Here is a 56,184-nt window from a genome sequence, read left to right as displayed (position 1 = left end):
GCCGCAGCCCTCGGCCACCTGCTCGTCCCGGCCCCGCACGGCGACCGGTCCTCGGCCGCCGAACTGGGCGGCGTGCGGGTGTGGGCGGGCGGGGCCCCGGCTCCGGGCGGTGGTCGTGACGGTCAACCTGGGCGCCATGGCGGTCTTCCTGTGGCACCAGGCCGTGCCGACCGTGGCGGTCCTGGCCACGCTGCGGCTCGGCCCTGGGGAGGTTCCCGGGCTGCTCGGTCCGGTGGGCGGGCCCTCCTGGGTGCTGTTCCGCCCGGCCTGGCTCCCGGTGTTCGCCGCCCTCTGCCTGGCACTGGCCGCCCGACCCAATAAGAGGTGATTTTTTATGACATGGTGTCATCATCGGGTTGACGGGGAACGGCGGGCTTTGTGACACTGTGTCATATAAGACCCCTTCATTGCGGAGTGATCATGAGTGAGCCGTCTTTCTCCGAAGCGCTCAGGAACGCCACCTGGAGCGACCACGAGTCCGCGGAGGGCGAGGGCTACCTCAAGGCCCTCATGGCGGGACGGCTCAGCGCGGAGGCCTACGGCGAGATGGTCGCCCAGCACTACTTCGCCTACGTCGCCCTCGACGGCGTCTCCCGCTCACTCGCCGGCGACCCGGTCGCGGGTCCCTTCGTCTTTCCCGAGCTCTACCGGGAGGAGGCGCTGGTCCGTGACCTGGAGACGATCTACGGCTCCGGCTGGAGGTCCAGGATCGAGCCCTCGGAGCCGACCGAGGAGCTGGTGGCCAGGATCGAGCGGACCGCCTCCTGGCCGGGCGGCTACGTCGCCCACCACTACACCCGCTACATGGGCGACCTGTCCGGCGGCCAGTTCATCCGGATGGAGCTGCAGAAGATCTACGGCTACCAGACGGACGGCGGCGTCGACTTCTACCGCTTCGACGGGATCGGCAGCCTGCCCCGGTTCAAGAACGACTACCGCGCCCGGCTCGACGCGCTTCCGGCCGACGAGGCGGAGAAGGCGCTGATCATCGAGGAGACCAGGCTCGCCTACCGGCTCAACACCGAGGTGCTGGCCGACCTCGGCAGGCTGGTCCCGGCCGGGCAACCCGCCTGAGAACCGCCCCGGCCTGTGCGACGATGGGGGCATGCCTCGCATTTCGGCCGCGACGATCGGCGAGCACCGCGCCCAGACGCGGGACCGGATTCTGCAGGCGGTCTCCCGTCTGTCCAGGAACCAGGGCATCGACGCCATCTCGATGACGGAAGTGGCGGGTGAGGCGGGAATCACCCGCACCGTCCTGTACAACTACTTCCCCGACAAGGCGACCCTGCTGCTGGCCTTCACCGAGCGGGTGACGGGCTACTTCATCGACGGCTACGAGCGGGAGCTGCCGCCGGACGCCTCCCCCGCGGAACGCCTGCGGGTGTTCGTCCGCCTGCAGCTGGCCGGGCTGCTCGCCCACCCCCACCCCGGCCCCGCCGACCTGTCGGCCGCGCTCGGCCCCGACGCCTACCAGCGCCTGGCCGACCACGTCGAGCCGATGCAGCGCATCCTGACCGGCATCATCGAGGGCGGGGTCGCCTCGGGGGCCTTCCGCACCTCGGACGTGGCCTCCGCCGCCCGCTTCATCCTCGCCGTCATCGGCTCGGAGCGGGTGCCGCTGCTCAGCGGGGAGACCACGGCCGAGGACGCCGAGGCCGTCGTCTGCGACTTCGTCCTGCGCGCGCTGGACGCCCTCACGCCCTGACGCGGCGACCGAGCCCGGCCGTCAGGACCACGACCGGCGACGGCCCCCGCGCCGGGAGACGGGGCCTCCGATCGGACTAGGGACGGGCGCCCAGGGAGTCCACCCAGCCGGAGGAGAGGACCGCGACCTCGCGTCCGCTCACCTCGGCCGAGCGCACCGAGGCGCCCACACGCCTCTCCGCCCTGTCCGGCCCGGTGTAGGCGAAGGACAGCAGTCTGGCCCCGGTCCGGTCGATGACGAGCCGGGTGTCACCGCCCGTCAGCCCGATCTCCACGCCGGTCCGCCCGGCCGGGTCGGTGACGCCCTCCTTCATGGCCAGGCCCGGCTGGGCCGCGAGAACCCGCAGGACCGCGGCGCGGGTCGCGGGGGTCGCCGGGGAGTCGAGCAGGTAGCGGGCCGCGCCGAGCACGAAGGCGGGATAGGACCGCGCCCGCTCCTCCTTCGCCGCCTCGGCGGGCAGGCCCTTGCCTGCGCCGCGGTAGGCCTCGCGCAGCCACGCGTCGAGCGCCTTCTCCTCGCCGGGCAGATCGGCCACGTCCCCGTCGGAGACGAGCGTGCCGCCGATCGCGGTCTTGAGGACCATGGGCCCGTGGTCGACTGACTTCTCCTCGGGGAGCGGCGCGCCGGGGCGGGCCGGGACGTAGGCGGCGTCCTTGCCGGTCACGAGACGGCCGCCGGTCGGGGCTCTCCAGGCCTCGGCGGTGACCGCGAGGACGCCTCCCCCCTTGACCGGGTCGAAGGTGCGGGTGCTGGAGAACCAGTAGCGGGCCTTGCGCTCCGGGGTGCGGGCCACGGTCTCGGCGCCGGCGAGCAGGAACGAGCGCGCGTCCACCGTCTCGACGGGGGCGGCGACCGTGCCGTGCCCGGTCGGGACGACGTTCCTCGCCGCCGCCGGGGGCGCCGCGGCGGGGGCGCTGCCGATCACATACGGCACGCCGACCGCGGCCGCCGCCGCGAGCCCGAGCGCGATCTTGAGCAGCCGCGCGGGCGGCAACGAGCGTGGCCGCCCGGAGGAGGCGAAGGCGGCCGACAGGTCGCGCTCGCGCCTGAGCCGGTGGCTCTCCTCTGTCACGGCGTCGGGCCGCAGGCCGAGCATGAAGTCGTCGGGGGTCATCGTCGTTCCTCCAGGGTGAGTGCGTCATGGTCGAGCGCCTCCGCCAGGCGGCGGCGAGCGCGGTGCAGGCGGACGTTGAAGGTCCTGGCGGTGCAGCCCGCGACGCGGGCGGCCTCGGCGGGGGCCAGCCCGTACCAACTCGCCAGAACCAGGGCCTCGACGTCGTTTTCGCCGAGTTCGGCGAGGGCCGCGAGGGCGGCCTCCCGCCGGGCGACACGTTCGGCGACGTCGTCCTCGGGCGCGGGGGCGAGATCCGCCAGCCGCGCGGCGAGGGCCCGCCCGCGCAGCCCGGAGTCCTGCTGCTTGCGCAGGAGGTTGCGGGCCACGCCGAGCAGCCACGGCAGCGCCGGGTCGGGGACCTCGCGCAGCCGTCGCCACGTGATCAGAAAGGTCTCGCTCACCACGTCCTCCGCTGCCTGCCTGTCGGCGCGCAGCAGCGCGTAGCCGAGGACGTTCCGGTAGTGCCGGTCGTAGAGCTCGGTGAAGCGTTGTTGGGGATGGTCCACGGTCAGTAGTCCCAGGAGGAGGGCGTGGATTACACGCTAGAGGGACGAATCACGATCCGCCTTGGCGGCCGGTTCTGCGTGCCCTCACCGGCTGCGGCGATGATCCCGCCCGGGATTGTCGGTGGCGGCCGCTAACTTTCGATCATCCCGATCCGAGGAGTTGTGAGATGTACCGCCAGGGAGACATCCTGATCGTGCCCGTCGAGGAGGAGGCCGTTCCCGCCTCCGTCGTCACCTCGCCGTCCGTGCCGCGTGACGCGCGGGGCCGCCTGGTGCTGGCCCTCGGCGAGGCCACCGGGCACGCCCACGCCGTGGTCGGCCAGGGCACCCTGGTCCGCGGGGCGCGTCCGGCCGACCCCTCCTTCCTCAACCTCCCCTCCGGCGGGCGGGTGGTTCACGAGGAGCACGCCGCGATCTCCCTGCCCAAGGGGTGGTACCGCGTGCTGCGCCAGCGCGAGTACGTCCCCGGCGCCTTCCGCGTCGTCGCCGACTGAACGATTCCCCGCACGTCCCAGGAGCACCCGAACATGACCGTGACCAGTGAACTCTCCGACACGTTGAGCGTGGCCGCGCTCCGCTGGGAGGAGGTGGCCCTCAGGACGGGCCCCGCCGACCGCGCCCGCGCCGAGGAGGGGGTACGGCTCGCCTACCGGCTCGGCGGCCTGGCCGAGCCCGAGCGGATCATCTGGGCGGCCTCGCCCGCCGAGGGCGCCGTGATCGCCGCGAAGCTCGCCGCCAACAGGGGCGGCGGCGAGCAGGACGGCCCCGGCGGCGGTCCCGGAGAGAGGGCCGCGGAGTTCGACGCGGGCCGGTGCGTCCGCGACCAGGTCCGTACCCGGCCGTGGGAGCGGGCCAGGGCCGACGCCCTGGCCCGGCTCGGCGCCGAGGGCTGGCCGCTGGCCTGGTCGCTGACCGGGGGCGCGTTGTGGGACGAGGTGAACCGCCTGGTCACCCGCATCCGCGGCGGCATCGCCGCGTCCGCGGGCTCGGAGGAGGCCGGGGCGCTGCTGCGCGCCTCGACGCTGGACGCCGTGCTCGGCCAGCACGACGCGCCCTGGCTGTCGCTGTTCGACGCGCTGGGCGCGCCGGAGGTCGAGGGCCTGGTCCGGGTCGCCGAGTCCGCGGGCTGGTGGTGGCCCTTCGAGCGGGTGGCGCTGCTCTGTGAGCGCCCCGCCGAGCTGCACCGCGACGACGCGGGCCGTCCGCACCGCGCGGAGGGGCCCGCGCTCTCCTTCCCCGACGGCTTCGCCCTGCACGCCTGGCACGGCATGCCGGTGCCCGCCGACTTCGGCGCCTCCATGACGGGCCTGACCCCCGCGCGCATCCGCGCCGAGGAGAACGCCGAGTTGCGCCGGGTGATGCTGGAGCACTTCGGCTACGACCGCTACCTCGCCGAGTCGGGGGCGACGCCGACGCACCGCGACGAGACCGGCGTCCTGTGGCGCATCGACCTGCCCGACGACGAGGCGGTGGCGATGGTCGAGGTGGTCAACTCGACCGCCGAGCCCGACGGCACGTTCCGCACCTACTGGCTGCGGGTCCCGCCGTGGACCCGCACCGCCCGCGAGGGGGTCGCGTGGACGTTCGGCCAGACGGAGAAGGACTACCGGCCGCTCAAGGAGACATGAGGGATGCGTTCGAGGACTCCCCCGGCGAACACGTCGTAGAGTCCCGTCGGCTCCAGGTGGACGTAGCCGATGTGGCAGTCGCACACCGCCAGCGGACAGCCCCGGGGGCGCAGGGCCGCGCGGAAGGAGCCGTCGTAGAGGTTGCCCAGGACCTCGGGCACGAAGTGGCAGCGCCGTACGGTGCCGTCGCCCGCCACGGAGATCACGCTCTCCCCGGTACGGCACGGCAGCCCGGCGCTGCGGTGCGGAGTCCTGCTGTGGTGGAACAGCGGGTCGAGCGCCGCCCACCCGGCCGCCTCCTCGTCGGTGTAGAGGTGTCCCTCGGCGGCGTTCACCCACAGATACGCCTCGGGGGGCAGGTCGGCGCGCAGGCGCCGGGCCGCCTCCAGGTGCTCGGGCAGGCCGACGACGCCGACGCTGAAACGGACACCGAGTCCGTGCAGTTCGCGGCACCTGCCGAGGAAGCGCTCGTGGGTGACCTGGTCGGGGTGGTAGGTCGCCCACAGGGCGAGCGTGTCCAGGTCGGCCTCGGCGAGCCAGCCGGTGCGGAAGCTGAGGTTGGTCTGAATGGCGACCCTGCGGACGTGCGGGAGCCGGCTCAGCTCGACCATCGCCCGGCGGTACCACGAGCGGACCAGCCCCTCCCCCCAGGGGGTGAACAACACCGAGACGGGGTGGCCGCACTCCGCCGTCCAGGCCGTGAACCGTTCGAGCGCCGCCCGGTCCTGCCGTAGCCGTTCCGGGCTGTCGCGGCGCTTGGCGAAGGGGCAGTAGGGGCAGTCGTAGTCGCAGCTGGACAGCGGCCCCCGGTACAGGATCGTCAGGTGGCCCGGCTCGTGCTCACCGCCCGGAGGGTTCACGCTCGTGTCCACGGGGTCGTCTCCCTTCCCGCCGGGAAGGACGCGTCCGGCGCCTCCTGTGCCCACGGGCTCGTCTCTTTCCCGTCCAGGGTCCTGTTCGAGGTCCCCAGCCTGGACGACCCCGCCATAAGCGGATTTTTCATGAAAAATCGTCATCGCTGCTCGTACTCGGACATCAGCGCACGCACCGGCGCGGAGAACAGCCACGGGCCGATCGCGTCGGAGTGTGCCAGCCCCTCCGGGGTCAGCCGCAGCCGGCGCCCTTCGGGATCGCCGAGCCAGCCCCTGCCCGCCAGGACCTCCAGCTCGCCGGAGAAGTCCGCCGTCGCCTCGGTGCCGAAGCGCCCCCGGTAGGCGTCCAGGTCCAGCCCCTCCGTCCGCGGCAGCGACTGCAGGAGGTGACGGCGGCGCCGTTCCGCCTCGTCCAGGTGGAAGCCGACGTTGGCGAAGGCGAACTCCTCCGCGGGCAGCCGTACGTAGTCGTCGATGATCCCGCGCACCTGTCGGGCGGCCACCGCGTACTCGTGGGAGTAGTGCAGGCCCTCGGTGTAGGAACGGGCCCCGCAGCCGAGGCCGACCATGCCGTCGCTCTGGCAGCTGTACTCGGTCAGGCCGCCGGAGCCGGGCAGCTGGAACATCCGCATCGACACCTGTTCGTACCCGGCGGCGAGCAGGTGGTCGCGGCCCTGACGGTAGAGGCCGAGCCGGTGGTCGTCCCAGTCGCGCGCGCGGCGGCCGAGGCCGGTCAGCGGGCGGACGTACAGCGGATACAGGTAGATCTCCTCGGGCCGCCAGGCCAGCGCCGCGTCCAGCGAGTGGCGCCAGGTCTCCTCGGTCTGCCCGTCGATCCCGTAGATCAGGTCGATGTTGAGCGCCTTGAAGCCGGTGTCCCTGATCCGGCCGAGCGCCGCCTCGACCTCCGCCCGCCGCTGCGGCCTGACCGCCGCGCGGGCCTCGGCGTCGAGGAAGCTCTGCACCCCGATGGAGATCCGGGTGGTGCCCCGCTCGGCCAGGACGGCGAGCCGGTCGGCCGTGGCCGTCGCGGGCGAGGTCTCCACGGAAAGCGGCACGGCCCGCAGGTCGGCGCCCGTGATCCGCTCGGTGAGGTCGAACAGCCGGGTCAGCTCGGCCGCGCTCAGGTAGGTCGGCGTGCCGCCCCCGACGGCCGCGAGCACGAACTCCGGCCCGTCCAGGGCGTCCCGTACGGCCCGTGCCTGGCGTTCCAGCGCGTCGAGGTAGGCGGTGACGAGTTCCTCGGGGGCGCCGGTCCTGGTGAACAGGTTGCAGAACCCGCAGCGCATCTCACAGAACGGGATGTGCAGGTAGAGGAAGAGGCTCCCCTTCGGTTCCCGCGCCCACACCTGGCGCAGCGTGGGCCGGGGGTCCAGCGGCCGGTAGGCCGTCTTGTGCGGATAGGCGTAGACGTACCCCTGATAGGGGCCCGCCTCAAGGCCCGGCTGTCCGGCCGTCACCACTGTCCCCTCTCCAGGACGAACTCCCCGTAGGGCACGGTCCAGACGACCTCGTGGCCGATCCTGTGCCCGATGTGACCGTCCTCCCCGTAGGCGGTGCCGTGGTCGGAGCAGACGATCGCGAAGGCCGGGCGCCTGGCGCTCATCAGCGCGAAGAGCCCGCCGATGTGCCGGTCGACGTACTCAAGCGCGGCGGCGTGACTGCGCGGGTCGTCGCCGTGCTCGCGGGTGGCTCCGGGCAGGTGGTACCAGTTCGGCTGGTGCAGCGCGGAGACGTTGACGAACAGGAACACCGGCCCGTCCACCCGGGCGACCGCCCGCTCCGCGCACGCGATCTGCGCCTCGAACGAGGTCGGCGAGGTCACCCCGAACTCCGGCTCCCAGTGGCTCTCGGCGAACAGGCCGGGCAGCGTGGAGCCGAGCGGGGTCAGCTTGTTGAAGAAGCCGACTCCTCCGACACAGATCGTGTGGTAACCCGCCGCGGCCAGCCCGGTGGGCAGGTCGGGGGCGTCGAACGTCCAGGTGCCCGTCGCCGTCGTCTCACTGCCGGGGAACGTCGCGGCGAACAGCCGGGGATGCGGTCCGGGAGCCGCCGGGGTCGGCAGGAACCCGGCGAGGATCGCGGCGTGCGCGGCGTAGGTGAAGCTTCCCGGACTGTGACGCCGTTCCCACCGGCCGCCGGGCAGGGCCCGCGCCAGGTTCGGCAGCCGTCCCGCTGCCAGCGCCTGCCGCGCCACGTCGTATCTGAGCGTGTCGAGCGTCACCAGCAGCAGGTCGTGGCCGCCCACGATCTCGTTCATGTCACGCACCGGCGCCGACCCCCGCGGGGACGTGACGGCGCAGGATGGCCGCGACCTGGGCCCGGTAGGTGTCCAGCCCCTCTGCTCCGGTGCCGGGCAGGCCGGTGAGCCCGGGCAGCAGGTCGCCGAAGGCGTTGACCTCGGCCACCGCGACGTCGCTCCAGCCGGTGCCGACCATGACGTCCACCCCGGTGGACAGGCTGCCGGGGAAGCACGCCGCCGCCGCCGCGCAGACGTCCACGAGCCGTGACCAGCCCTCGTGCCCGAGCCTGGCCCGCACCGCGCCGAGATCACCGCGCTCCCCGCCGAGGTGCAGGTTCGTCATGGGCGTACGGCTGGCGCGCACCACCGCGTGGGTCGGCGTGCCGTCGACCGTGACCACCCGCAGGTCGATCGCCCTTCCGCCGAGCGTTGCCTTGGGGAACCACCTCTCGACGTGCAGGCCGTCCGGGGCCAGCAGGCCGACGATCGCCGCCACGTCACGCTCGTCGTCGTAGGAGCGCACCCGCAGCGAGTTGTACAGCGCGCCGCTGGTCAGTTCGGCCGACGTGACCGCCCTGATCCGGCCCGGGGCGGTCTGCAGGGCGACGACGCCGGAGGCCGAGGAGCCGTGGGCGGGTTTGACGAACACCCGGTTCCATCCGGCCTCGGTCATCCGTTCGCGCAGTTCGGCGTAGCCGCCGACGGGTCCCGCCAGCGCGGGCGGTACGGGAACCCCGGCCGCCGACAGCCTCGCGTGGCAGAGCCGCTTGTCGAACATCACCGCGATCTCACCGGGGTCGGCGAGCAACCCGGCGCCCGGGGCGTCCGCCACGGCCTGGCGGACACGTTCGATCCCGGCGGTGAGGGCGGCGTACCAGGCGGCCCCGCCGCCCACCCTGGACGGCTCCCCGGGGCCGCGCAGCAGCGCGTCGGCGGCGGCGTCCTCGCCGGGGGACTCGATCCGCACGAGGGTGCCCGGTTCGAACCGGATCGCACGATCGCTCCCGAGCACCTGAGTCCACGGCGTGACCCGGGGCTCGGGCAGGCCGTGGGCGGCGCAGGCGCGCGCGAACAGGGTGACCCGGCGCTCCTCCGGAGTGCCGACGACCGTCAGCGAGGTCACTCGGAGACCGCCACGTAGCGCCACTCGTCCTCGGGCTCCTCCTGCTCCGACAGGTCGACCTCGACGCCGGAGCCCGCGAAGGCCTCCTCGACCCTGGCGACCATGGGGTCGGTGAGGTAGTGGTGGCACAGGTCGAGGTGCTTCAGGTGGGTCAGCGGCTGGCCGGACAGCAACGCCTCCGCCCCGTCGTCGCCGAGGGAGCCCATCGACAGCGCCAGCGACTCAAGGCGGGCCACGACCGGCGCGGAGGCCACCGCCGCCGCGATCTCGTCCTGGATCTCACTGTTCTGCAGGCCCAGGTGGCGCAGGGCGGGCAGGCGTTCGCCGCTCAGGATGCCCGCCATGTCGGCCAGGGTCGCGTCCCCGCCGTACTCGTCCACGCCGAGCCAGAGCTCCAGGTGCTCCAGGGCGGGGAAGGTGCTCTCGGCGACCCCGCGGACCACTCTCGCGGGCAGGCCGCCCGACTCGACGGTGAGGTCCCTGAGGTGCTCGTGCCTGACCGGGCTCAGCTCCAGCCCGGAGCCGCCGCGCACCTCAAGCCGCTCCAGCAGCGGGAAGGCGGTCAGCAGCGGGGTGACGTCGCTCTGCTGGATCCAGGAGATCTCGGCCTCCTCCCGGGAGATCTCGCCGAGGTACAGCGTGCGCAGGGCGGGCAGGCGCTCGGCGTGCTCGGTCAGCAGCCGCACCACCTCACTGGAGTCTCTCTCGTAGGCGTTCCCCCAGTCGCCGATGATGAGCGTGGTGACCTTCGTCGTGTCGACCGTGCCGACGAAGCTCAGGAAGAGTTCCTCGAAACTCTTGCCGCCTCCGTTCCGGTCCACCCCGATCCGCCAGGCCGCCGCCTCCGGGGCGGGCAGCTCCCGTGGCTCCTCGCCCTCGGGCACGTGCACGATGGGCAGACCGGCGTAGGCGCCGTTCCCGAGCGAGTCGTCGGCGTAGTCCATTGCAGAGCTCCTGTCAGGCGAAATACGGCAGACCACTTCCTACCAGAGATCGCCGACACTTCATGTCCATCTGGACAGCGGGGTCACTCGGTGACCGCCACGTAGCGCCATGTCTCGTCCGGCATCAGCTGACCCGAGAGGTCGACCTCGACGCCCGCCAGGGCGGCCCCGACCTTGGCGACCATGGGGTCGGTGAGGTGATGGTGGTGCAGGTCCAGGCGCCTCAGGTGGGTCAGCGGCTGGCCGGACAGCAGCGCCTCCGCCCCGTCGTCGCCGAGGGAGCCCATCGACAGCGCCAGCGTCTCCAGGCGGGCCACGACCGGCGCGGAGGCCACCGCCGCCGCGATCTCGTCCTGGATCTCGCTGTCCTGCAGGCCCAGGTGGCGCAGGGCGGGCAGCCGCTCGCCGCCCAGGATCGCCCCGAGGTCCGCCACGGTCGCGTCGCCGCCGTAGTTGCTCACGCCGAGCCAGAGCTCCAGGTATTCGAGCGCGGGCAGGTCACTGTCCCCGACCCCGCGGACCACGGACGCGGGAAGCCCTCCGCTCTCGAACCTGAGCACCCTGAGGTTCTCGTGCCTGACCGGCGGGAACAGCAGCCCCTCGCCGCCGCGCACCTCCAGGCGCTCCAGCAGCGGGAAGGCCGCCAGCAGCGGGGTGACGTCACTCTGCTGGATCCAGGAGATCTCGCACTCCTCATACGACATGGCCCCGAGGAACAGGGAACGGAGGGCGGGGAAGCGGTCCGCGTGCTCCGTCAGCAGACCGACGATCTTTGAGGAGTCGTCCTCGTAGGACTCCCCCCAGCTGCCGACGATGAGCGCGGAGACCCTGGTCGTGTCGACGACGTCGACGAAGTGCCGGAAGTCGAGTTCGAGGTCGCCCTCGTCCCCGTCAAGGCCTATCCGCCAGGCCGCCGCCTGCGGGGCGGGCAGTCCCTGCACGTCCCCGTCGTCGCTCCCGGGCGCCTGCACGATGGGCAGACCGGCGTAAACGCCCTCCCGGAGCGCGGTGACGGCGTCGTTGAACTCGGCGTGGTCCATTCCAGGGCTCCCGTCCGGCGAAATATGGCAGACCATTTCCTACCAGAGCTTGCCGACATTTCATGCCCCGTCAGATAAATCCTGACAAAACAGGCGGTGGGTCATCATGGAGGGTATGGACAACGGCCATATCCGGTTCGGTTCGGCCACGGGCCGCTGGGTTCTGCTCACCACCGTGCTCGGCTCGGGAATGGCCATGCTGGACGGCACGGTCGTCAACGTGGCGCTGCCCGCGCTCGGCTCCGCTCTCAAGGCCGACATGGCGGGGCTGCAGTGGACGGTCAACGCCTACACGCTGACCCTCGCGGGGCTGATCCTGCTGGGCGGCTCACTCGGTGACCGGTACGGCAGGCGCAGGATCTTCCTGGCCGGCGTCGTCTGGTTCGCCGCCGCCTCCGCCCTGTGCGGTCTCGCGCCGAACATCGAGACGCTGATCGCCGCCCGCGCCCTGCAGGGGGCAGGCGGAGCGTTGCTCACCCCGGGCTCGCTGGCCATCATCCAGGCCTCCTTCGACCGTGAGGACCGGCCCAGGGCCATCGGGGCCTGGTCGGGGCTCGGCGGGGTCGCCGCGGCCGTCGGGCCGCTGCTGGGCGGCTGGCTGGTCGAGACGGCCGGGTGGCGCTGGGTGTTCCTGCTCAACCTGCCGCTGGCCGCGCTGGTGATCGCGGTCGCCGTACGGCACGTGCCGGAGAGCAGGGACACCGAGGCGACCGGCCGCTTCGACGTCGCGGGCGCCGCGCTGGCCGCGTTCTCCCTGGCCGGGATCACCTACGGGCTGATCGGCCTTCAGGTGGTCCCGCTGGTCGCGGGCGCGGTGCTCGGCGTGGTGTTCGTCTGGCTGGAGATCAGGCGCTCGCCCGCCGCGCTCGTCCCGGTCGGCCTCTTCTCCTCGAAGGAGTTCACCGCGGTGAACGTGGTCACGCTGATCATGTACGCCGCGATGGGTGTGGTGTTCTTCCTCCTGGTCGTCCAGTTGCAGGTCTCCTCGGGCTTCTCCCCCGTGCTCGCCGGGTCGGCGATGATCCCGATCACTCTGCTGATGCTGCTGCTGTCGGCCGGGGCGGGTGAGCTGGCCAAACGGATCGGCCCGAGGATCCCGATGTCTGCGGGCATCCTGGTCTGTGCCGTCGCCCTGGTGCTGATGTCCCGGATCGGCGAGGGCACGCCGTACGCGACGGGAGTGCTGCTGCCCGTCTCCCTGTTCGGCCTGGGCCTGTCCGCGGCGGTCGCGCCGCTCACCGCCACGGTGCTGGCCACCGCGGACGAGCGCTACGCGGGCGTGGCCAGCGGCGTCAACAACGCCGTGGCCAGGACCGGAGGGCTGCTGGCGGTGGCCGCGATCCCGCCGCTGGCCGGGCTGACCGGTGAGGCCTTCCACTCCCCCGCGGTCTTCACCGCCGGATTCCGCACCACGATGCTGGTCGCCGCGGCGATGATGGCCGCCGCGGCCGTGACCACCTTCCTCACCATCAGGCGCAACGTCCTGGCCGCCTCGACCCCCCACCCCAGCTGCCCGGTCGAGGCCCCCCAGCTCGGCGACAGGTGAGAGTCCCCAGAAGGTGCCCTCAGAAGGTGAAGGCCTGGCTGCGGACGCTGTTGTCGAAGTTGGAGGGGAGGAGTTCGGGCTCGCCGACGGAGCGGACGTCCGGCAGGCGGGTGAACAGCTCGCGGAACATGGTCCTGATCTCCTGACGGGCCAGGTTGGCGCCCAGGCAGAAGTGCGGCCCCGGGCCGCCGAAGCCGACGTGGCCCTTGGTCTCGCGGGTGATGTCGAAGCGGTCGGGGTCGGGGAAGACCTCCTCGTCGCGGTTGGCCGAGCCGTAGAACAGCACGACCTTGTCCCCGGCCTTCAGGTGCAGGCCGCGCAGGTCGTGGTCCTGGGTGACGGTGCGGCGGAACTGCATGATGGGCGAGATGTAACGGACCATCTCCTCGATCGCCCCGCCGATGTGGGCGTCGAAGTCCTCGGTCAGCAGGCGGCGCTGCTCGGGGTTGTCGGTGAGCAGCTTGACGCCGTGCGCCATGGTGTTGCGGGCCGTCTCGTTGCCCGCGACCAGCAGCAGCGCGAAGAACGAGCCCAGCTCGCGGTCGGTGAGCCGTTCCCCGTCCACGTTGGCGGTGACCAGGGCGGAGACCAGGTCGCCCTCGGGCGTCGTGGCGCGCCGCCTGCCCAGCTGGATCACCATGCGCTGCAGGGCGAGCAGCGCCAGCATGTTCTGCCCGGCCATCCTGAGCGTCTGGGGCAGGCTGGGCCGTACCCCGGTGTAGGCGGTCGAGACGTCGACGTGCCGGTGGACCCGCTCCCGCATCTCGTCGGGGATGCCCATCATGTCGCAGATGACGTGGATGGGCAGCCGGGCGGCGACCTGGCGGACGAAGTCGCCTGGGCCCTCGGAGATCACGTCGTCGACGATCCCGGCGCACGCCCTGTCGATGCCGTCCTGCAGCCCGGCGAGCATCTTGGGGCTGAACGCCCGCGAGACGATGCGGCGCAGACGGGCGTGCCGGGGGTCGTCCATGTTCACCATGGACTCGCCGAACACGTGCTTGACCCAGCCGGGCGGCTCGGGGTTGGTCACCGCAGGCTCGCTGGAGAAGACCTTGGCGTTGCGGCTGGCCTCGACCACGTCCGCGTGTCGTACCAGGGCGTAGAAGCCCTTGCCCGAGCGCAGCAGCGGCACCCGCCGTTCCGGGAAGAACACCGGCCGGTCCAGCTCTCGCAGCCGTGCGAACGCCTCGTTGCGCTCCTTGATCGGGCGGCGCCAGAACCCCAGATCGGCCAGATCGATGTCCATGACCCAATCCTGGCACGCCCGTGACCCGCCTCGCCCGGCGCGCCGGGCGCCGGAGATCCGCCGGTGACGGACCTCCGGTCGGCTGTCAGGGGGTCACAGGACCTTCGACTTCGCGCTGAGGTGGCTGCGGATCTCCTTGGCGAGCCGCTTGGCGGAGACGTTCGGGTTGTCGGTCACGGCCGCGCCGAACCGCGCCACGGCGGTGCCCCTGCGTGAGCCGACCCATCCCCTGAGCTTGATGGTCGTCGCGTCGCCCTTGTCGAGGGAGGAGACCAGGCACAGTACGGACCGCCGCTTGACGGAGCACTTCACACTGCGCGGCTTCGAGATCACCCTGACCGTGCGGAAGTGCGTGGAGAAGTCACCGACGAGCGCCACGTAGTGCTGGCCCTTGACCCGCTTGTTGCGCACCTTGACGGTGTAGGTGAGGTTTCCGCCCCGGTAGGTGTACTTGGGGAAGAAGACCTCGTACCGGAAGGGGGCCGAGGCCGCGGTAGGCCGGGCCTCGGCCGCCGCCGCGGTCGAGGGCTGGACGAGAAGGGCACCGCCGAGCGCGGCGGCGAGGGCCGCGGCGGCGAGCCTCCTGGGGAGAAGATCACTCATATGCCGCATCATCTAACAACTTTCAGGAATTCCCCACGTTTTTACAGCAGGGTGGAATGTCCGGCGGGGACGGTGAACCGGGCACCCGTCTTGGCCGGGGCACCGCGGCGGCTGATGTAGTCCAGCGTGCGGAAGTCCGCCTGCAGCTCCTCCTGGGTGATCCGGCAGACGATGTAGCCGCGCCGCTGGTCGAGATAGGAGATGTGCGGGTTCTCCGCGATCGTCTCGGCCACCCTGGCCTTGTCCCGGTAGCCGTCCCCGTCGCTGGCGATCGAGGAGGTGACCAGTTCGACCCCGACCTTGGGCGAGTCGGGATCGTCGAAGTCGAGCATGAGGTCGGCCGCGTGGTGCATGTGCATGTCACCGGTCAGCACGACCGGGTTGGCGGCGCCCGAGTCGCGGAAGCCGGTCAGCAGGCGGGTGCGCTCGGCGGCGTAGCCGTCCCAGGAGTCCATGTTGACCTCGATGCCCGGCCCGGCCCGGTAGTCGCGCTGGGCCATCAGGATCTGCTGGGCGACCAGGTTCCAGCGCGCCCGGGAGGAGGCGAGCCCGTCCAGCAGCCAGCGCCGCTGGTCCTCCCCGAGCAGGGTGCGCCGGGTCGCGAGCCGGTCGTCGCATCCGGCCCTGAGCCCGTCCTGGCACGCCTGGTCGTCGCGGAACTGCCGGGTGTCGAGTAGGTGGAAGCGGGCCAGCGGCCCCCAGTCGACCCGCCGGTGGATCCGGATCGAACCGCCGTCGGGCACACTCGTCCCGCGCAGCGGCATGTTCTCGTAGTAGGCCTGGAACGCGTTGGCCCTGCGGCGGGTGAACTCCGGGTCCCCGGTGCTGGAGACCTTCCCGGCCCAGTTGTTCTCGACCTCGTGGTCGTCGAAGGCGACCAGCCACGGCGCGACCGCGTGCGCGGCCCGCAGGTCGGCGTCGCTCTTGTACTGCGCGTGCCGCATCCGGTAGTCGGCCAGCGTGGCGCACTTGCCCGCGGTGTGCTCACGTACGGCGCCGCCCATCGCGGTGTAGCCCTGGGGGGCGTACTCGTACATGTAGTCGCCCAGGTGGACGACCAGATCGGGCTCCTGCTCGGCCAACCTGCGGTAGGCCGTGTAGTAGCCGTGCTCGTAGTGGGCGCAGGCGGCCACGGCCAGTGTCAGCGGGGACGGCGCCGCCTCGGCCGCCGGGGCGGTCCGGGTACGGCCCGCGGGCGAGAGGTGTCCCTCCGCGCGGAAGCGGTAGAAGTACTCCCGGCCGGGTTCGAGCCCGTCCAGCTCGACGTGGACGCTGTGCGCCCGTTCCCGCCGGGCGGTCTCCACGCCGCTGCGCAGCACCCTGGTGAAGTTCTCGTCGGCGGCCACCTGCCACTCGACCTCGACGTCCCTGGCGGGCATCCCGCCCAGCCCCTGCGGGCCGAGCGGGTCGGGGGCGAGCCTGGTCCACAGCACGACCCCGTCCGGCGACGGGTCACCCGAGGCGATCCCCAGGGTGAACGGGTCGCGGCGGAGGGTTCGCGAGGTCGTCCGGTTCCCGGTCGGCGTCAGCCCCGCCCCGGTGAGCAACAGGCCGCCCACACCCGTGGCGGCGACGGAAAGGAACACCCTGCGTGACGGTGTCTGCTCCACGCGACCAGTGCAACCCGCCCGTCTTTCCCCGCCGTGGCCTGCGGTCCACGGCGGGATGAACAACCGTTGCACAGGCAAGGGCCTTACCCACCGTCATTGAACACCCGTCTACCCCCGGGCGACGGTCCGGTGAAGGGACGGGTCACTGGAGGTAAGGCTTGAGGTGTTCGTTGAGCGCTCCGCACCCCAGGTAGTTGCGCACGCTGTGGAAGTCGATCCAGTCGAGGTTCACCAGCGTCTCCTGGTCGACGCCGGTGAAGTTTCTGCGCAGTTCGGCGGGGATCGCCACGATGTCGTCCTTGTCGGCGACGTTGACCCAGCGCCTGACCGACGGCGGCTTCCTGCCCTGGCCGTTGATCGGGGCGGGCAGCAGGCGTTCGAAGATGACGTTCTGCATGCCGAGCGGGCTGCCGAGGGTGAGCAGCAGGTCGACCTTCAGGTCGGGGTTGGACCACAGCGTCTCGTAGGCCACCACGCTGCCGAGCGAGTGGGCGATGACCACCTTCGGCTGGTTGCGCCTGATCGTCTGCGCCACCGCCGCGCGCGCCTTCTCCCTGGCCTGGCCTCCGGCCGTCATGTAGGCGGCGACCTCGGGGCAGAAGAGTCCCGCGACGTCGGCCGCGTTGGCCTGCAGGCGGTCCAGCAGCCAGCCGGTCATCGCGTGCAGCGCGCCGGTCAGCCCCTCCCCCACCGTGGCGAACTGCTTCGCCCAGGCGACGAAGACCTCCTGGGAGGGGGTGTCCATGGCGCGGACCGCGCGCGCGGACGGCTCCTGGGGCCGCTCGCCCAGCAGGTGCGCGTAGTAGGCGATGTCGGTGACGTAGCGCTCCTGGGCGTACGGCACACCGCCGGTCAGCCCCTTGTGCAGGTAGCGGTTCCATTTCTCACGTACGGCCCCGGCCGCGCCCTCGGCCGAGTTACCCGCGTCGCGGTAGTAGTGGTACTTGCCTATCCCATGCACGCCGACGATCTTGTCCACGCGCCCCCGCCTCTCGTACGGATCTTCACGGTGCGGCCCCCTGGGTTTCCCCGGAGTCACTGTGGCGGAAGGCGCACCACCCCACAAGACCGGATCACCCGGCCCTTCCCGTCCAGACAGGGGGATAAATCGCTTGATCAGGGAGTTCGTGCCGTGGATATCCTGGGATCACAGCCCATGAGATTCCGAAGGAGCAGTCCTCCCATGTCCGATCCGCTTGAGATCAGCGGCTCGCTCTGCGTCCCCGAGGCCGAGCTCCGCTGGCGATTCTCCCGCTCCTCGGGGCCGGGCGGGCAGGGGGTCAACACCACCGACAGCCGGGTCGAGCTGAGCTTCGACCTGGCCGCGACCGAGGTTCTGCCGCCGCCGCTCAGGGAGCGCGCGCTCGAACGTCTCGGTCCCCGGCTGGTCGGCGGCGTCATCACCGTCGTCGCCTCGGAGTTCCGTTCCCAGCTGCGCAACCGCGAGGCGGCGCGCGACCGGCTGGCCCGGCTGCTGCGGGAGGCCGTGGCCCCGCCACCGAAGCGGCGCCGTCCGACCAAGCCGAGCAGGGGCTCCGTCGAGCGGCGGATCACCGCCAAGAAGCACCGCTCCGACCTCAAGCGGCTACGCCGGGGCGACTTCTGAGCGCCTGAACGGCCGATGGCAGAATGGGCCGATGCCCCTCGTCCCCAGCGTCCGCGCGGTGATCCTCGACGACGACCGGCTCGTGCTGTTCCGGCGCACGGTCCCCGGACAGGACCTCTACTGGTCGATCCCCGGCGGCCACGTCGAGCCGCAGGACGCCTCCCTTGAGCACACCCTCCACCGCGAGGTGCTTGAGGAGCTGGGCGCGGTCGTCTCCGACGTCACCCCGCTGACCACCCTTGAGTGCGTGCGCGACGACGGCGTCAAGATCCAGCACGTGTACGGCTGCCGCCTGGTCTCGATGGACCCCGCCCTGCGCTGCGGCCCCGAGTTCTCCGACCCCGCCAGGGGCGTCTACGAGGTCGTACGGCTGCCGCTCGACCCCGCGGAGATCACGGCCGTCAACATCGTCCCGCCGGAGCTCGGCGCCTACCTCGCCGCCGAGATCGCCTGCCTCGCCACTCAGATCAAAGCCCGCTGAGGGCGCGGCGATCGCTCCGCCGGCCTTCTCCCGCCCGCTCCTCCCGCGCCGGAGCGGCCTTCGACACGTCAGTCTCGTGTGCGGGCCCGGCTCAGCGGGGCCGAGGGATCGGCCGCCAGGTGCCGTGAGGAGGGCGGTGCTCCCGCGGCGACCAGCAGGTCCCCGACTGCGGCGATCATCGCGCCGTTGTCGGTGCACAGCCCCGGGGGCGGGATCCGCAGCGTGAGGCCCGCCGCGCGGCAGCGCTCGGCGGCGAGTTCGCGCAGTCTCCGGTTCGCGGCGACCCCGCCGGCGATCACGAGGGTGTCCACTCCGGCGCCCAGGCAGGCATCGACGGCCTTGCGGGTCAGCACGTCGGCCACCGCCTCCTGGAAGGAGGCCGCGACGTCGGGCACGGCGAGGGAGTCGCCCGCCCGCGCCACATGCCTGGCGACGGCGCTCTTGAGCCCGGAGAAGGAGAAGTCGTGGCCGTCGCCGAGCATCGCCCGGGGGAAGGCGACCGCCCCGGGGTCGCCGTCGCGGGCGGCCTCGGCGACGGCGGGACCGCCGGGGTAGGCGAGCCCGAGGAGCCTGGCGACCTTGTCGAACGCCTCGCCCGCGGCGTCGTCACGGGTGTCGCCGAGGTGGACGACCGGGTCACGGGCCAGGTCCCCGAGCAGGAGCAGCGAGGTGTGCCCTCCGGAGACGATCAGCGCGACCGAGCGCGGCGGCAGCGGGCCGTGCTCCAGGGTGTCGGCGGCCACGTGCCCGGCCAGATGGTGCACGCCGTACAGGGGGAGGTCCCAGGCCAGCGCGTAGGCCTTGGCGGCGGCGATCCCGGTCTGCAGCGCGGTGGCCAGGCCGGGCCCCGAGGTGACCGCGACCGCGTCGATCTCGGAAGGACCGACCCCGGCCCGCTCGAAGGCGGCCCGCACGCAGGGGACGAGCGACTCCAGGTGGGCGCGGGCGGCGATCTCCGGCACCACCCCGCCGAAGCGCGCGTGTTCCTCCATCGAGGAGGACAGCGCGGCGCCGAGAAGCCGACCGCCGGAGACGATGCCGACGCCGGTCTCGTCGCACGAGGTCTCGATCCCCAGGACGACCGCCATGCCACCCCCTTGTTGCAAGTAATTCGCAACTACGAATAATAGGCATCAAGACTCTTTCGGGCGAACGCCGTACGCTCTGGATTTAGTAGGACGTCCAACTACATTGAGGAGCGAACGAGATCATGCGCGTCGTCGTCACCCGCGGGCTCGTGGGGGCCGCCTGATGAACCTCCAGCCGGACGCCGAGGTCGTGACCCTGGTCACCGGACGCCTCGGGCAGATCATCCTCAACCGGCCCCGCGCCCTGAACGCCCTGAACCACGACATGATCCGCCGGATCGACACCGCCCTGCGGGCCTGGGCCTGCGACGACTCCGTCTCCGCCGTGCTCATCAGGGGGACGGGCGAGCGCGGCCTGTGCGCCGGGGGCGACATCCGCGCCATCCACGAGGACGTCAGGACCGGGGGCGGGGCCTCACCGGCGTTCTGGCGGGACGAGTACCGCCTCAACGCCCTCATCGCCCGGTACGGCAAGCCGTACGTGGCCCTGATGGACGGCATCGTCATGGGCGGCGGGGTGGGCGTCTCCGCGCACGGCGGTGTGCGGATCGTCACCGAACGCACCGCCCTGGCCATGCCGGAGACCACGATCGGCTTCCTGACCGACGTGGGAGGCACCTACCTGCTGTCGCGGGCGCCCGGCGAGCTCGGCACCCACATGGCGCTGACCTCGGCGGCGATCGGGGCGGGCGACGCCGTCGCCTGCGGGCTCGCCGACCACTTCGTCCCCTCGGCGGATCTCGGCGCCCTCACCGCCGAACTGGCCTCGGGGGACGTGGCGGGGGTCGTCGCCGCCTTCGCCCGCCCGGTGCCGCCCGGGAAGCTGACCGGCGAACGCGGATGGATCGACGCCTGCTACTCCGCCGAAACGGTCGAGGAGATCGTGGAGCGGCTGCTCGGCGACGGCGCCGAGGAGGCGAAGCGGGCGGCGGAACTGGTCTCGGCCAGGTCGCCGACCGCGCTGAAGGTCACCCTGCGCGCCCTGCGCCTGGCCCGGGGGCTCGGCTCCCTTGAGGAGGCGCTCGACCAGGAGTACCGCGTCGCCTGCGCGATGCCGTCCGCGCCCGACCTGGTCGAGGGCATCCGCGCCCAGGTGATCGACAAGGACCGCTCCCCCCGCTGGTCCCCCGCCCGTCTCGAAGAGGTGAGCGAGCGGGACGTGGACCGCTTCTTCGCACCCCTGGGCGAACACGAGCTCGGGCTGTCCGCGGGGCCGGGGTGACGGCCGTTCAGGCGCGTCCCTCCCGGTCTCCCGTACGGCTTCTCGCGCGGCCGGCGAGCAGGACACAGTCGCCGCACTTGCCGCCGCCGGGCAGCCGGTAGTACAGGCAGCAGCTGCGCCGGGTGAAGACCGGCCGCCCGGGGACGGGTTCATCCAGCTCACCGGTGTCGCGCAGCAGCCCCGTCCCCAGCAGCTCCCGGCCGAGCGCGACGGCCCTCGTGGCCAGGTCGGGGCGCCGGCCCGCGAGGACGCACACGGCTCCCGCCAGGGCCGAGGCGGCGTTGCCCCACAGCAGGCCCGGCGCGATCCCGACGACCTCCCGTACGGCCAGCGCCAGCGGTTCGAGCAGCCCGGTCACCACGCCGCGGTACATCGGCCCGGCCGCCTCGACGGGGCCGGGCACACGCCGCCCCGCGGGCCGTACGGCGCGCAGCGGCAGCGGCCCGGCGGGGGCCGGGTACCAGTGCAGCCGGGCGGGGGCCAGGTCGAGGAGGAGGTCGTGGGCGGCCACGGCCCCGACGACCGGCGACCACAGGCGGGCCGCGAGCCCCTGGAACTGGATGGAGGCCGCCACCCGCGGCTGGTCGGTGCCCAGGCGCACGGCGACCTCGGCGACGCGCCGTTCCAGCAGGGCGCGGTCGGTGAGCAGGTCGGTGAGCGGCCGCCAGCCCGGCTCCGCCTCGCCCTCGTCGAGCTCGAAGTAGCCGCCGACCGAGGACACCTCGGCCATCGCCGCAGAGACGGCCTCCGGGGCGGCGGGCGCGATCACGGGGGCGCGCCGGACGGGGGACATGACGAATCACCGATCCTCTCCCGGGGAGGTCCGCCCCGGCCTGGCCTGAGGAGGCGACCGCGTGAGTCTCCGGCTCCCGGCGAGACTCGTCGTGAGCCATCCGCCCACGACCGGCTCGCCGGTCACGGTGGCGGGACCGCGCCGGACTCGCACCGGCTTCCTCTGACCGCCGTCGCCCGCGGCGGCATCATCTCACAGGGGACGGAGACTTCTCTGTGCTCCGGGTGCCGACCTCCGGCGGACCGGCCCGGCGGGACCCGCCCACGGCGGGGAGGGCAGACTCTTCCCCGTGAAGCGAATCCTCATCGTCGGCATCGGCGCGGGCGACCCCGACCATCTCACCCTCCAGGCGGTCAAGGCCATCGGCCGGGCCGACGCCTTCCTGCTGGTGGACAAGGGAGAGGTCAAACACGACCTGGCCGATCTGCGCCGGGACATGATCGAGGCGCACGGGCGGCGGCCGTACCGGGTGGTGCAGGCCCAGGACCCGGAGCGGGACAGGACCACCCCCGCCTACGCCTCGGCCGTCGAGACGTGGCGTTCGCGGCGCGCCGACCTGTACGAGGCGTTCGTCCGCGACGAACTCGGCGAGGACGAGACCGGGGCGATCCTCGTCTGGGGCGACCCCGGCCTCTACGACAGCACGCTCGCCGGGATCGAGGAGGTCGCCGGGCGGGGGACGGTCGTCTTCGACCACGAGGTCGTCCCGGGCATCACCAGCGTCTCCGCGCTGACCGCCCGGCACCGTACCAACCTGAACCGGGTCGGCCGCCCGGTGCACATCACCACCGGCCGCCGCCTGGCACAGGAGGGGCCGACGGCCGACGACGTCCTCGTCATGCTCGACGCGCACTGCGCCTTCGCCGACCTGGGGGACCGGGCGGAGGAGTTCCACATCTACTGGGGCGCCTACCTGGGCACCCCGGACGAGATCCTGGTCTCCGGGCCGGTGACCGAGGTGGCGGGGCGCATCCGCGACCTGCGCGCGCAGGCCCGGGAGCGCAAGGGCTGGATCATGGACACCTACCTGCTCAGGCGCCTGCCCCCGGCGTGAGGCTCAGCTCCCTGCCGCCCGCCCCGTGCCCGTACGGCCCGCGCGCCACTCGTGGGCCGGCAGCCAGATGAGGGAGCAGCCGCCCATGACGCCGGTCAGCACGCCCACGGGCAGCCGGGTCGGGGCGAGCAGGCCCTGGGCGGCCAGGCAAACGGGCCAGTGGTATGAACCAGGTCACAGGCCGCCACCTTGACAGGGCGCGCCGAAATCCAAAAACTGAGCTTAGGCTTACCTAAGTTACCTGAAGCTCGCCGCCGCCCGGACGTGGGCCCCGGGCGCGGCGTCCGCCGCATCGTGGTCTCGACGCTACGGGAGACCACGATGCGGCCGGGGCCCTGGCATACCGGCCCCGAGGAGCGTTCGCCTCCCGGACGAGAGGCAGGACCGGGCCCGGGTACGGCGGGCCGACCGCCGCCGACCGGAGACACCCCGGTTCGGGGCGGGGGGCGGCCAAGGGGCGATCCGGGGCGGGCTAGGCTGTGGGGGAACCCTCGCGCAGGCTCGCCGAGCCCGCCCGGGGCGTCTCGCGGCGGTGGGGCCCGCCGTACCCGAACCGCGGCACGCGCGCCGCCAACGGTCCCTGCTCGTGACAGCTCGCGCCCTGGAACCCGGGGCGCACGCCACGTGTGGGGAGGATCATGCGCCCGGATGAGGTGGGGCCCGCAACGGTGACCGAGCCCGTCGACCCAGACGTCGATCTCGCCGACGTACGGCGCCGCCGCCAGGCACGCCGCTCGCAGCTGCGCGTGCTCGCCGCGGTCGCCGCCGGAGGCTCGATCGGCGCGGCGGCCCGTTACGGGGCGTCTCTGCTGTGGCCGACCCCGCCTGCGGCCTTCCCGTGGACCACGCTGGGCGTCAACGCCCTCGGCTGCCTGGTGATCGGCGTCTTCCTCGTGACGCTGACCGAGGCCTGGACCGCCCCCGTCTGGGTGCGGCCGTTCTTCGCGACCGGCGTGCTCGGCGGGTTCACCACTTTCTCCACCTACTGCGTGGACATCGAACGCCTGGTCGCAGCCGGACGGCCCGGCCCGGCGCTGACCTACATGGCCGTCACGGTCGTGGCCGCCATGGCCTCGGTCACGGCCGGAGCGTGGATCACCCGCCTGATCCTGGCGGCGGTGAGACGGAAGGCAGGGAGAACACGATGATCATGTCTGGGCGAGGGCTGAGACTGACCGTCTTCCTCGACGACACCGACACCTGGCACCACCGTCCGATGTACACCGAGATCGTGCACCGCGCCCACGCCGCCGGGCTGGCCGGGGCGTCGGTCTTCCACGGCCTTGAGGGCTTCGGCGCCACACAGGTCGTGCACACCACCCGGCTGCTGTCGATGGCCGACGACCTGCCGGTCGCCGTGGTGATCATCGACACCGAGGAGGCCGTCCGCGCCTTCCTGCCCCAGCTCGACGACCTGCTCATCGAGGGCGTGGCCGTGCTCGACCAGGTCGAGATCGTCCACCATCGCGGCGGGCGAGCAGAACGGTGAGAGGCACGGTGGGAGACATGGTGCGGAGGGGGGCACGGTGAACTGGCTGCTGGTGCTGGCCGGCGCCGCCGTCGGCGCGCCGCTGCGTTATCTGACCGACCGGACGGTCCAGGCCCGGCACGACACGGTCTTCCCGTGGGGGACCTTCACCGTCAACGTGTCCGGCTCCCTCGTCCTCGGCCTGCTGGCCGGGGCCGCGCTGTCCGGCGCGGTGGGCACGGAGATCCAGTTGCTGGTGGGGACCGGGTTCTGCGGGGCGCTGACCACCTACTCGACGTTCTCCTACGAGACGTTGCAGCTGGCCGAGAACGGCGCGCGTTTCTACGCGGTGGTCAACGTCGTCGCCTCGGTGGTCGCGGGTCTCGGCGCCGTTTTCGTCGGCATGACCCTAGCCCGGGTCCTCTTCGCCTGACGCCGGGGCCTCTCATCGCCCCTCAAACCGGCCTCCACGGACGGATCCCCCGGCGGAGACGCCTCTGCCGTGCCACGCGTCCGCCCCGCGCGGTCCGGCCGCGGGTAAAGAAAGAGGCCTTCTTCCTTGATTGAGGAAGAACGACCCTTTTTCTCACCGTTACCTCTGTGAGCTGCGGATATGACGCGGCGTATACGCAAGGTTCCGACTTTTGGGGTAGTTCATATGTTCGCGGTGCTCGTCGCGGTACTCGCGGGAGCCTTCATCTCGGTCCTGCTGGTCGTGGTCGTCCTGTCGGCGACCAGGGGCAGCCGGGCCAGGCGTCCGCAGCGGCCCGTCTCCACAGGACCTCACCGGCATGTGAACCGTGTCCTCTCCCCACTCGGTCTCGCCTCCCTCCTGCAACGCGGCCACCGGCGCTCAAGGACCCGCGCGGCCGGACCCGGCGCGGGATGACGGCTGTGTCTCTTTGCTCCGCCTGACGGCGTCGCGGACTGTGTCTCCTTGCTCCGCCTGACGGCGTCGCGGGGCTTGGGCACCTCCGGGTCGGTGCTTTCCCTCGTCACTGTGTCTCCTTGCTCCGCCTGACGGCGTCGCGGGCTTGGGCACCTCCGAGTCGGCGCTTTCCCTCGTCACTGCGTCGCTGCGCTCCTGCGTTCCTCAGTCCAAGCACCGACGGCGCCCAAGCCGACACTCCTCACGCTGAGGGCCGGTAGGGCATCGATCGCCGCCTTCTCCGTCAGCGGTGTGTGACCAACCGGTTGGCGGTGGTGCGATGCCGGCTGGGCGGCCGTTCGTCCGGTGCTTGAGACCGTGGTCGCACGGGCGAGGCGCCGGGTGCGACTCCGGTCGCACGTTATGGAGCCTTGGGGTCGATGTGGCGCCGTGTGCCCTGCTCTGAGAATGGCCGGGTGACCGAGATCATCGCGGGGCTGTACGTGTCCCCGCTGGAACTTCTTTCCCTGCTGGGCGCCCTCGCGCTGGTGGTGGCGCGCTGGCTTGCCCCGCCCGCCCGCCCGTACGTCACGATCACGGCGGGGACGGTCTTCGTGCTGTCCGCGATCGCGCTGGGTGTGACGGGGCTCCGCTGGCAGATGCTGCCGGTGCTGGCGGGCGCCGCCGTGGCGTTTCCGTTCGCCCTCGCTCCCCTGCTGGGACGCCGTACCGGCCGGTCGGCGTGGCGGGCCCGGTGGTGGCTGGCGTTGCCGGGGTCGGCGGTCTGCGCCTGCCTGATCGCCGGGGGTCCGGTGGCCGCCTGGGCCTTCCCCGTGCCCGTGTTCCCCGAGCCGTCAGGCCGTTTCGCGGTCGGCACCCGGGTGGCGCAGTGGACCGACCCGCACCGATCCGAGAGCTTCACCGCCGATCCGGACGACCGGCGCACGGTCGTGGTCCAGCTCTGGTATCCCGCGCGGAGGAGCCCCGCGGGCGCGCGGCGGGCCCAGTACCTCGGACGCACCGAGCAGGAGGCACGTGTCGTCTCCGGCACCCTCGCCCGCCAGGTCGGCCTGCCCGGCTTCCTGATCGACGGCGTCCCGCGTGCCCGCTCCCGTTCCGTCTTCGACGCCCCGGTGGCCGGGGGGAGCGAACGGTTCCCGGTCGTGCTGTTCTCTCCCGGGTCGGGCGGGGTGCGCACCCAGAACACCGCCTGGGCCGAGGAACTGGCCAGCCACGGCTACGTGGTCGCCACCCTCGACCACCCGTACGACTCCGCCGCCGTCGTCCTCGCCGACGGCCGGACGATTCACGCCAGGACCGCCTCCACCGGAGACCGGGACAAGGACGACAGGCTGGCGGTCGGCTGGACGGCCGTCCGGGCCTCCGACCTCGGCTTCATCCTCACACAGCTGGAGCGACTGGATCGAGGCGAGATCACCGACCCGCTGGCCGGACGCCTGGACACCGGCCGGGTCGCGGTCACCGGCCACTCCATGGGTGGTGCCGCCGCCCTGCAGGCCGCCCGGCAGGACAGCCGGTTCGACGCCGTCATCGACCTGGACGGCTACCCCCACGGCCCCGCCTCCCCCGTCCTCAACCAGCCGGCGCTCGCGCTGACCCAGGCCGTGACCCCGGGAACCGACCCGCGTTACATCCCCCGCCTCACCGAGGCCCTCAAGTCCGGCACCGCGACGAACTACCGGCTCACCGTTCCCGGCGCCGCGCACCTCACCTTCATGGACGGTCCCCTGTACCTGCCGCCTGTGCCGTCGATCGTCGGTTCCCTGGGCCGTGCCGAGAGCCCGCGCGTCGTCGCCGCGGCCACCCTCGCCTTCCTGGACGCCACCCTGCGGCACGAACCCGGTGACCTGGCCCGCGACCTGTCGGCCTACGGCGACCTCAGCGTCCACCGCCCGGGTGACGGCACCTGACCGGCGGCGGAACGCACCTCGTCCTCGTCCTCCGGACGATCAGATCAGGACGTCCGCGTCCGTACGGCTTCGCAGTTCTTCGACGCTCACGCCGGGGGCGGTCTCGACGAGCCTCAGGCCTTCGGGGGTGACGTCGAGGACGCCGAGGTCGGTGATGATCCGGTTGACGCACGCCCTGCCGGTGAGCGGCAGCGAGCACCGCCGTACGAGCTTCGGGGAACCGTCCTTGGCGGTGTGGTCCGTGATCACGATGACCTTGCGGACGCCGTGAACCAGGTCCATCGCCCCGCCCATGCCCTTGACCAGCCTGCCGGGGACCATCCAGTTGGCCAGGTCGCCGCCTTCGGAGACCTGCATCGCCCCCAGCACCGCCACGTCGATGTGACCGCCGCGGATCATGCCGAACGACAGCGCGGAGTCGAAGAACGACGCGCCCTGCCGTACGGTGACCGTCTCCTTGCCCGCGTTGATCAGGTCCGGGTCCACCTCGTCCTCGGCGGGGTAGGGGCCGACGCCCAGGATGCCGTTCTCCGAGTGCAGGACGACCTCGACGTCCGGCGGCAGGAAGGAGGGGATGCGGGTGGGCAGGCCGATGCCGAGGTTGACGTGGTCGCCGTCGCGCAGTTCGGCCGCCGCCCGCGCGACCATCTCGTCACGGCTCCAGCTCATCGGGACTCCTCGAAGGTCATGACGTGGTCCGCTTCTCGATGGCCTTGTCCGCCGCCTGCTCGGGGGTGAGCACCAGCACGCGCTGGACGAACACGCCCGGCAGGTGGACCTCGTCGGGGTCGAGCTCGGTCAGCTCCTCGACCTCGGCGACGGTGACACGCCCGGCCATCGCGGCCAGCGGGTTGAAGTTCCTGGCGGCCTTGCTGAAGACCAGGTTGCCGTGCCTGTCCCCCTTCGCCGCCCTGACCAGCGCGAAGTCGGTGGTGATGCCGCGTTCGAGCACGTATGACCTGCCGTCGAACTCGCGGACCTCCTTGGGCGGCGAGGCGACGGCGACCGAGCCGTCGGGGGCGTGGCGCAGCGGCAGGCCGCCGTCCGCGACCGGGGTGCCGACACCCGCCGGGGTGTAGAAGGCCGGGATGCCGCTGCCGCCCGCGCGCAGCCGTTCGGCCAGGCTGCCCTGCGGGGTCAGTTCGACCTCGATGTCACCGGCGAGGTACTGCCGGGCGAACTCCTTGTTCTCGCCGATGTAGGAGGCGGTCACCCGGGCGATGCGCCGGGCGGCCAGCAGGAGGCCGAGGCCGCCGCCGTCCACCCCGCAGTTGTTCGACACCACGGAGACGCCGGTCACCCCGGTCTCGTAGAGGGCCTGGATCAGCACGTTCGGGATGCCGCTGAGGCCGAAGCCGCCGACCGCGAACGACGCCCCGTCGCCGACCCCGGCCAGCGCGTCCGCCGCCGTGGCGACCACCTTGTCTCTCCGCACGTGTGTTCCACCCGCCCGAGATGTTCGTTGAGTGAACTTTAGTTCACTATTGTTGTGTCGAGTATGCGGTCCGGAGTAGTTCCTGTCAAAGTGCCTGCGACGGACGAGAAGGGACCGAGAAGGGACACCGAATGGAACCGGCCGGAACCCTGGAGCGGGGGCTGGGCGTGCTGCGCGCGCTCACCACCGAGCCGTGGCGGCGGACACGCGCGACCGACCTGGTCCGCGCCACCGGCCTGGCCAGGTCGACGGTCGACCGTGTCCTGGCGACCCTCGTCCACCTGGGCTACCTCAGGGCGGAGGAGCGCGAGGTGCTGCTCGCCCCGCGCCTGATGGAGCTGGGTGAGGCCTACCTCGTCTGCGCGGGCCTGCGTGAGGTCCTCGCCCCGCACGCCGAACGGCTCGCCGCCGAGCTGGACGAGTCGGTCTCGCTGGCCGTGCCCGACGGGGACGGGGTGCGTTTCTTCGGGCAGTTCACCCGGCGGCGCGCCGTCTCGGTCGCCTTCCGGGTCGGGGACCTGCTGCCCGCGGACCGCTGCGCGGCGGGCCTGGCCCTCCTCGACGACCAGGGCACGCCGTGGGCCGAGGACGACCAGCTCGTCGAACCCGGTCTGATCGCGGTCGCGGTCCCCGTCAGGGACGCCGCGGGTCAGGCGCTCTGCGCGCTGAGCGTGGTCAGCCACACCAGCAGGCACACCATGGCCGGGCTGCGCGCCCACGCGGTGGCCAGGCTGCGTGAGACGGCCGCCCGGATGGAGGCCGCGCTGGCCGCCGTCCCGCCGCCCGCCCGTCCCGTGCCGCCTCCCCCCGCCGTGGACGTCTCGCGCCCGGCGAAGGAGGCGCTGGGGGCGGCCTACCTGCAGTCACTCGCCCGTGGCCTGGCCGTGCTCGTGGCGCTCGGCACGGTCCCCGGCGGGCTGTCCCCCGCCGACGTCGCCAGGGTGACCGCTCTGCCGAGGGCCACCGTGGGACGGGCGTTGCAGACCTTGGAGCGGCTGGGATACGCCCGCACCGAGGGCTCCCGCTCCGTCCTGCTGCCCCGGGTCCTGGAGCTCGGATACGCCCACCTCTCGGGACTCTCCTTCGGCGAGATCGTCCAGCCGCACCTGGCGGACCTGGCGGCCAGGATCCACGAGTCGACATCGGTCGCGGTGCTCGACGGCGACGACGTCGTCTACGTGGCCCGGGTGCCCACGACGAAGATCATGCGGGTGGACATCGTCGTCGGCACCCGCTTCCCCGCGTACGCCACGTCGATGGGCAGGGTGCTCCTGGCGGACCTGCCTCAGGAGCGGCTGGCCTCGATCGCCCTGCGCCCGCTGACCCGGGACACGGTCACCTCCCCGGCCGAGTTCGCGTCCGCCGTACGGCGCGCGGCCGTTGACGGCTACGCCGTGGTCGACCAGGAGCTCGAGGAGGGGGTGCGGTCCATCGCCGTCCCGGTGCGCGGCCGGGACGGCCGGGTCGTCGCCGCCGTCAACGTCGCCACCCACGTCGACCGCGCCACCTCTGCCGCCCTGGTCGAGAAGGTCCTGCCCGCGCTCGTCGAGACCGCGGCCAGGATGTCGGCCGACCTGGCCTGCGCCCGGGTGACGCCGCCGCAGCGCTGACCGGTGGCCGTCAGTCGTGGAGGGTCGTGGGGCGCACGACGCCGCTCTCGTAGGCGAAGACCACGACCTGGGCGCGGCTGCGCAGCCCGAGTTTCAGCAGAACGTGGCTGAGGTGCGTCTTCACGGTGGCCTCGGCCAGGTTCAGCGCCACGGCGGCCTCGGCGTTGGACAGTCCGCGCGCCACCTGGACCAGCACCTCGTACTCGCGGGAGGTCAGCCGCGCGAGCCGCTCGTCGCGTTCGGACACGGACGGTGTGAGCTGGGGGGCGAACCTCTCAAGCAGGCGGCGGGTGACCCTCGGGGACAGCGCGGCCTCCCCCGCCGCCACGTCGCGGATCGCGCCGAGCAGCTCGGCGGGCCGGGTGTTCTTCGGCAGGAAGCCGACCGCCCCTGCCTTCAGTCCGGCGAAGGCGTACTCGTCCAGGTCGAAGGTGGTCAGGATGAGCACACGTGAGCGTGGGCAGTCCCTGACGATCCTCCGGGTGGCCTCGATCCCGTCGAGACCGGGCATGCGAACGTCCATCAGCACCACGTCGGGGCGCAGCCGCCGGGTCATCCTGACGGCCTCCTCGCCCTCGCCCGCCTCCCCGGCCACCTCCATGTCCGGCTCGGCCTCGAACACCATCCGGAAGGCCATCCGCAGCAGTGACTCGTCGTCGGCGATCAGCAACCGGATCGTCACGGTCCTCTCTCCCCTGTCAGGTTCAGGTCGGCCGCCACCCGCCAGCCGCCGCCGGGCACCGGTCCCGCGTGCAGGGTCCCGTCGTAGGCGGCGACCCGTTCGCGCATCCCGGTCAGGCCCCGCCCCGGCGTCCCGTCCGCCGCCCGTCCGGGGCGGCCGTCGTCGACGATCTCCACCTCGGCGCGCCGAGGCGTCAGCCGGACGCGGACCTCCGCCGTCGCGCCCGGCGCGTGCCTGAGCGTGTTCGTCAGCGCCTCCTGGGTCAGCCGGTAGACGGTGAGCTGGGCGGCGGCGGGGATCGTCCCGGGGTCTCCGGCGACCCGCAGGCTGGTCGGCAGCCCGGCCGCGCGCATCCGGTCGGCCAGGGGACCCAGCTGGTCGATCCCGGGCGCCGGGTGGCGCGAGGCGTCCGCCCGCTCGGCGGGGCCGGCGCCGAATTCGCCCGCACCGGGTTCGTCGGCGCCGAGAGAGCGGCGCATGTCCTCAAGCGCCTGCCTTCCGATGCCGGCGATCCGCTCCATCGCATCGGCCGCCCGCTCCGGCGCGCGGTGCCGTACGTGGGCGGCGCCGTCGGCCAGGGCCACCATGACCGACAGGTTGTGGGTGACGATGTCGTGCATGTCGCGGGTCATCCTGGCGCGTTCCTCGGCGACCGCGAGCCTGGCCCGCTGTTCACGGTCGTGTTCCAGCGAGGCGACGTACGCCCGCCGGGCCCGCGCCCACAGACCCGTGGTGACGGCGACGGCGGCCATCGCGGTCAGCGCGGCCACCGAGAACGGGAACTGGCCCGGTGGCGCCCACCGCGCCGCGGCCAGCACCACCCCGGCCTCCAGGACGAGGGCGGCCGTGAGCGCCCACCGCCACGGACGGTGGGCGACGACCGTGTAGAGGGCGACCAGCAGTGCGACGTCGGCGGGAAGCTGCACGCCGGCGGCCCACTGGACCGCGGCGGCGGCGCCGACCGCGCAGAAGACCGTCAGCGGCGCGCGACGCCGCCACAGCAGCGGCGCCGTCAGGGCCACCTGGAGCAACAACGTCCACGGCTCTCCCCTGGACAGCACCTGGCCGGGTCCGAGCGTGACGAGAAAGATCACGGCGGCCGGCAGCGCGTCGGCGGCCAGGGACGGCCATCGGATCGGATCCGTGGGCCAGGCCACCGGGCGGTCGCCTCTTTTCATGCCGCTCACCCTACTTGTCCTGCTGGTTCTCCCCCCATCCTTCTCAGGGAGGAGCGTCCGGGCACCTCAGCCGGAAGTCGTAGGTGTGGATCAGCCGTATGCCGCTGGCCCGGGGCCGTGTCCCGCTGCCAGCCTCGTCGGCGCAGGAATCCACCACTCGTAAGGAGTCCCACATGTCCCTCGGCACGATCGCCTCGGCGGTCGCCGGTCTGGCGCTGACCGCGGTCGCCGCGGCTCCCCTCACCGCTCCTGTCTCCGCGCCCTTCTCTGCGCCCGTCGCCGCCTCCGCCGTCCCTGCCGCGCACGCCTCGGACGGTGCCCCCGTCACGATGACGCTGCCCGCGCCCGGCGGGCCGTACCCCGTCGGCACCTTCGCCGTGCGCCTGGTCGACCGGTCCCGCCCCGACCCGCTGGTCAGGTCGAAGCCCTACCGGGAGCTGATGGTCAGCCTGTGGTACCCGGCCAGGGGCACCGGCGGGAACCCGCGTACGGCCCCCCACATGGCTCCCCTGGCCGCGGCCGACTGGGACCGGCACTCCGCGCCGCCCATGGGCGTTCCGGCGGGCGCGGTGAACTGGGCCGCCACCCCGACCCACGCCCGCCCCGGCGCGCCGGTCGACCGCGGCGCGGGCAGGCTGCCCGTCGTGCTCTTCGGTTCCGGGGACGGCGGGCCGCGCACCCTCGGCACCTCCCTCGTCGAGGACCTGGCCTCCCGCGGCTATCTGGTCGTCACCGTCGACCACACCTATGAGGCCGACCAGGTGGAGTTCCCCGGCGGGCGGGTCGTGCGCGCGCTGCCGCTGCCCTCGAAGCTGACCCCGCGCGTCATCGCCAAGCTGCTCGACCGGCATTCGCGGGCCCGTCTGGCGGACATGCGGTTCGTCCTCGGCCGGATCGCCGCCCTGGGACGCGGCGACGCCCTCGGCGCGGGGGAGCCCGCGGGGCTTCGCGGCGCCCCCGACCTGTCCCGGGTCGGGGCGCTCGGCCAGTCCCTCGGCGGGTCGGTCGCGGCGCAGCTCGTCCACGACGACCCACGTGTGGACGCGGGCGTCAACCTCGACGGCGGCTACGTCGGCGGGGTCGCGGACAGCGGCGTCGCCAAGCCGTTCATGCAGCTGGCGGCCGAGGCGCACACCCGGGCGAGCGAGCCGAGCTGGAAGTCCTTCTGGGACGCCTCGACCGGCTGGAAGCGGGAGCTCCGGTTCAAGGGGGCGGCGCACGGCTCGTTCACCGACCTGCAGGCGTTGCTGCCGAAGATCGCGGAGACGGTGCCGAAGGTGCCCGTCGCCGACTTCGTCGGCACGATCGACCCGGTCCGGTCCGTCGCGGCCCAGCGGGCCTACGTCGCGGCCTTCTTCGACCTGCACCTGCGGAGGAAGGCGACCACCCTGTTCGAGGCCCCCGACGCCCGCTTCCCCGAGGTCTCCCTCATCCCCTGACCCGTCGTCCGGGGTAACCGGTCGCGATGGAGCCCCGGCCGCCGTGGCCGACTGGTTAAATCATGACATGTAGGTTCGCAAGATCCCGGTGACGGATCACCGGGCGTGGCCGAAGAGACGGGACGAGAAGGCGGACGAGGATATGACGGGCCGTGCTGGCGCCCGGTGACCCGGCGACGGCCCACCCGAGCCGTGTCCCGGCGGGCCGTGCTCCAGGAGGCCTCCCGTGACGGCCCGCCGTACGCGCCTGGAAGGCCTGCTCGCCCGGTCCCGCGCCACCGTCGACGCGCTCGATCACCTCGTCGGCGGGGTGGGGACCGGGATCCTGGCGTTGACCGCGCTGCTCTGGCTCGCCGTGGTCGCGCTGCTGTGCCTGGTCGGGGTCGGGCTGCCGATGGCGCCCGTCGCGCTGCGCGGGCTGCGCGTCGTCGCCGACCGGGAACGGGTCCGGCTGTCGCAGCGGGATCCCGAGCTGGTCGGCCCCGGGCCGCCGCCTCCGGGGCTGCGCGCCGCCCTGGCCGACCCGGGTGTCCGGGGAGAGCTGGGCTGGGTCGTCTGCCACTCGACGCTGGGGTTGCTGACCGGTGTGGTCGCCATGTCGCTGCCGCTCGCCGCGGTGCGCGACCTCACCTTCCCGCTGTGGTGGCGGCTGCTGCCGCCGGGTGAGGCGGAGGACGCGGCGTTGAACCTCTGGCGGGTCGGCGACCAGCGCAGCGCGCTGGCGGTGTGCGTGTTCGCCGTCGGCTGGACCGCGCTCTCGTTGCTGGTCATCCCGGGCCTGGAGCGGCTGCAGTCCTGGCCGGGACGGCGATTGCTGAGCGCGCCTCCCGGCGGCGACCTCGCCCTGCGGGTCGCGCACCTCACCGCGACCCGGGCCGCGGCGCTGGACGCGCACGCCGCCGAGCTGCGGCGGATCGAGCGTTCCCTGCACGACGGCGCCCAGAACCGGATCGTGGCCGTCACCGTCCTGCTCGGCGCCGCCCGCCGGGCGGTGGCCCGCGACCCCGCGAGCGCCGGGGAGATCCTCGAACGCGCCCAGGGCGCCGCCGAGCAGGCCCTGGCCGAGCTGCGCGCCGTGGTGCGCACCATCCTGCCGCCGGTCCTTGAGGACAGGAGCCTGGCCGACGCCCTGTCCGGACTCGCCGCCGCCTGCCCGGTGCCCTGTACGGTCACCGCCGACCTGCCGGGCAGGTGCGCCGCCTCGGTCGAGGCCACCGCCTACTTCGTGGTGGCCGAGGCGCTGACCAACGTCGCCAGGCACAGCGGGGCGGGCCGTGTCTCCGTCGCCCTGAGCCTGCGGCGCGACCGGCTGCTCGTCCAGATCACCGACGACGGTCACGGCGGCGCCGACGAGCGCGCCGGGTCCGGACTCGTCGGCATCCGCCGCCGGGCCGAGGCCCACGACGGGACGTTCATGATGACCAGCCCCCCGGGGGGACCGACCACGCTGAAGGTGAGCCTGCCATGCGGATCGTGATCGCCGAGGACGACCCCCTGCTGCGCGAGGGCCTCGCGCTGCTGCTGCGCGCCGAGTCGCTCGACGTGGTGGCCGCCGTGGACGGCCCGAAGGCCTTCCTCGACGCCGTCGACACCCACGAGCCGGACGTGGCCGTCGTCGACGTGCGCATGCCGCCGACCCACACCGACGAGGGCATCGTCGCCGCCGTCGAGGCCAGGCGCCGCAGGCCGGACCTGGCCGTGCTGGTGCTGTCGGCCTACGTCGAGCAGGCCTTCGCCACCGACCTGCTGATCCACGGCAGCTCCCGCCTCGGCTATCTGCTCAAGGAGCGGGTGGGGCGGGTCGAGGAGTTCATGACGGCCCTGCGCCGCGTGGCGGGCGGCGGGACGGCCATCGACCCGGAGGTGGTCGCGCAGCTGCTGTCGCACAGTCGCCCCGGCAGGCGGCTCGACCGGCTCAGCCCGCGTGAGCTGGACGTGCTGGCGCTCATGGCGGAGGGACTGGGCAACACGGCCATCGCCGAGCGGCTGGTGGTCACCGAGGGCGCGGTGCACAAGCACATCCGCAACATCTTCGCCAAGCTGGACCTGGCGCCGAGCGACCGCACCGACCGGCGGGTGGCCGCGGTGCTGCAGTATCTGGAGCGGGGGGCGCCCTGAGGATCACAGTCCGGTGAGCTCCGGCGCCCGGGTGACGGCCCGCAGGATGCCGGACAGGGCGGCGCGCATCTCGCCGACGGTCTCCTGTGGCAGGTCGAGGCTGATCTCGAAGACGGTCTCGGTCTCCAGGGTGTCGGCCGTCCTGGGGGACAGCTCGAACCGGAGCACCCGGCCGTCCAGCGTGACCGCGCGCAGCCCCTCGCCGCTGCCGCGCATGCCGTGACGCGCCATCCAGAAGGTGTCCCGGTGCCGGGAGACCAGCAGATGCCCGGCCTGTCGATCTCCGGGACGCTCCCGCAGGAAGACCGTCGGCTGGCCGTACTCCCAGGTGTGCTCGAAGGAGCGGGCGGTCATGGTGGCCTCGGGGAGGTAGGACAGCTCGCCGGTGACCGGCAGGGAGGGCGGTGGGGGCTCGCCGGGGCTGCGGCGCCCGTGGTCTCCGCCGTAGGCGACGGTGAGCCCGAGGGGCGCGGCGGTCGGCAGCGCGGCCAGCAGCCAGTCCGGCGGTTCGTCGCGGGGGAACAGGGTCAGCTCCGTCAGCGCCGCCGTCGCGGGCACGCTCTCGAACGGCTGAGCCCGGGAGTCGACGTGGCCGGTGTAGCCCCTGCCGCCCGGGGAGAAGGACAGCTCGCAGGTGAACCAGGTGCCCTCCCCCGCCCGGTGTGACAGCTCACGCAGCCGCCTGAACGGCCCCGCGAGGTCTTCGGTGAGCCCTTCGACGGTGATCTCGTGGCCGTCGCGCAGGACGGTGGTCCTCGTGCGCGTGCCGACCTGGGCGTGCCGGACGGTGAGCCGTGACCAGCCGGGCTCCGCCGCGGCGCGGACGAGGTCGCCGACGGCGGCCCGCATGCCGTGCCCCTCCTCGTGACGGGAGCGCCAGTATCCGGATTCCATGATCATCCTTTCTTGGCGGTGCCGCCGGTGAGCAGGTCGTGCAGCGCCCGGACCTCGCGGAGCAGCCCGCTGCCGCCCTTGCGTGCCGCCATGTCGCGCACCTGGGGGATCTCGCCGCGCGCGCCGCACCACCCGGCGACCGTGGCGGCGAGCATGACGAACCCGGCCAGCCCGTTGCGCGGACGCTCGCCGGGGGCGGGAAGCAGTGCGGGCAGCGCGGCGGCGGCGATCCGCCACACGCTCTCGTGGGCGCCCCGCCTGGCCGCCGTGTCGAGCGCGGCGGCCACGTCGGTCACCCTGACCTCGCCCGCGGTCACCAGGAACCCGATCTGACGGCCTATCTCACCGGTGGGCAGCCCATCCCGGGCGGCGGCCTCGACGAGCGCGTCGACCGCCTCCGGTGCCCGCGGGTCGGCGAGGAAGCGGGCGAGCACCGCGGAGAACGCCGCTCCGGCGGGTCCCTCCGCCCTGACGAGGTCGCGGATCTGCTCCGGCCCGGCGGCCGGGGCTCCCCAGGAGCGCCTGAGCGTGTAGGGCACGAGGTGCGCGGCGGCCACCTCGCGGTGCGAGGGCAGGGTCGAGGGCCACCAGCCGGAGTGCCCGGCCCCGGCGCCGTGCCCGGGGGCGCGGAACATCAGGTCGACCAGTGGCAGGCCGGTCGGCGGGGCGGTGATCACCGGGACCGGGCGTGTGCCGTCCCGTCCGCCCTCGTTCTCCGTCGTCCAGCCGAGTTCGACCTCGGCCTCGACGGCGGCCCCTGTGGCGGCCCCGGGGCGGATCCACCCGGCGAGGATCTCGCCCGCGGCCGACGTCAGCCGGGCCGCCCGCTCCGCCGCCTCGGGGTCGGGGACACGCGGCAGCCGAAGCAGCGCCTGCTGCAGGTCGGCGGCGAGCGGCCGCGCCCCGGCCGCCTCGACGACCTCCATCCGCCCGACCAACTCGGCCGCCGTCACGTGCCCGGTCTCGTGGGTCGGCGTGGCCAGCAGTACCGGCGGCAGGGTGTCTTCCTCAACCGCGCGCAGGACCTCGGCCGCGCGGTGCAACAGCAGGACGTACGGGGCGGCCAGATCCTTCGACGGCATGAGGGTCCGCCAGGCGCCCCGGCCCGAGCCGGTCGTGCTCAGGGAGCGGACGGCTCCCCAGAGCCACTGGTCCGTCCGCTCCCAGGTCTCCTCCCGGTACGGCCAGGCGGGCTCGCCGAGCAGCCAGGGGCGCAGCGCGGCCGTCAGCGCCACCCGGTCGCGGACGGCGAGGGTGACGAACCCGGCCAGCAGCCGTTCCCACGACTGCCAGGAGTCGTCCCGCCGCTCCAGCAGCTCGGCCAGCTCCTCGGCCGAGGCGGGCGGGGGCGGCAGGGTGGGGGAACCTTCCGCGGGCTCGGGCAGCGGCGGCGGAGCGAACACGGGCCCGGGACGCGGAGCCGTACCGGTGCCGTGGCCCTCCTCGAAGGCGGCGGCGGCCCGGTCGGCGAGGTGGGGGGCGAGCAGGGCCGCCGACTCACGCATGCGGGAGCGTCCCCGCGCACCCATGGCGCCCGCGTGCGTGAGGGCCAGCTCGACGGCCCTCGCCTGGAGCTCCACGGACTCCGCGGCGAAGGCCCTGGCCAGTGGCGCGGCCGCCACCCCGGCCAGGGCGGGGTCACGCCGTACGGAACGGTCGAGCCATGACAGTCCGGCGCGCACCAGGACCCGTTCCTGGCGGAACAGCAGGCAGTCCCACGCCTCGGCGAGGTCGTCCGCGGTGAGATCGTGCCCGCGCAGGCGCCGTACGGCCAGCGTGGCGACCGGGCCGGGGGAGACGGCCAGCAGGCGCAGGTAGTCGCGCGTGCGGGAGGCGACCTCCTCGGGCGAGGGGTCGAGCGCCTCGTGCAGGTGGACGAAGAAGCGCAGGTCGGTGGCGGTCCCGCCGAGCAGGAAGCGGCGCAGGCAGCCCTCGACCAGGGTCTCGCGCCGCACCCTGCCCGTCTCCGCCAGCCCGGACAGGGCGGCCAGCCAGCCCCTGTCCGGCTCCTTCTCGCCCCGCAGGGCCCGGCCTGCCCCCTGGGCCTCGAACAACCTGGGCAGCAGGTGACCGAGCAGCGGGTCGGCGGCCAGGCGCGCGGGCCTGCGGCTCACCCAGCCCGCGACCAGCGGGTCGTGCGGCGGAGGCTCGACGCCGGTCTCGCGCAGCAGGGTCAGGGCGAGTGTCATTCCCCGGTCGTCGGGGGTGCGGGTGCGCAACGCGAGCCGCCTGGCCAGGTCGGCGCGCCAGGCGGCGGGGCGGTCGGCGATCACCGCCAGGACGAGGTGCACGTCGTTGTCGGGACCCGCCCACTGCGGGGCGAAGTCACGCCGGTACAGCCAGGACGCGACGGCCGCGGCGCCGCCGAGGGTGCCCGCGCCCGCGACCCGCAGCGCGGTGCCGTGGCGGACCAGGGAGTCGTCCCACCGGTCGGAGCGGCCCCGCAGCTCCTTCAGCAGGCCGGGCAGCTGGGTCGCGACCTCCTTGCGGGCCTCGGCGCCCAGCGTCGTGATCCGCCCGGCGAGCCGGTCGGCGCGTCTTTCCTCGATCAGTTTCCTGATCTCGTCCCAGTGCTCCACGGCTGGGGACACTAGCCAGCGACGCCGACACTTTCGACCTTCGCCGGCCCGCCGGGGACGGCCTCTGCCCGCGGGCAACCCCGGGAAGCGTCTGACAAAAACACCAAATACCCCTTTACACGCTTCCCCCTTGATAGGGACCTAAAAGGCCATAAGTGCTGGCTAATCGCTATATACCTGCGCCTTTTTGGGGTGGTATATCGTGTGATTTCCGTCACACGACACCCGCCACACCGAGGAAAGAGGCGCCGGACGGCGGGAAACACCGTGGAAATAGGCGGCGGCAAAGAGGGAACGGCCGCCATCCTCCAGGGAAACGCGGCACCCTCCCGGCGGGGCCCGAACCCCGGAGAGGCCGCATAGATGAGCAGACCTCGTCTTTTATCCCGGACAGCCCTTCACTTCTCCACCCCGATCCCGCTTTGCGCGCACATCCCGGACATTCATAGTTATGCCCAGCGTAACCAGCCGGTCACGGAATTATGCCTGCGATGAATCGTGGGAACGGCCCGTTCTGTCGATTAGCATTTGCGGTGAAAGTCGTCTCAGCGACGATAACGCTAATGTCATGGAGGTTTGTCGTGGCGCGTCACGTGCCGGCCTGGATCATGGCCGTGGTGACCGCCTTCCTGTTGACGAACGTCGTCGTCGCTCCTGACGGCGACCGCAGGACGGCGCCGCCGAGCGCCGTCTCCGCCTTCATGACGATCTTCACCTCGGGTGGCACGGGTGGCACGGCGCGGACCGTCAGGGCCGCCTCCGCCTCCGCCCCGGGAGTCTCGGCGACTCCGAGAGGCCCGGGCCGGGAGGCCGAGCCGAACCCCGACCACGGCGGCACCGACCTGCCCACCCGTGGCTGCCGCCACCAGGCGCCCGCGCGATGGGCGGGCGGGCCGCAGTGCCTGTCCCCGCTGCGCGGTCCGGGTCAGCACACGACGACGGCGCTCCCTTCTCCGGAGACGTCGGCGCGGTCTCTCTCACGTCCCGGAGCCGGGCGGCGCGAAACGGCCGTCGCGGCTCCCTCACAGTCCCGGCTGCAGGTGTTCCGCTGCTGACAGGGCCCGCCGTATCCCGGGTGCCCGCTTCGGCCTCCTTCCCCGCCACCGCCCCGCTGGACGGGCGGACGTGTGAGGCGCGAGCCGGGGCCGCGTGAGACGGCGCCGCGGTGCGACGCGCACCGCTCAATCCCCCCTGCGAGGAAGGCGGTAACCGCCCCTCGCCCGTCCTCCCCTGCCGCCCTCCGCGCCTGACCGGCCGGAGGCGCCTCGGGAGCGAGCCCGGCCCTCCCCCAGGCCGGGCGAGTGAGCCGGCCCACGGGCCCGCGCCGCCGGTCGCGAGCACCGGACGTCCGCGTGTCCCGCGTGCCCTCGGGCACGCCCGGCTCCCCGGTCCTCACGACCACCTCCGCTTCACCGACGTGTCCGAAGCAACGACTGTCCGAAGGGCTTTCGCATGCACGCATTCATCGAGCACGCCCGTTCCTTCCCCGCCCGCGCCGCCGTCGCCGGGGAGCGGCTCGACCGGCACGCCGCCGGTCAGGCCCCGCTCGCGCTCTTCATCACCTGCTCCGACTCCCGTGTCGTCCCGTCCCTGATCACCGGCGCGCGCCCCGGTGAGCTGTTCGAGCTGCGCACCGCGGGCGGCATCGTGCCCCGCTACGACCTCGACCGCCCCTCCGGCGAGGCCGCCACCATCGAGTTCGCGGTCGAGGCCCTGGACATCGGCGACATCGTGGTCTGCGGTCACTCGCACTGCGCCGCGGTCGGCGCCGTGGTCCGCCGCGACGACCTGGCCGCCGTCCCCGCCATGGGCGGCTGGCTGGCCCACGCCGCCGACTCCCTCGGCGACGAGCGGACCGACCTCGGGTCGGCGACGAAGCAGCACATCCTGGCCCAGCTGGACCGGCTGCACGCCTACCCCGCCGTGCGGCGGCGGATCGAGGAGGGCCGGATGCGGCTGCACGGCTGGTTCTACGAGGTGCACACGGGCATGGTGTTCGCCCACCGTCCCGGCCACGACACGTTCCTGCCCCTGTGACGGTGACCACCATGCTGAGAACCTCGACCCTGCGTGGCGACGTCGCCGCCTCCGTCGTCGTCTTCCTCGTCGCCCTGCCGCTGTGCGTCGGCGTCGCCGTCGCCTCGGGTGTGCCCGCCGAGCTCGGGCTGATCACCGGCATCGTCGGCGGCCTGGTCACCGGACTGCTGCCCGGCAGCAGCCTGCAGGTCAGCGGCCCGGCCGCGGGCCTGACCGTCCTGGTCTTCGAGGCCGTACGGCTCTACGGCCTGCCCGCCCTCGGCACGCTCGTCCTGGCGGCCGGGCTCCTGCAACTGCTGCTCGGGGCGCTGCGGTTCGGCCGCTGGTTCCGTGCCATCTCCATCGCCGTCGTCGAGGGGATGCTCGCCGGGATCGGGCTGACCATCATCGCCGGGCAGCTGTACGCGATGGCCGGCGTCGCCGCCCCCGGCTCCGGTCTCGGCAAGCTGGCGGGCCTGCCCGCGCTGGCCGCGAGCTCCCTCACCTCACCCGGTGTCCTGGCCGCCGTCGCCGTCGGCACGGGCACCGTCGTGCTGCTGGCGCTGTGGCCGCGGCTGCCCGCGCGGGCCCGGATGGTCCCCGCGCCGCTCGCCGCGGTCGCGCTGGCCACCGCCGCCGTCGCGCTCCTCGGCCTGCCGGTGGCCAGGCTTGAGGTGAACGGCCTGCTCGGCGCGATCAGGCCGCCCGGCCTCGACGATCTGGCACCGCTCGCCGAGCTCGGCTTCCTCGGCACCGTCGTGGCGTTCACCCTGATCTCCTCCGCCGAGAGCCTGTTCAGCGCGGCGGCCGTCGACCGTATGCACGACGGCCCCCGCACCGACTACGACAAGGAGCTGATGGCCCAGGGAGTGGGCAACGCCGTCTGCGGGGCGCTCGGCGCGCTGCCGATGACGGCGGTGATCGTGCGCAGTTCGGCCAACGTGCGGGCGGGCGCGCGGACCAAGGTGTCCCGCGTGCTGCACGGGCTGTGGCTGCTGCTGTTCGCCGCCCTGCTGCCCGCGGCGCTTGAGGTCATCCCGCTGGCCGCGCTCGCGGGCGTCCTGGTGCACACCGGCTGGAAGCTCATCCCGACCACGCAGCTGCTCTCGCTGTGGCGGCGGCACCGGGGCGAGGCGGTGGTCCTGGTGTGCACCGCGGTCGCGGTCGTCGCCTTCAACCTGTTCGAGGGGGTGCTGATCGGGTTGCTCATGGCGGTGGTGAAGACCGCCTGGGAGACCTCGCACATCCATCTGGAGGTGGATGAGGAGACCCCGGACGGGCCGATCAGGGTCACGCTCAGCGGCAACGCCACCTTCCTGCGGCTGCCCAAGATGCTCGACACCCTGGAGGCGCTGCCTCGTGACCGGCACATCGAGCTGGAACTGTCCGGGTTGCGGCATCTGGACCACGCCTGCCGGACGGCGCTGACCTCGTGGGCCGCCGGGCACAACCGGGAGGGAACCCCCGCGGTCTCGGTGCCCCCGGTCCTGACCGGCACCTGACAGGACGGTGCGCGGAACGGTGCCGGGCACCGGCTCGACGGGCCTGGCACCGTTCCGGAACCGGCCGCCAGGAAGGGTCCGGCAAGTGGGCAACAGGCAAAATTAACTGACAAGAATCTTAACAGTTAGGCACGGATCGAGTTATGCTGCCGACGGCGTCACCGCCCCCGGTGACGCCGTACACCCCCCAACGGCACCGACGGCGCGCGCCACAACCCCCCGGGCGCGTCGGCTGAAAGGAGCCCCAATGAGTATCAGGCAGCGCCTGATCACCGCCCTGTCCGTGTTGCTGGCCGTACCGCTGACGGTGGTTCTCACCACCGCGGCCCCGGCCAGCGCCCACGGCTGGATCACCTCCCCGCCCAGCAGGCAGGACATGTGCGCCAGCAGGCGGGTCAGCGGATGCGGTGGACTCGAGTACGAGCCGCAGAGCGTCGAGGCCCCCAAGGGCTCGAGGCTGTGCAGCGGCGGCAGCGGATGGCGTGTCCTTGACAACGAGGGCAAGGGCTGGCCCGCGACGGCCGTCTCCAGCACGGTCACCTTCCAGTGGCGGCTGACCGCCGCCCACCGCACCAGCACCTGGCAGTACTACGTCGACGGCGCCCTGTTCAAGACCTTCAACCAGGGCAACACCCAGCCGCCGTCGAACATCTCGCACACCATCAGCGGGCTTCCCGGCGGCCGCCACAAGATCCTGGCCGTCTGGAACGTCGCCGACACCGTGAACGCCTTCTACAACTGCGTCGACGTCCAGGTCCGCTAGCCCGGACCCGACCCGCGGGAGGGCGTGCGCCCCGCCCTCCCGTTTCCCCGATCGCGGCCCCCACACCCGTTTCTCCTCAACGAGGCCGCCAATTCTTCCGGCGGGAAACGCAAACCCGCAGCGCGGGAACCGGCCGCGGAAGGGCCAACCACCCTCCAGGAAACCGGCGTTTCCCCTGGTCAGCAACCCGAAGCCAAACATCTCCCCTTAAATCCATTAAAGCAATTTAATCGCCATATTTCACCCAAAGAATCAAGTGGTATTGCCTTTCCGGCATACCGTATTAAATCGGGGTGATCTTATGGCAGAACCGGCGGTTTCCCCGCCTTCACCGCCCGGCGGCAAGCCCGCCGAGGCGCTGCTGCGCGCCGCGCAGTTCTTCACCACGGGCACGCCCTCGCGGGATCGGCACGACCTGTACCACGTCGACGGCCGGGGCGCCGAGGAGTTCTACCGCGAGCGCTGGCGCCACGACAAGGTGGTGCGTTCGACCCACGGGGTGAACTGCACCGGATCGTGCTCCTGGAAGGTCTACGTCAAGGACGGGATCATCACCTGGGAGACCCAGCAGACCGACTACCCCTCGACCGGGACGGACTCCCCCGAGTACGAGCCACGCGGCTGCCCGAGGGGCGCGGCGTTCTCCTGGTACACCTACTCCCCCTCCCGGGTGCGCCACCCGTACGTGCGGGGGCCCCTGCTGGAGATGTGGCGGCAGGAGCGCGAGCGGCTCGGCGACCCGGTCCTGGCCTGGGCGGAGATCACCGGCGACCCCGAACGGGCCGCCCGGTACAAGCAGGCGCGGGGCAAGGGCGGGTTCGTCCGCTCGACCTGGCCCGAGGTGAGCGAGCTGATCGCCGCCGCACACGTGCACACCATCAAGGAGTACGGTCCCGACCGGGTGGCGGGCTTCTCCCCCATCCCGGGGATGTCGCTGGTGTCCTACACGGCCGGGACGCGCTTCCTCTCACTGATCGGCGGCACCATCCTGTCGTTCTACGACTGGTACGCCGACCTGCCGATCGCCTCGCCGCAGGTCTTCGGCGACCAGACGGACGTACCCGAATCCGGTGACTGGTGGAACTCCTCCTACCTGATGGTCTGGGGGACGAACCTGCCCATCACCCGCACCCCGGACGCGCACTTCATGACCGAGGCGCGGTACCGGGGGCAGAAGGTCGTCGTGGTCTCCCCCGACTACTCCGACCACACCAAGTTCGCCGACGACTGGCTGGCGGCCCGCCCCGGCACCGACGGCGCGCTGGCCATGGCCATGGGGCACGTCGTGCTCTCGGAGTTCTTCCGCGACCGCCAGGTGCCCTACTTCACCGACTACGTCAAGTCCTACACCGACCTGCCGCTGCTGGTGACGCTGACCGAACGCGGTGACGCCCACGTGCCCGGCCGTTTCCTGACCGCCGCCGACATCGGCGAGACCGGTGAGGGCGCCGCGCACAAGCAGGTGCTGCTCGACGCGGCGGACGGCGCGCCGAAGGTGCCCAACGGCTCGCTCGGCTTCCGCTTCGGCGAGGAGGGAAAGGGCCGCTGGAACCTCGGCCTGGGCGGGGTCGACCCCCTGCTGACCCTGTACGGCAGGCACACCGACGCGCTCGCCGTCGACCTGCCCCGCTTCGACACCGGGGCGACCGAGGGCGGCACGAGCGTGCGCCGGGGGGTCCCGGTGACGCGGGTCGGCGGCCACCTGGTCACGACGGTCTTCGACCTGGTGATGGCGCACTACGCCGTACGGCGCGACGGCCTGCCCGGTCGGTGGCCCGCGGGCTACGACGACCCCGAGCCGTTCACCCCCGCCTGGCAGGAGGCGATCACCTCGGTGCCCGCCGCCGCGGCGACCCGGGTGGCCAGGGAGTTCGCCCGCAACGCGGAGGTCTCCCGGGGCCGGTCGATGATCTGCATGGGCGGCGGCACCAACCAGTGGTGCAACTCCGACCAGACCTACCGGGCCTTCCTCACGCTGATCATGCTGTGCGGCTGCCAGGGGGTCAACGGCGGCGGCTGGGCCCACTACGTCGGGCAGGAGAAGATCCGCCCGCTCACCGGCTGGTCGCAGCTCGCCTTCGCGCTCGACTGGCAGCGGCCCGCCCGGCAGACGGCCGCGACGCCGTACTGGTACCTGCACACCGACCAGTGGCGCTACGAGCTGTTCGGCGCGGGAGAGCTGTCCAGCCCGCTCGGGCCCGGACTGTTCGAGGGCCGTTCCTTCGCCGACTGCGTCGTGCAGGCCCAGCGGCTCGGCTGGACCTCCGCGGCCCCCGCCTTCGACCGCAACCCGCTCGACCTCGCCGACGAGGCCGCGCGGGCGGGACGGCCCGTCGCCGACCACGTCGTGGCGGAGCTGAAGGCGGGACGGCTGCGCTTCGCCGCCGAGGACCCCGACGACCCGCGCAACTTCCCGCGTGTCCTGATCGCCTGGCGGGCCAACCTGTTCGGCTCCTCGGGCAAGGGCATGGAGTACTTCATGCGGCACCTGCTCGGCACCGTCGACGCGGTCAGGGCCGAGGAGTCACCGCCCGCCGTACGGCCCGCGGAGGTGACCTGGCGCGCGGAGGCACCGCGCGGCAAGCTCGACCTGCTCGTCACGATCGACTTCCGGATGACCGGCACCTGCACCTACTCGGACGTGGTGCTGCCCGCGGCGACCTGGTACGAGAAGTACGACCTGTCCACCACGGACATGCATCCGTTCATCCACTCCTTCAACCCGGCCATCGCCCCGCCCTGGGAGGCGCGCAGCGACTTCGAGGCGTTCATGACGATCGCCGAGGAGGTGTCCCGGCTCGGTGCCGTGCACCTGGGCACCCGCACCGACGTGGTGGCCTCGCCGCTGGCCCACGACACCCCGGACGAGCTGGCCCAGCCGGGCGGCAGGGTGCTCGACTGGAAGGCGGGGCAGTGCGAGCCCGTACCGGGTGTGACGATGCCGAAGCTGGTCACGATCGAACGGGACTACGGCGCCGTGGCCGGCAAGATGGCGGCGCTCGGCCCGCTCGTCGACACCCTCGGCACCGCGTGCAAGGGCATCTCCTGGGTGCCCTCTGCCGCCGTCGGTCAGCTCGGGCGCGACAACGGCCTGGTGCGCGGCGGACCCGGCGACGGCCGTCCCTCGCTGGCACGCGACGTGAACATGGCCGAGGCCATCATGGCGCTCTCCTGCAGCACCAACGGGCAGGTCGGCGTCCAGGGGTGGCGGGCGCTGGGCGAGCGCACCGGGGTGAGCTTCGCCGACCTGGCCGAGGAGAACGCGGGACGGCGGATCAGCTTCACCGACACCCAGGTCCAGCCCAGGACCGTGTTCGCCTCCCCCGAGTGGTCCGGCCTGGAGAACGGCGGGCGGCGCTACTCGCCGTTCACGATGAACGTCGAGCGCCGCAAACCGTGGCACACGCTGACCGGGCGCATGCACTTCCTCCTCGACCACGACTGGCTCGCCGAGTACGGCGAGATGCTGCCGAACTACCGTCCGCCGCTCAACTACGCCCGGCTGTTCGGCTCCCAGGGGCTGGGCGAGGACGGCCGCCCCGAGGTGACGGTGCGCTACCTCACCCCGCACTCCAAGTGGTCGATCCACTCCGAGTACCAGGACAACCTGCACATGTTGCGGCTGTTCCGCGGCGGCCCGGTCATCTGGATGAGCCGTCAGGACGCCGAGCGGATCGGGGTCGCCGACAACGACTGGATCGAGGCCTACAACCGCAACGGCGTGGTCGCCTGCCGTGCCGTGGTCACCCACCGGATGCCGGAGGGGACGGTCTTCATGTACCACGCCAAGGACCGCAACCTGATGACCCCCCACTCGGAGATCTCCGGCTGGCCCGGAGGCGCGGACAACTCGCTGACCAGGGTGATCGTCAAACCCACCCACATGATCGGCGGGTACGGCCAGCTCACGTTCGCCTTCAACTACTACGGCCCGTCGGGGTTCCAGCGGGACGAGTTCGTCGTCATCCGCAGGCGGTCACAGGAGGTGCGGTTCTGATGCGCGTCATGGCGCAGGTCGCGATGGTGATGAACCTCGACAAGTGCATCGGCTGTCACACCTGCTCGGTCACCTGCAAGCAGGTCTGGACCAACCGGCCGGGCCTGGAGTACGTCTACTTCAACAACGTCGAGACCAAGCCGGGGGTCGGCTACCCCAGGCGGTACGAGGACCAGCGGCAGTGGCGGGGCGGCTGGAAACTGGACGGAAAGGGGCGGCTCACCCTCAGGGCGGGCGGCAGGCTGCGCCGCCTGCTGGAGATGTTCTACAACCCCGACCTGCCCACGATCGACGACTACGGCGAGCCGTGGACCTACGACTACCGCACCGTCATCGACGCGCCGCTGGGCACGGTCAACCCCAGCGCGCACTCCGTCTCCACCCTCACCGGTGAGGACATGCGCATCCGGTGGGGCAGCAACTTCGACGACGACCTGGCGGGCGCGCCCGAGCACGCCCCGGGCGACCCCGACCTCGAAGGGCTCCAGGAGCGGGTGCGGATGGAGTTCGAGCAGGTCTTCATGTTCTACCTGCCGCGCATCTGCGAGCACTGCCTGAACCCCTCGTGCGTGGCCTCGTGCCCGTCGGGGGCGATGTACAAGCGGCAGGAGGACGGCATCGTCCTGGTCGACCAGAACCGGTGCCGGGGCTGGCGCTTCTGCGTCTCCGGCTGCCCGTACAAGAAGGTGTACTTCAACTACAGGACCGGCAAGGCCGAGAAGTGCACGTTCTGCTTCCCCAGGATCGAGTCGGGCCAGCCCACGATCTGCTCGGAGACGTGCGTGGGACGGCTGCGCTATCTCGGGCTGCTGCTCTACGACGCCGACGCGGTGCTCGCCGCCGCCTCGACGCCGGACCCGCAGGACCTCTACGAGGCGCAGCTGTCGGTGTTCCTCGACCCGGGTGACCCGCACGTCAGGGCGGAGGCCGCGCGCTGCGGCATCCCGGACGACTGGATCGAGGCGGCCCTGCGTTCCCCGGTGCACGCGCTGGCCGTACGGCACCGGGTGGCGCTGCCGCTGCATCCCGAGTTCCGCACGCTGCCCATGGTCTGGTACATCCCGCCGTTGTCGCCGGTCGCCGACGTCGCGCACGCCGAGGGCTACGACCCGGCCGACCCCGACCGGGTCTTCGCCGCCATCGACGCGCTGCGGGTGCCCGTCGAGTATCTGGCCAACCTCTTCACCGCGGGCAGGACGGAGACCGTGCGCCTGGTGCTGCGCAGGCTCGCCGCGGTCAGGGCGGTCATGCGGGCCGTACAGCTCGGCAGGGACCCCGGGGAGGAGGTGCCGCACTCGGTCGGCATGACCCCCGACGACGTGGACGACCTGTACCGGCTGCTGGCGATCGCCAAGTACGAGGACCGCTACGTCATCCCGCAGGTCCACGCCGAGGAGGCCGGGGCGCTGAGCGCCCAGCACCAGGAGCTGTTCTGCAGCCTCGACGGTGAGGGCGGGCCCGGCATGGGCGGCCACGGACCGCCTTCCGCCCCGGCCGGGGAACCGCCCGTCTTCCGCGGGCAGGACGGGCGGATGCACGCCAACCTGCTCGGCTGGGACGGCACCGGCGACCCGTCGCGGCTGTTCCCCGGGGCCCAGTTCCCCGAGGCTCAGGGGGAGGCGACGTGAACGCGGCCGAGACGGCGTGCAAGCTGGCCTCGGTGCTGCTGCAGTACCCTCGACCGGCCCTGTTCCAGGGGGCCGACCGGCTCGACGAGGCCGCCCGTGCCACGCCCAGGGCCGCGCGGGCGGGGTTCGCCGCCTTCCTGGCCTGGCTGCGGGCCGAACCGCCCGGTGAGGTGGTCGGGCACTACGTGGAGACCTTCGACCTGCGTCACCGCTGCGCCCTCTACCTGAGTTACCACCGGCACGGCGACACGCGCGGACGCGGGATGGCGATGCTCGCCTACAAGGCCGCCTACCGGCGGGCGGGGCTGCTGCCCTGCGAGGAGGAGCTGCCCGACTTCCTGCCGCTCGTGCTTGAGTTCGCCGCCCTCCACCCGGAGGGGATGGCGCTGCTGCGCCGCCGCCGTGCCGACCTCGACCTGCTCAGGCGGTCGCTTGAGGCGGCGGGCACGCCGTACACGCATGTCGTCGAGGCGGTCTGCGCGCTGCTTCCCGGGCTGCGGCGCGCGGAGCTGAGGGCGGTGCGGGCGCTGTGGGAGAGCGGCCCGCCCAGTGAGGAGGTCGGGCTCGAACCGTTCGCGCCCCCGGAGTACCTCTCCGGCCTGACCGGCGGACAGGAGGCACGATGAACGGCGCCGGCGCCCTGGACGTGTTCTGGTGGATCGTGCTGCCCTACGTCGCGATGACCGTCTTCGTGGTCGGTCACGTGTGGCGGTGGCGCTACGACAGGTTCGGCTGGGACTGCTACTCGACCGAGCTCCTCGAACGCCGGCTGCTCAAATGGGGGGCGCCGCTGTTCCACTACGGGGCGTTCGCCGCGATCCTCGGGCACGTCATGGGCATCCTCGTCCCGGCCTCCTTCACCCACGCCCTCGGGATTCCCGAGGAGGTCTACCGGTGGTTCTCCGCCGTCGGCGGCGGGCTGGCCGCGGTCGTGGTGGTGGTCGGCATCGTCATCCTCGCCGGCCGCAGGATGCTCGTCCGGCGGGTCAGGGCCACGACGGCGAAGATCGACTACGTCGCCCTGGTGCTGCTGCTGGTCATCGTGATCACCGGGGTCGTGCCCACCATCTGGTGGAACCTGCTGGGGCCGGGATACAACTACCGGCTCACCGTGGCCCCGTGGTTCCGCGGCCTGTTCACCGGCTCGCCCGACGTCGCCGCCGTGGCGAACGCGCCCGCGGTCTACCGGCTGCACGCGACGGCCGCCTGGGTCCTGTGGGCGGTCTGGCCGTTCAGCCGCCTGGTCCACGCCTGGAGCTTCCCGCTGTGGTACCTGTGGCGGCCGTTCGTGGTCTACCGCAGCCGCGGGGTCATCCTGCCACCCGAGCCCGGTACGGCGGGCCGCAGATGGCGCAGGATCGGCGGACCCGCCTGAGATGCGCCTGCCGTCCCCGGGGGACGTACGGCGGGCCGCGGTGCGGAATCTGGAGCCCGCCTACTTCGCCATGGTGATGGCGACGGGCATCATCTCGGTCGACACGCGCGCCATGGGCCTGAAGGTTCCCTCCGCCGTCCTGCTCTTGGTGGGGATCGCGGGCTACGCCGTGCTGCTGGTCCTGTCCGGGTGGCGGCTGCTCGGCTGCCGGGCGGAGGCGGCCCGCGACCTGGGCGACCCGGCGAAGGCCTTCGGTTTCTTCACCTTCGTCGCCGCGACCGACCTGCTCGGCACCCGGATCGCCATGGACGGCCGTCTCGGGGTCGCGACGGTGTTCCTCGTCGTCGGCGCGCTCAGCTGGCTCGTCCTGGCCTACCTCGTTCCCTGGGCGAGCGTGCTGCGGCACGAGAGCGTCAAGGCCCTGGCGCGGGCCAACGGGACCTGGTTCGTCTGGGTCGTCGGCGGGCAGTCCGTCGCGATCCTCGCCGCGACGCTCGAACGCGCCGGGGCCGGTCCCCGCGACGCCCTGGCGCTGTTCGCCGTGGCGGTCTGGTCGATCTCCATGTGGCTCTATCTGCTGGTCGGCGTCGTCGTGTGCTTCCGGCTGATGCTGTTCGAGATGGACGCCGACGAGCTGAACCCGCCCTACTGGGTCGCGATGGGCGCCAACGCGATCAGCGTCGTCGCGGCGGCGAAGATCGCGGGCATGCGGGAGGCGCCCGCCGCCGAGGTGGTCCATGACTTCGCCCTGCACGTGGGCGTGGTCTTCTGGGGGTTCGCGACCTGGGTCTTCTTCGCCCTGCTCCTGGCGGGCTGGTGGCGGCACGTACGGCGCGGCGTCCCGTTGCGCTACGGGCCCGGGATGTGGAGCCTGGTCTTCCCCCTGGGCACCTACGCCGCCGCCTCCCACGGTCTGGGCGAGGCGACCGGTCTCGGCCTGGTGACGGCCTTCGGCGACGTCGAGGTGTGGTTCGGGCTGGCGGCCTGGGTTCTCACGTTCTGCGCGATGGCGGTCCACCTGGCCCGCGCCACCCGCTCGCTCACCCGTTCCCCCGGTTGACCTGAGCGCCACCCGACGACCACCCATTGTGGCGATATATCAGCTTCAAATGCGATTTATCGCACATGGCGGTAATGGTCGGTAGCATGCCAGAAGATCAACACGAGACAGATGTCAACGGCCCCGTTGCGGCCCGGGATCGCCCCCACGGTCCAGGGGCCGGCATCCGGTGAGCCTCCGATGCGGCCACGCGCGGCACGGCCAGGACCGATCCCCCGCCGCACGAACGGCTTGATCTGCCAATCGACGATTGGAGCAACGTTGCGGAGAGGACTCTCCAAACTCGCCGTCGTCCTCGTGGCGGTGGCGGCCCTGTGCCCCGCCATGACGGCCCTGTGCCCCCTCACGACGGCCGAGGCGGCCGACACCACCGGAGGGAACGGCATCACCTGGGGTCCGTGCGAGGAGGACCCGGCCATCGAGTGCGGCACGCTGACCGTCCCGGTCGACTGGTCGAAACCGTACGGGGACACACTCGACCTGGCCCTCGCCCGGCGCAGGGCCACCGACCCCTCGGCCAGGATCGGCTCCCTCCTGACCAACCCCGGCGGGCCCGGCGGATCGGGCGTGAACGACGTCCTGCGCGCCCCCGGCTTCAGCGAGGAGATCCGGCGGCGCTTCGACGTCGTCGGCTACGACCCCCGGGGCGTCGCCCGCAGCAACGCGGTGGTCTGCTCGGCGTCGGTGTACAACCGGATGCCGGACCCGATCATGAAGAGCCAGGCCGACTACGACAGGTGGATCGCCTACAACAGGACGCTGCGCGCGGACTGCAGGCAACGCACCGGCCCCGTGTACGACCACGTCGACTCGGTCAACGTGGCGCGCGACATGGACGCCATCCGCGCCGCCCTCGGGGAGAGCAGGCTCACCTCCTACGGGGTCTCCTACGGCACGCTCGCCCAGCAGATGTACGCCGAACTCTTCCCGCGGCGGGTCCGGGCCATGGTGCTGGACAGCAACATGGACCACAGTCTCGGCGTCAGGGCGTTCCAGGAGACCGAGGCGGCCGGCGTCGAGGACGCCTTCGACGAGTTCGTCGCCTGGTGCGACCGGGACGCCTCCTGCGCGCTGAACGGACGCGACGTCCGGCAGGTGTGGCAGGGGCTGATCGCCAAGGCCCAGCGCGGGGAGCTCTACTACCCCGGCGTCACCGACCGCCCGCTGAGCGCCCACAACCTCCTCTGGCTCGGTGTGGTGCTCAACGAGGGACCCGCTTGGCAGTCGCTGGCCCAGGTGATCCTCGCCCTGGACGGCGGCCCCGTGCCGTCCGACCTGCCGCCCCCGCCCGGCAACGGGCCCGTGGGCGGGGAACTCGCCGAACTGCCGACCGCGATCCTCTGTGAGGACCACGACCTGTCGGTGCGGAGCTACGCCGAGTACGAGCGGCTGCTGCGCGGCGCCAACCGCCTGGCCCCCGACATGCGCTACAACCCGATGCCGATGGGGGACATGCCCATCTGCCAGGGCCATCCCGTCAACAACCCGCAGCACCGGCTCCGGTACACGGGCACCGCGCCGCTGCTGCTCGCCAACTCCCTGCACGACCCCGACACGCCGTACACGTGGTCGGCCAACGCGGCCCGCCAGCTCGGCCCCAGGGCCGTGCTGCTCACCTACGAGGGCTGGGGACACGGCGTCTACGGCATGACCGAGTGCACCACGAAGGCGATGGACGACTACCTGATCTCACTGACCGTGCCGTCGCGGGGCCTGCGCTGCCCGGCGACGGACGACGGCGGACGACGGTAGGAGCGGGCCGCGGGAGGAGGGCCCGGCCCTCGGGCTCCGTGGTTCCTCCTCCCGCGGCCGGGCCGGGTGCCCGCCCCCGGTGGGCGGGTTCGCTCCGGCAGGGCTTCCCTCCCGGCGCCCCTGGCGGAAGCCCAGGTGAGGACCTCCGCCTCTACCGTCCCACCGGCGTTCCGGGCTGGGATGGCGGTGAGGACACATGACCGCGGGAGTGACGAGAGGCGGGTGACGACCATGCTGGTCCGGGAGGTGATGACCACGGACGTGGTCACGGTCGGCCCCTCCGATCCGGTACGGCGGGCGGTGCGCGTCCTGTACGGGCACGACGTCACCGCGGCGCCCGTGCTGGACGGCGACGGCCGCCTGGCGGGGGTCGTCAGCGAGATGGACCTGCTGCGCGGTGAGTTCGAGCGCGACCCCCGCTCCAGCGCCAGGATCGTGCTCGGGCACTCGGCGCCCGCGCCGTACACGGTCGCCGACGTCATGACCTCCGAGGTCACGACCGTGACGGAGACGACCGACGTCACCGCGGCGATCGACCTGATGATCTGCAGGCGGGTCAAGAGCCTGCCGGTGACCAGGGGGGATCGGGTGGTCGGCATGCTCAGCCGCCGTGACCTGCTCGCCCTGCTGGCCCGTCCCGACGAGGACATCCGCGCCGACGTGCTGGCCGCGCTGCGTGAGCGCTACCCCGCGGGACCGTCCTGGGAGGTCGTGGTGCGTGACGGGATGGTCGAGCTGCGCGGCCGTCACGCCGCGAGCGTGGACGACATCGCCGACCTGCTCGCCCGTACGGTCCCCGGGGTGGTCAGGGTCAGGCACCTGGGCTGATTCGGGTCTTTCGGCCCTGCCGGAACCCGTCTCCCGGCCGGAGACTGGCCCTAAGGGGGGGAGCCGACATGGAGGCCTGCGGATGATCACCCCGATGCGGCTGTTCGGCCGGCACCTGACGGGCAAGGCGAACCCGGGTCCCTCGAAGGACCCGCCGCCTCCCGCGACGCCGCCCTCCGGTGGCTGGCGGAGCTGGCTGCTGCCGATCGGCACGCTGATCGTCCTGGTCTGGCTGCTGGTCCCGCTGTTGCTCGGGGGGAACCCGCCCGCGCCGTACTCCTACAGCGACCTGCTGACCAGGGTGGACGCCGGGCAGGTCAAGACCGTCTCCATCGACGACCAGGGCGCGGTCACCGGCACCCTGAAGGACGGCACGAGGTTCACCAGCCAGATCCCCACCGCGCCCAACTCCGCCCAGCTGGAGAACCGGCTGCGTGCCAAGGACGTCCAGACCACGGCGACCCAGTCGGGAGGCTCCCTCTGGTCGGCCCTGATCGGATTCCTGCCGCTGCTGCTGCTCATCGGCCTGTTCGCCTGGACGGGACGGCAGGCGCAGCAGTCCCTCTCCGGAGGCATCGGCGGCATCGGCGGCTTCGGCCGCTCCAAGGCGAAGATCATCGAGGCGGAGCGCCCGACCACCAGGTTCTCCGACGTCGCCGGGTACGACGGCGTCAAGCAGGAGATCAGCGAGATGATCGACTTCCTGCGGGCGCCCGAGCGGTACGCCGCCGCGGGCGCCAAGCCACCCCGGGGCGTGATCATGGTCGGCCCGCCGGGAACCGGCAAGACGCTCATCGCCAGGGCCGTCGCCGGTGAGGCGGAGGTGCCGTTCCTGTCGGTCACCGGCTCGGGGTTCGTGGAGATGTTCGTCGGCGTCGGCGCCTCCCGGGTGCGCGACCTGTTCGACGAGGCGCGCAAGCGCGCTCCCTCGATCGTGTTCATCGACGAGATCGACGCGATCGGGGGCCGCCGGGGCTCGGGGACGGTGACCGGGGGCAACGACGAGCGTGAGCAGACCCTCAACCAGCTGCTCGCGGAGATGGACGGCTTCGACCAGGGCAGCGGGATCGTCGTCCTGGCCGCGACCAACCGGCCGGAGACCCTCGACCCGGCCCTGCTGCGGCCGGGGCGCTTCGACCGTCAGGTGACCGTGCCGTTGCCCAACCAGGCCGAGCGGGCGGCGATCCTGACCGTCCACTCGACGGGCAAACACCTCGCCCCGGACGCCGACCTCGGGGTCGTCGCCCGCGCCACCCCCGGCTTCTCCGGCGCCGACCTGGCCAACCTCGTCAACGAGGCCGCGATCAACGCGGTCAGGGCGGGCCGTACCACCATCACCCCCGGCGACCTCGGCGCGGCGCGTGACCGCGTGCTGCTCGGCCGCAGGGACACCTCCAACGCCCTGCTGCCCCAGGAGCGGCACGCGGTCGCCGTCCACGAGTCGGGGCACGCCCTGCTCGCGGCGCTGTGCGAGCACGCCGACCCGGTCGCCAAGGTGACGATCCTGCCCGCGGGCATGACCCTCGGTGTCACCGAGCAGCTTCCCGAGGCCGAACGGCACCTCTACGGCGAGAGCTACCTGGCCGACCTGCTGGCCGTACGGCTCGGTGGCCGGGCGGCCGAGCTGGTCGTCTTCGGTGAGGGTTCGACCGGCGCGGCCAACGACCTGGCGGGCGCGACCCAGATCGCCACCCGCATGGTGCGCGACTTCGGCCTCTCCCCGGCCCTCGGCCCCGTCGGCTACTCCTCGTCGAGCCCCCAGTATCTGGGTGAGGAGGCCGAGACCCTGGCGCGCAGGCCGTACTCGGAGCGGACCCAGCAGGTCATCGACGAGGAGGTGGCCCGCCTGCTCGCCGAGGCGGAGCGGCGCGCGGTCGGCCTGCTGCGCACCCACCGCGGCGCCCTCGACCGGCTGGCGGCGATCCTGCTCGAACAGGAGACCGTCGACGGCGAGGTCGTCGGAGGCGTGCTGCGCGCGGAGCGCGCGGCGGGCCCGCACGCCCGGGCCTCGTGAACCCCGTCCGGATCCCGCCGCGCCCGGCGGAGGCGAGGCGTCCGGTGCCCTCCCCCGCCTCTCGCCCGGTCAGCTCTTCTTCTGCTGCTGCCGTGTCTGGGACTCGACGGGGATGCGCTTGCCCTCCCGCTCGCGCCCGGCGCGTCTGACGCTGACCTCCAGGATCCCCTTGTCGTAGGTGGCCTTGATGTCGTTCTCGTCGGCTCCCGGCGGCAGGCTGACCGAACGGGTGAAGGAGCCGTAGCTGAACTCCGTCCTGTGCTGGTCACGGTGCTCGTCGCGCCGTTCCGCGTGTACGGTCAGGACCCCGTTCGACACCGTGATCTCCACGTCCTTGCCCGGGTCGATCCCCGGCAGCTCGGCCCGCAGGACGTAGCGGTCGTCCTTGACGTAGTCCTCGAACTTGATGGGCTGTGCCGCGGGCGGCCGCAGCGCCGCGAAGGGAAGCTCAAGCCAGTCGAACAGCTCCGGAACGAGGCCTCTCTGCTCACGGCGCATCGGTGTGCTCATGGGTTCCTCCCTGTTGTGGGTTCCATCCCCCTCTCTCATTTCCCGACATAGGTGGACACAACGGCAAAAATCCCTAAAGCAAGGGTCTTTCCGGATATTTACGGTTCA

53 protein-coding genes and 1 riboswitch (1 of these 54 only partly in view) are annotated in these 56,184 nt (G+C 72.5%); of the genes, 31 read left to right on the top strand and 22 right to left on the bottom strand.

Translation table 11 applies throughout. The features are described from left to right. Positions 1-115 precede the first annotated feature (115 nt). The 3 genes from ABZ463_RS00965 (at position 116) to ABZ463_RS00955 (ending at position 1,708) form a co-directional block, all read left to right on the top strand. Positions 116-328 (top strand): hypothetical protein, encoded by a 213-nt coding sequence (locus ABZ463_RS00965; protein ID WP_352009238.1) that lies wholly within the window; start codon positions 116-118, stop codon positions 326-328. Positions 329-420: 92 nt separating this feature from the next. Next, complete coding sequence (locus ABZ463_RS00960) at positions 421-1,074, top strand: biliverdin-producing heme oxygenase (protein WP_352009237.1); 654 nt, start codon at positions 421-423, stop codon at positions 1,072-1,074. A gap of 31 nt (positions 1,075-1,105) precedes the next feature. Further along, positions 1,106-1,708 (top strand): TetR/AcrR family transcriptional regulator, encoded by a 603-nt coding sequence (locus tag ABZ463_RS00955; protein ID WP_352009236.1) that lies wholly within the window; start codon positions 1,106-1,108, stop codon positions 1,706-1,708. Between the two features lie 76 nt (positions 1,709-1,784). Here ABZ463_RS00955 and ABZ463_RS00950 read toward each other — a convergent pair whose 3' ends face one another. Together ABZ463_RS00950 and ABZ463_RS00945 are read right to left on the bottom strand one after the other, a co-directional pair. Beyond that, positions 1,785-2,822, bottom strand: coding sequence for a hypothetical protein (locus ABZ463_RS00950; RefSeq protein WP_362771777.1), 1,038 nt, complete (start codon positions 2,820-2,822; stop codon positions 1,785-1,787). Then, positions 2,819-3,328: a sigma-70 family RNA polymerase sigma factor gene (locus ABZ463_RS00945; protein WP_362771775.1), complete on the bottom strand. Its 510-nt coding sequence runs from the start codon at positions 3,326-3,328 to the stop codon at positions 2,819-2,821. Before ABZ463_RS00945 ends, ABZ463_RS00950 begins: the two co-directional genes overlap by 4 nt. A gap of 167 nt (positions 3,329-3,495) precedes the next feature. Here ABZ463_RS00945 and ABZ463_RS00940 point away from each other — a divergent pair, with 167 nt between their 5' ends. Continuing rightward, positions 3,496-3,822: a hypothetical protein gene (locus tag ABZ463_RS00940; RefSeq protein WP_352009233.1), complete on the top strand. Its 327-nt coding sequence runs from the start codon at positions 3,496-3,498 to the stop codon at positions 3,820-3,822. A gap of 33 nt (positions 3,823-3,855) precedes the next feature. Further along, positions 3,856-4,956 (top strand): DUF6745 domain-containing protein, encoded by a 1,101-nt coding sequence (locus ABZ463_RS00935; protein WP_362771773.1) that lies wholly within the window; start codon positions 3,856-3,858, stop codon positions 4,954-4,956. Here ABZ463_RS00935 and ABZ463_RS00930 read toward each other — a convergent pair. The 6 genes from ABZ463_RS00930 to ABZ463_RS00905 all read right to left on the bottom strand — a co-directional run bounded on the left by ABZ463_RS00930 (position 4,932) and on the right by ABZ463_RS00905 (position 11,177). Further along, positions 4,932-5,828 (bottom strand): STM4011 family radical SAM protein, encoded by an 897-nt coding sequence (locus ABZ463_RS00930; protein ID WP_362771771.1) that lies wholly within the window; start codon positions 5,826-5,828, stop codon positions 4,932-4,934. The genes ABZ463_RS00935 and ABZ463_RS00930 overlap by 25 nt on opposite strands. 140 nt (positions 5,829-5,968) lie before the next feature. Beyond that, complete coding sequence (locus tag ABZ463_RS00925; RefSeq protein WP_362771769.1) at positions 5,969-7,288, bottom strand: STM4012 family radical SAM protein; 1,320 nt, start codon at positions 7,286-7,288, stop codon at positions 5,969-5,971. After that, positions 7,285-8,088, bottom strand: a complete 804-nt coding sequence (locus tag ABZ463_RS00920; RefSeq protein ID WP_352009229.1) for an STM4013/SEN3800 family hydrolase — start codon at positions 8,086-8,088, stop codon at positions 7,285-7,287. The genes ABZ463_RS00925 and ABZ463_RS00920 overlap by 4 nt, the downstream gene beginning before the upstream one ends. Position 8,089: 1 nt before the next feature. Continuing rightward, positions 8,090-9,193: an STM4014 family protein gene (locus ABZ463_RS00915; RefSeq protein WP_362771767.1), complete on the bottom strand. Its 1,104-nt coding sequence runs from the start codon at positions 9,191-9,193 to the stop codon at positions 8,090-8,092. Beyond that, complete coding sequence (locus ABZ463_RS00910; protein WP_362771765.1) at positions 9,190-10,137, bottom strand: STM4015 family protein; 948 nt, start codon at positions 10,135-10,137, stop codon at positions 9,190-9,192. The genes ABZ463_RS00915 and ABZ463_RS00910 overlap by 4 nt, the downstream gene beginning before the upstream one ends. An 83-nt stretch (positions 10,138-10,220) precedes the next feature. Next, positions 10,221-11,177, bottom strand: a complete 957-nt coding sequence (locus ABZ463_RS00905) for an STM4015 family protein (protein ID WP_362771763.1) — start codon at positions 11,175-11,177, stop codon at positions 10,221-10,223. Positions 11,178-11,292: 115 nt separating this feature from the next. On the opposite strand from ABZ463_RS00905, the gene ABZ463_RS00900 reads away from it, so the two are divergent. Continuing rightward, positions 11,293-12,723 carry an MFS transporter gene (locus ABZ463_RS00900; RefSeq protein WP_362771761.1) on the top strand — a complete coding sequence of 477 codons (1,431 nt, stop codon included), beginning with the start codon at positions 11,293-11,295 and terminating at the stop codon, positions 12,721-12,723. 19 nt (positions 12,724-12,742) lie between these two features. Here ABZ463_RS00900 and ABZ463_RS00895 read toward each other — a convergent pair whose 3' ends face one another. From ABZ463_RS00895 to ABZ463_RS00880, 4 genes are all read right to left on the bottom strand, one after another. Further along, complete coding sequence (locus ABZ463_RS00895) at positions 12,743-13,972, bottom strand: cytochrome P450 (protein ID WP_362771759.1); 1,230 nt, start codon at positions 13,970-13,972, stop codon at positions 12,743-12,745. Between the two features lie 93 nt (positions 13,973-14,065). Beyond that, positions 14,066-14,575, bottom strand: coding sequence for a hypothetical protein (locus tag ABZ463_RS00890; RefSeq protein WP_352009223.1), 510 nt, complete (start codon positions 14,573-14,575; stop codon positions 14,066-14,068). A gap of 41 nt (positions 14,576-14,616) precedes the next feature. After that, positions 14,617-16,185, bottom strand: coding sequence for an alkaline phosphatase D family protein (locus tag ABZ463_RS00885; RefSeq protein ID WP_362771757.1), 1,569 nt, complete (start codon positions 16,183-16,185; stop codon positions 14,617-14,619). A 142-nt stretch (positions 16,186-16,327) separates the two neighbouring features. Further along, positions 16,328-17,164, bottom strand: a complete 837-nt coding sequence (locus ABZ463_RS00880) for a hypothetical protein (protein WP_352009221.1) — start codon at positions 17,162-17,164, stop codon at positions 16,328-16,330. Between ABZ463_RS00880 and arfB the strand changes: the two genes are divergently transcribed. Continuing rightward, entirely contained in the window at positions 17,141-17,791 is a 651-nt protein-coding gene (gene arfB / locus ABZ463_RS00875) for an alternative ribosome rescue aminoacyl-tRNA hydrolase ArfB (protein ID WP_362771755.1), read from the top strand. The genes ABZ463_RS00880 and arfB overlap by 24 nt on opposite strands. A 31-nt stretch (positions 17,792-17,822) precedes the next feature. Next, positions 17,823-18,272 (top strand): NUDIX hydrolase, encoded by a 450-nt coding sequence (locus tag ABZ463_RS00870; protein ID WP_362771753.1) that lies wholly within the window; start codon positions 17,823-17,825, stop codon positions 18,270-18,272. 68 nt (positions 18,273-18,340) lie between these two features. Here the strand turns inward: ABZ463_RS00870 and tsaD are convergent, their stop codons facing one another. Further along, a complete protein-coding gene (gene tsaD, locus ABZ463_RS00865; protein WP_362771751.1) occupies positions 18,341-19,360 on the bottom strand; it encodes a tRNA (adenosine(37)-N6)-threonylcarbamoyltransferase complex transferase subunit TsaD in 1,020 nt (339 codons plus the stop codon). A 163-nt stretch (positions 19,361-19,523) separates the two neighbouring features. Between tsaD and ABZ463_RS00860 the strand changes: the two genes are divergently transcribed. Next, the gene (locus tag ABZ463_RS00860; protein ID WP_362771749.1) at positions 19,524-20,582 is read left to right on the top strand and encodes an enoyl-CoA hydratase/isomerase family protein; all 1,059 of its coding nucleotides are present in this window, start codon (positions 19,524-19,526) and stop codon (positions 20,580-20,582) included. 7 nt (positions 20,583-20,589) lie between these two features. Here the strand turns inward: ABZ463_RS00860 and ABZ463_RS00855 are convergent, their stop codons facing one another. After that, positions 20,590-21,375 (bottom strand): (2Fe-2S)-binding protein, encoded by a 786-nt coding sequence (locus ABZ463_RS00855; RefSeq protein ID WP_362771747.1) that lies wholly within the window; start codon positions 21,373-21,375, stop codon positions 20,590-20,592. Between the two features lie 63 nt (positions 21,376-21,438). Beyond that, a riboswitch (cobalamin riboswitch) is annotated at positions 21,439-21,539 on the bottom strand. A gap of 125 nt (positions 21,540-21,664) precedes the next feature. On the opposite strand from ABZ463_RS00855, the gene cobF reads away from it, so the two are divergent. The 6 genes from cobF to ABZ463_RS00825 all read left to right on the top strand — a co-directional run bounded on the left by cobF (position 21,665) and on the right by ABZ463_RS00825 (position 26,696). After that, entirely contained in the window at positions 21,665-22,429 is a 765-nt protein-coding gene (gene cobF, locus ABZ463_RS00850) for a precorrin-6A synthase (deacetylating) (protein WP_362771745.1), read from the top strand. Between the two features lie 638 nt (positions 22,430-23,067). After that, positions 23,068-23,577, top strand: a complete 510-nt coding sequence (gene crcB, locus ABZ463_RS00845; RefSeq protein ID WP_352009214.1) for a fluoride efflux transporter CrcB — start codon at positions 23,068-23,070, stop codon at positions 23,575-23,577. Then, the gene (locus ABZ463_RS00840) at positions 23,574-23,918 is read left to right on the top strand and encodes a DUF190 domain-containing protein (RefSeq protein ID WP_352009213.1); all 345 of its coding nucleotides are present in this window, start codon (positions 23,574-23,576) and stop codon (positions 23,916-23,918) included. Before crcB (ABZ463_RS00845) ends, ABZ463_RS00840 begins: the two co-directional genes overlap by 4 nt. A 37-nt stretch (positions 23,919-23,955) precedes the next feature. Next, on the top strand, positions 23,956-24,330 hold the full coding sequence (crcB, locus tag ABZ463_RS00835) for a fluoride efflux transporter CrcB (protein ID WP_352009212.1): 375 nt from the start codon (positions 23,956-23,958) through the stop codon (positions 24,328-24,330). Positions 24,331-24,555: 225 nt separating this feature from the next. Then, entirely contained in the window at positions 24,556-24,786 is a 231-nt protein-coding gene (locus ABZ463_RS00830; RefSeq protein WP_352009211.1) for a hypothetical protein, read from the top strand. Between the two features lie 455 nt (positions 24,787-25,241). Continuing rightward, the gene (locus tag ABZ463_RS00825; protein WP_362771742.1) at positions 25,242-26,696 is read left to right on the top strand and encodes a dienelactone hydrolase family protein; all 1,455 of its coding nucleotides are present in this window, start codon (positions 25,242-25,244) and stop codon (positions 26,694-26,696) included. A gap of 39 nt (positions 26,697-26,735) precedes the next feature. Here the strand turns inward: ABZ463_RS00825 and ABZ463_RS00820 are convergent, their stop codons facing one another. Both ABZ463_RS00820 and ABZ463_RS00815 read right to left on the bottom strand, forming a co-directional pair. Next, the gene (locus ABZ463_RS00820; protein WP_362771740.1) at positions 26,736-27,365 is read right to left on the bottom strand and encodes a CoA transferase subunit B; all 630 of its coding nucleotides are present in this window, start codon (positions 27,363-27,365) and stop codon (positions 26,736-26,738) included. Positions 27,366-27,381: 16 nt separating this feature from the next. Further along, positions 27,382-28,131, bottom strand: a complete 750-nt coding sequence (locus tag ABZ463_RS00815; RefSeq protein ID WP_352009208.1) for a CoA transferase subunit A — start codon at positions 28,129-28,131, stop codon at positions 27,382-27,384. Between the two features lie 131 nt (positions 28,132-28,262). On the opposite strand from ABZ463_RS00815, the gene ABZ463_RS00810 reads away from it, so the two are divergent. Next, complete coding sequence (locus ABZ463_RS00810; RefSeq protein WP_362771737.1) at positions 28,263-29,741, top strand: IclR family transcriptional regulator C-terminal domain-containing protein; 1,479 nt, start codon at positions 28,263-28,265, stop codon at positions 29,739-29,741. A 10-nt stretch (positions 29,742-29,751) separates the two neighbouring features. Here the strand turns inward: ABZ463_RS00810 and ABZ463_RS00805 are convergent, their stop codons facing one another. Continuing rightward, the gene (locus ABZ463_RS00805; protein WP_352009206.1) at positions 29,752-30,423 is read right to left on the bottom strand and encodes a response regulator transcription factor; all 672 of its coding nucleotides are present in this window, start codon (positions 30,421-30,423) and stop codon (positions 29,752-29,754) included. Then, complete coding sequence (locus tag ABZ463_RS00800; RefSeq protein WP_362771735.1) at positions 30,420-31,601, bottom strand: histidine kinase; 1,182 nt, start codon at positions 31,599-31,601, stop codon at positions 30,420-30,422. The genes ABZ463_RS00805 and ABZ463_RS00800 overlap by 4 nt, the downstream gene beginning before the upstream one ends. A gap of 173 nt (positions 31,602-31,774) precedes the next feature. Between ABZ463_RS00800 and ABZ463_RS00795 the strand changes: the two genes are divergently transcribed. The 3 genes from ABZ463_RS00795 (at position 31,775) to ABZ463_RS00785 (ending at position 35,158) form a co-directional block, all read left to right on the top strand. Next, positions 31,775-33,040 (top strand): lipase, encoded by a 1,266-nt coding sequence (locus ABZ463_RS00795; RefSeq protein ID WP_362771733.1) that lies wholly within the window; start codon positions 31,775-31,777, stop codon positions 33,038-33,040. A 226-nt stretch (positions 33,041-33,266) separates the two neighbouring features. Then, entirely contained in the window at positions 33,267-34,517 is a 1,251-nt protein-coding gene (locus ABZ463_RS00790; protein ID WP_362771731.1) for a sensor domain-containing protein, read from the top strand. Then, positions 34,505-35,158: a response regulator transcription factor gene (locus ABZ463_RS00785; RefSeq protein ID WP_352009202.1), complete on the top strand. Its 654-nt coding sequence runs from the start codon at positions 34,505-34,507 to the stop codon at positions 35,156-35,158. Before ABZ463_RS00790 ends, ABZ463_RS00785 begins: the two co-directional genes overlap by 13 nt. Positions 35,159-35,161: 3 nt before the next feature. Here ABZ463_RS00785 and ABZ463_RS00780 read toward each other — a convergent pair whose 3' ends face one another. Both ABZ463_RS00780 and ABZ463_RS00775 read right to left on the bottom strand, forming a co-directional pair. After that, positions 35,162-36,052, bottom strand: coding sequence for a hypothetical protein (locus ABZ463_RS00780; protein WP_362771729.1), 891 nt, complete (start codon positions 36,050-36,052; stop codon positions 35,162-35,164). 2 nt (positions 36,053-36,054) lie between these two features. Beyond that, positions 36,055-38,631 (bottom strand): DUF6493 family protein, encoded by a 2,577-nt coding sequence (locus ABZ463_RS00775; RefSeq protein WP_362771728.1) that lies wholly within the window; start codon positions 38,629-38,631, stop codon positions 36,055-36,057. 581 nt (positions 38,632-39,212) lie between these two features. Between ABZ463_RS00775 and ABZ463_RS00770 the strand changes: the two genes are divergently transcribed. The 12 genes from ABZ463_RS00770 (at position 39,213) to ftsH (ending at position 55,566) form a co-directional block, all read left to right on the top strand. After that, a complete protein-coding gene (locus tag ABZ463_RS00770; protein ID WP_352009199.1) occupies positions 39,213-39,686 on the top strand; it encodes a hypothetical protein in 474 nt (157 codons plus the stop codon). A 397-nt stretch (positions 39,687-40,083) separates the two neighbouring features. Next, positions 40,084-40,668, top strand: a complete 585-nt coding sequence (locus ABZ463_RS00765; protein WP_352009198.1) for a carbonic anhydrase — start codon at positions 40,084-40,086, stop codon at positions 40,666-40,668. Positions 40,669-40,679: 11 nt separating this feature from the next. Beyond that, positions 40,680-42,149, top strand: coding sequence for a SulP family inorganic anion transporter (locus ABZ463_RS00760; protein WP_362771726.1), 1,470 nt, complete (start codon positions 40,680-40,682; stop codon positions 42,147-42,149). Positions 42,150-42,396: 247 nt separating this feature from the next. Next, positions 42,397-42,912 carry a lytic polysaccharide monooxygenase auxiliary activity family 9 protein gene (locus ABZ463_RS00755; RefSeq protein WP_352009196.1) on the top strand — a complete coding sequence of 172 codons (516 nt, stop codon included), beginning with the start codon at positions 42,397-42,399 and terminating at the stop codon, positions 42,910-42,912. A gap of 301 nt (positions 42,913-43,213) precedes the next feature. Next, entirely contained in the window at positions 43,214-46,909 is a 3,696-nt protein-coding gene (locus ABZ463_RS00750) for a nitrate reductase subunit alpha (RefSeq protein ID WP_362771723.1), read from the top strand. Then, complete coding sequence (narH, locus tag ABZ463_RS00745; protein WP_362771721.1) at positions 46,909-48,537, top strand: nitrate reductase subunit beta; 1,629 nt, start codon at positions 46,909-46,911, stop codon at positions 48,535-48,537. The genes ABZ463_RS00750 and narH overlap by 1 nt, the downstream gene beginning before the upstream one ends. Continuing rightward, positions 48,534-49,163 carry a nitrate reductase molybdenum cofactor assembly chaperone gene (gene narJ, locus ABZ463_RS00740; protein ID WP_362771719.1) on the top strand — a complete coding sequence of 210 codons (630 nt, stop codon included), beginning with the start codon at positions 48,534-48,536 and terminating at the stop codon, positions 49,161-49,163. The genes narH and narJ overlap by 4 nt, the downstream gene beginning before the upstream one ends. Continuing rightward, entirely contained in the window at positions 49,160-49,912 is a 753-nt protein-coding gene (gene narI, locus ABZ463_RS00735; RefSeq protein WP_362771717.1) for a respiratory nitrate reductase subunit gamma, read from the top strand. Before narJ ends, narI begins: the two co-directional genes overlap by 4 nt. A gap of 1 nt (position 49,913) precedes the next feature. Further along, positions 49,914-50,972 carry a tellurite resistance/C4-dicarboxylate transporter family protein gene (locus ABZ463_RS00730; protein WP_362771715.1) on the top strand — a complete coding sequence of 353 codons (1,059 nt, stop codon included), beginning with the start codon at positions 49,914-49,916 and terminating at the stop codon, positions 50,970-50,972. 261 nt (positions 50,973-51,233) lie between these two features. Further along, positions 51,234-52,724 carry an alpha/beta fold hydrolase gene (locus tag ABZ463_RS00725; RefSeq protein ID WP_362771713.1) on the top strand — a complete coding sequence of 497 codons (1,491 nt, stop codon included), beginning with the start codon at positions 51,234-51,236 and terminating at the stop codon, positions 52,722-52,724. 231 nt (positions 52,725-52,955) lie between these two features. Beyond that, positions 52,956-53,552, top strand: a complete 597-nt coding sequence (locus tag ABZ463_RS00720; RefSeq protein ID WP_352009467.1) for a CBS domain-containing protein — start codon at positions 52,956-52,958, stop codon at positions 53,550-53,552. An 82-nt stretch (positions 53,553-53,634) separates the two neighbouring features. Next, positions 53,635-55,566, top strand: coding sequence for an ATP-dependent zinc metalloprotease FtsH (ftsH, locus tag ABZ463_RS00715; protein WP_352009189.1), 1,932 nt, complete (start codon positions 53,635-53,637; stop codon positions 55,564-55,566). A gap of 69 nt (positions 55,567-55,635) precedes the next feature. Here the strand turns inward: ftsH and ABZ463_RS00710 are convergent, their stop codons facing one another. Both ABZ463_RS00710 and ABZ463_RS00705 read right to left on the bottom strand, forming a co-directional pair. Further along, on the bottom strand, positions 55,636-56,076 hold the full coding sequence (locus ABZ463_RS00710; protein WP_352009188.1) for an Hsp20/alpha crystallin family protein: 441 nt from the start codon (positions 56,074-56,076) through the stop codon (positions 55,636-55,638). Between the two features lie 105 nt (positions 56,077-56,181). Then, a protein-coding gene (locus ABZ463_RS00705; RefSeq protein ID WP_352009187.1) for a phosphoketolase family protein crosses the window boundary here: on the bottom strand, positions 56,182-56,184 show its 3' portion. It continues 2,337 nt past the right edge of the window; the window shows 3 of its 2,340 coding nt (coding positions 2,338-2,340); its start codon lies beyond the right edge, outside the window — the gene reads right to left on this strand; it ends in the stop codon at positions 56,182-56,184.

This window comes from Streptosporangium sp. NPDC020145 (assembly GCF_040631275.1).
Taxonomy (GTDB): Bacteria; Actinomycetota; Actinomycetes; order Streptosporangiales; family Streptosporangiaceae; genus Streptosporangium.
This window is presented reverse-complemented; position numbering and strand designations above follow the sequence as displayed.

Coding starts and splice junctions, on each gene's coding strand:
- ABZ463_RS00960 (WP_352009237.1), top strand. CDS start 421: ATGAGTGAGCCGTCTTTCTCCGAAGCGCTCAGGAACGCCACCTGGAGC.
- ABZ463_RS00955 (WP_352009236.1), top strand. CDS start 1,106: ATGCCTCGCATTTCGGCCGCGACGATCGGCGAGCACCGCGCCCAGACG.
- ABZ463_RS00950 (WP_362771777.1), bottom strand. CDS start 2,822: ATGACCCCCGACGACTTCATGCTCGGCCTGCGGCCCGACGCCGTGACA.
- ABZ463_RS00940 (WP_352009233.1), top strand. CDS start 3,496: ATGTACCGCCAGGGAGACATCCTGATCGTGCCCGTCGAGGAGGAGGCC.
- ABZ463_RS00935 (WP_362771773.1), top strand. CDS start 3,856: ATGACCGTGACCAGTGAACTCTCCGACACGTTGAGCGTGGCCGCGCTC.
- ABZ463_RS00920 (WP_352009229.1), bottom strand. CDS start 8,088: ATGAACGAGATCGTGGGCGGCCACGACCTGCTGCTGGTGACGCTCGAC.
- ABZ463_RS00910 (WP_362771765.1), bottom strand. CDS start 10,137: ATGGACTACGCCGACGACTCGCTCGGGAACGGCGCCTACGCCGGTCTG.
- ABZ463_RS00905 (WP_362771763.1), bottom strand. CDS start 11,177: ATGGACCACGCCGAGTTCAACGACGCCGTCACCGCGCTCCGGGAGGGC.
- ABZ463_RS00900 (WP_362771761.1), top strand. CDS start 11,293: ATGGACAACGGCCATATCCGGTTCGGTTCGGCCACGGGCCGCTGGGTT.
- ABZ463_RS00895 (WP_362771759.1), bottom strand. CDS start 13,972: ATGGACATCGATCTGGCCGATCTGGGGTTCTGGCGCCGCCCGATCAAG.
- ABZ463_RS00890 (WP_352009223.1), bottom strand. CDS start 14,575: ATGAGTGATCTTCTCCCCAGGAGGCTCGCCGCCGCGGCCCTCGCCGCC.
- arfB (WP_362771755.1), top strand. CDS start 17,141: ATGCACGCCGACGATCTTGTCCACGCGCCCCCGCCTCTCGTACGGATC.
- ABZ463_RS00870 (WP_362771753.1), top strand. CDS start 17,823: ATGCCCCTCGTCCCCAGCGTCCGCGCGGTGATCCTCGACGACGACCGG.
- tsaD (WP_362771751.1), bottom strand. CDS start 19,360: ATGGCGGTCGTCCTGGGGATCGAGACCTCGTGCGACGAGACCGGCGTC.
- ABZ463_RS00860 (WP_362771749.1), top strand. CDS start 19,524: ATGAACCTCCAGCCGGACGCCGAGGTCGTGACCCTGGTCACCGGACGC.
- ABZ463_RS00855 (WP_362771747.1), bottom strand. CDS start 21,375: ATGTCCCCCGTCCGGCGCGCCCCCGTGATCGCGCCCGCCGCCCCGGAG.
- crcB (WP_352009214.1), top strand. CDS start 23,068: ATGCGCCCGGATGAGGTGGGGCCCGCAACGGTGACCGAGCCCGTCGAC.
- ABZ463_RS00840 (WP_352009213.1), top strand. CDS start 23,574: ATGATCATGTCTGGGCGAGGGCTGAGACTGACCGTCTTCCTCGACGAC.
- ABZ463_RS00830 (WP_352009211.1), top strand. CDS start 24,556: ATGTTCGCGGTGCTCGTCGCGGTACTCGCGGGAGCCTTCATCTCGGTC.
- ABZ463_RS00820 (WP_362771740.1), bottom strand. CDS start 27,365: ATGAGCTGGAGCCGTGACGAGATGGTCGCGCGGGCGGCGGCCGAACTG.
- ABZ463_RS00810 (WP_362771737.1), top strand. CDS start 28,263: ATGGAACCGGCCGGAACCCTGGAGCGGGGGCTGGGCGTGCTGCGCGCG.
- ABZ463_RS00800 (WP_362771735.1), bottom strand. CDS start 31,601: ATGAAAAGAGGCGACCGCCCGGTGGCCTGGCCCACGGATCCGATCCGA.
- ABZ463_RS00795 (WP_362771733.1), top strand. CDS start 31,775: ATGTCCCTCGGCACGATCGCCTCGGCGGTCGCCGGTCTGGCGCTGACC.
- ABZ463_RS00785 (WP_352009202.1), top strand. CDS start 34,505: ATGCGGATCGTGATCGCCGAGGACGACCCCCTGCTGCGCGAGGGCCTC.
- ABZ463_RS00780 (WP_362771729.1), bottom strand. CDS start 36,052: ATGGAATCCGGATACTGGCGCTCCCGTCACGAGGAGGGGCACGGCATG.
- ABZ463_RS00765 (WP_352009198.1), top strand. CDS start 40,084: ATGCACGCATTCATCGAGCACGCCCGTTCCTTCCCCGCCCGCGCCGCC.
- ABZ463_RS00760 (WP_362771726.1), top strand. CDS start 40,680: ATGCTGAGAACCTCGACCCTGCGTGGCGACGTCGCCGCCTCCGTCGTC.
- ABZ463_RS00755 (WP_352009196.1), top strand. CDS start 42,397: ATGAGTATCAGGCAGCGCCTGATCACCGCCCTGTCCGTGTTGCTGGCC.
- ABZ463_RS00750 (WP_362771723.1), top strand. CDS start 43,214: ATGGCAGAACCGGCGGTTTCCCCGCCTTCACCGCCCGGCGGCAAGCCC.
- narH (WP_362771721.1), top strand. CDS start 46,909: ATGCGCGTCATGGCGCAGGTCGCGATGGTGATGAACCTCGACAAGTGC.
- narI (WP_362771717.1), top strand. CDS start 49,160: ATGAACGGCGCCGGCGCCCTGGACGTGTTCTGGTGGATCGTGCTGCCC.
- ABZ463_RS00730 (WP_362771715.1), top strand. CDS start 49,914: ATGCGCCTGCCGTCCCCGGGGGACGTACGGCGGGCCGCGGTGCGGAAT.
- ABZ463_RS00720 (WP_352009467.1), top strand. CDS start 52,956: ATGCTGGTCCGGGAGGTGATGACCACGGACGTGGTCACGGTCGGCCCC.
- ftsH (WP_352009189.1), top strand. CDS start 53,635: ATGATCACCCCGATGCGGCTGTTCGGCCGGCACCTGACGGGCAAGGCG.
- ABZ463_RS00710 (WP_352009188.1), bottom strand. CDS start 56,076: ATGAGCACACCGATGCGCCGTGAGCAGAGAGGCCTCGTTCCGGAGCTG.